The sequence below is a fragment of the Streptomyces sp. NPDC030991 genome (assembly GCF_055571235.1).
Genome location: NZ_JBVIFR010000010.1, coordinates 266,643 through 324,313, shown reverse-complemented (window position 1 = coordinate 324,313; position 57,671 = coordinate 266,643). Strand labels below are relative to the sequence as shown.

18 protein-coding genes and 2 pseudogenes (2 of these 20 cut by a window edge) are annotated in these 57,671 nt (G+C 73.2%); 2 read left to right on the top strand and 18 right to left on the bottom strand.

Annotated features, from left to right (window positions below):
* The 4 genes from ACZ45E_RS20910 to ACZ45E_RS20895 all read right to left on the bottom strand — a co-directional run.
* Positions 1-2,207 carry the beginning of an SDR family NAD(P)-dependent oxidoreductase gene (locus ACZ45E_RS20910; RefSeq protein WP_468222581.1) on the bottom strand. 16,375 nt of this gene lie to the left of the window's left edge, so 2,207 of the gene's 18,582 nt are visible here — the first part of the coding sequence; the start codon lies at positions 2,205-2,207; its stop codon lies beyond the left edge, outside the window.
* 126 nt (positions 2,208-2,333) lie between these two features.
* A complete protein-coding gene (locus tag ACZ45E_RS20905; RefSeq protein WP_468222579.1) occupies positions 2,334-3,875 on the bottom strand; it encodes a long-chain-fatty-acid--CoA ligase in 1,542 nt (513 codons plus the stop codon).
* Positions 3,875-5,161 carry a 5-aminolevulinate synthase gene (hemA, locus tag ACZ45E_RS20900; protein WP_468222578.1) on the bottom strand — a complete coding sequence of 429 codons (1,287 nt, stop codon included), beginning with the start codon at positions 5,159-5,161 and terminating at the stop codon, positions 3,875-3,877. The genes ACZ45E_RS20905 and hemA overlap by 1 nt, the downstream gene beginning before the upstream one ends.
* 55 nt (positions 5,162-5,216) lie before the next feature.
* On the bottom strand, positions 5,217-6,800 hold the full coding sequence (locus tag ACZ45E_RS20895) for a class I adenylate-forming enzyme family protein (protein WP_468222576.1): 1,584 nt from the start codon (positions 6,798-6,800) through the stop codon (positions 5,217-5,219).
* 357 nt (positions 6,801-7,157) lie between these two features.
* On the opposite strand from ACZ45E_RS20895, the gene ACZ45E_RS20890 reads away from it, so the two are divergent.
* Positions 7,158-9,437 carry an MMPL family transporter gene (locus ACZ45E_RS20890; protein WP_468222574.1) on the top strand — a complete coding sequence of 760 codons (2,280 nt, stop codon included), beginning with the start codon at positions 7,158-7,160 and terminating at the stop codon, positions 9,435-9,437.
* 68 nt (positions 9,438-9,505) lie between these two features.
* Here ACZ45E_RS20890 and ACZ45E_RS20885 read toward each other — a convergent pair whose 3' ends face one another.
* The 9 genes and pseudogenes from ACZ45E_RS20885 to ACZ45E_RS20845 form a co-directional block, all read right to left on the bottom strand.
* Positions 9,506-10,669, bottom strand: coding sequence for an acyltransferase family protein (locus ACZ45E_RS20885; protein ID WP_468222572.1), 1,164 nt, complete (start codon positions 10,667-10,669; stop codon positions 9,506-9,508).
* Between the two features lie 236 nt (positions 10,670-10,905).
* Positions 10,906-14,124: a non-ribosomal peptide synthetase gene (locus ACZ45E_RS20880; RefSeq protein WP_468222571.1), complete on the bottom strand. Its 3,219-nt coding sequence runs from the start codon at positions 14,122-14,124 to the stop codon at positions 10,906-10,908.
* Positions 14,125-14,319: 195 nt separating this feature from the next.
* A pseudogene (locus ACZ45E_RS20875) lies at positions 14,320-17,406 on the bottom strand (type I polyketide synthase); the annotation flags it as partial.
* A 41-nt stretch (positions 17,407-17,447) separates the two neighbouring features.
* Positions 17,448-24,047 carry a type I polyketide synthase gene (locus ACZ45E_RS20870; RefSeq protein WP_468222569.1) on the bottom strand — a complete coding sequence of 2,200 codons (6,600 nt, stop codon included), beginning with the start codon at positions 24,045-24,047 and terminating at the stop codon, positions 17,448-17,450.
* 15 nt (positions 24,048-24,062) lie between these two features.
* Positions 24,063-29,573 (bottom strand): annotated as a pseudogene (locus tag ACZ45E_RS20865) (type I polyketide synthase); the annotation flags it as partial.
* Between the two features lie 87 nt (positions 29,574-29,660).
* Positions 29,661-32,795, bottom strand: a complete 3,135-nt coding sequence (locus ACZ45E_RS20860; protein WP_468222566.1) for a type I polyketide synthase — start codon at positions 32,793-32,795, stop codon at positions 29,661-29,663.
* A gap of 54 nt (positions 32,796-32,849) precedes the next feature.
* Positions 32,850-33,584 (bottom strand): thioesterase II family protein, encoded by a 735-nt coding sequence (locus ACZ45E_RS20855; protein WP_468222565.1) that lies wholly within the window; start codon positions 33,582-33,584, stop codon positions 32,850-32,852.
* Complete coding sequence (locus ACZ45E_RS20850) at positions 33,581-34,831, bottom strand: cytochrome P450 (RefSeq protein WP_468222563.1); 1,251 nt, start codon at positions 34,829-34,831, stop codon at positions 33,581-33,583. The genes ACZ45E_RS20855 and ACZ45E_RS20850 overlap by 4 nt, the downstream gene beginning before the upstream one ends.
* A complete protein-coding gene (locus ACZ45E_RS20845; protein ID WP_468222561.1) occupies positions 34,822-35,085 on the bottom strand; it encodes a phosphopantetheine-binding protein in 264 nt (87 codons plus the stop codon). Before ACZ45E_RS20845 ends, ACZ45E_RS20850 begins: the two co-directional genes overlap by 10 nt.
* Before the next feature lie 303 nt (positions 35,086-35,388).
* Here ACZ45E_RS20845 and ACZ45E_RS20840 point away from each other — a divergent pair, with 303 nt between their 5' ends.
* Positions 35,389-36,891 carry an FAD-dependent monooxygenase gene (locus ACZ45E_RS20840; RefSeq protein ID WP_468222603.1) on the top strand — a complete coding sequence of 501 codons (1,503 nt, stop codon included), beginning with the start codon at positions 35,389-35,391 and terminating at the stop codon, positions 36,889-36,891.
* Between the two features lie 92 nt (positions 36,892-36,983).
* Here ACZ45E_RS20840 and ACZ45E_RS20835 read toward each other — a convergent pair whose 3' ends face one another.
* The 5 genes in view from ACZ45E_RS20835 to ACZ45E_RS20815 are tightly spaced (at most 46 nt apart) and all read right to left on the bottom strand, a layout consistent with a single transcriptional unit that may run on beyond the window.
* Complete coding sequence (locus ACZ45E_RS20835; RefSeq protein WP_468222560.1) at positions 36,984-37,721, bottom strand: thioesterase II family protein; 738 nt, start codon at positions 37,719-37,721, stop codon at positions 36,984-36,986.
* 46 nt (positions 37,722-37,767) lie between these two features.
* Entirely contained in the window at positions 37,768-41,658 is a 3,891-nt protein-coding gene (locus ACZ45E_RS20830; RefSeq protein WP_468222559.1) for a non-ribosomal peptide synthetase, read from the bottom strand.
* 4 nt (positions 41,659-41,662) lie between these two features.
* Positions 41,663-49,438, bottom strand: a complete 7,776-nt coding sequence (locus ACZ45E_RS20825; RefSeq protein ID WP_468222557.1) for an amino acid adenylation domain-containing protein — start codon at positions 49,436-49,438, stop codon at positions 41,663-41,665.
* 10 nt (positions 49,439-49,448) lie between these two features.
* The gene (locus ACZ45E_RS20820) at positions 49,449-57,227 is read right to left on the bottom strand and encodes an amino acid adenylation domain-containing protein (protein WP_468222555.1); all 7,779 of its coding nucleotides are present in this window, start codon (positions 57,225-57,227) and stop codon (positions 49,449-49,451) included.
* Between the two features lie 36 nt (positions 57,228-57,263).
* On the bottom strand, positions 57,264-57,671 hold the 3' end of the coding sequence (locus ACZ45E_RS20815; protein WP_468222553.1) for an NAD(P)/FAD-dependent oxidoreductase. It continues 780 nt past the right edge of the window; 408 of the gene's 1,188 nt are visible here — the last part of the coding sequence; its start codon lies off the right edge, out of view — the gene reads right to left on this strand; it ends in the stop codon at positions 57,264-57,266.

The following is a 57,671-nucleotide window of genomic DNA, read 5'->3' as shown; positions in this document are numbered from 1 at the left end:
GCTACAGCGGTGAGTTCATCCAGCATTCCGTCCAGGTGCGCGGAGTGGAAAGCGTGACTCACCTTCAGCCGCGTCGCCTTCACACCCTCCCCGCGAGCCAGCTCCAGGACCTCCAGGACGGCCGTCTCGTCACCCGAGATCACCGTGCTCGCCGGACTGTTGTACCCGGCCACACTCACACCCGGACGGCCTTCGAGCCATCCGGAGACCCGCTCCTCACCCGCGTTCAGGGCAACCATGGCCCCGCCCTCGGCGACACCCTCCATCAGACGGGCCCGCGCACACACCAAACGCGCCGCGTCCTCAAGGGAGAGCACACCCGACACGTGGGCCGCCGCCAGCTCACCGACCGAGTGGCCCACCAAATAGTCCGGGGTCACCCCGTGATGCGCCAGCAGGCGGAACAAAGCCACCTCGACCGCGAACAACGCCGGCTGCGTGAACACCGTCCGCTGAAGCAGCTCCGGCTCACCCTCGATCACCGCGGCGAGCGAACGGTCCAGATACACGTCAAGAGCCGCAACGACCTCGTCGAACGCGGCCGCGAAGACCGGCTCCGACGCATACAGCTCACGGCCCATACCCAGGCGCTGGCTGCCCTGCCCGGAGAACAGGAACGCCACCGCGGCGCCGGGCACCGTACGACCCGACACGACACCGGCCGCGGGCATCCCCGCGGCCAGGGCCCGAGCGCCCGCCAGCAGCTCCTCACGGGTCTCCCCCGCGATCACCGCGCGGTGGTCGAACCGCGATCGTGCCACCGCGAGCGAACGGCCCACCGCCGCGACGTCCAGTTCCGGGCGCTCCTCAAGGAACGTCACCAGTCGCTCCGCCTGACCGGTCAGGGCCTCCGCCGACTTGCCCGACACCACCCACGGCACCACATCCGAGCCGGGCTCCGCCGCGGGCGACTTCGTCTCCGCCGGCTCGGTGCGCCAGTCCGACAGCACGACGTGGCAGTTGGTACCGCCCATGCCGAACGAGCTGACACCCGCGTAGAGCGGCTCGTCCGGCCGCGGCCACGGTTCGACGCGGTGCTGTACGGCGAGCTTCAACTCGTCGAAGGGGATGGCGGGGTTGGGGGTTTCGAAGTTCAGGCTGGGCACGAGTTCGCGGTGGCGGATGCAGAGCGCCGCCTTCAGCAGGCCGACGATGCCGGCGGCGCCCTCCAGGTGACCGACGTTGGTCTTCACCGACCCGACCCGCAGTTCGGCTCCGTCCACGCGGCCGTCACCGAGCACCGCGCCCAGCGCCGACGCCTCGACCGGGTCGCCCAGCTTGGTGCCCGTGCCGTGCACTTCGACGAACTGCACCTGCTCAGCGGCCACGTCGGCACGCTCGTACGCCTGTCGCAGGACATCCTGCTGGCCGGCCGGGCTCGGTACCGTGAGGCCCTCGGTCGTCCCGTCGTTGTTCATCGCGCTGCCGCGCAGCACGCAGTAGACCGGGTCGCCGTCCGCCAGTGCGGCGTGCAGCGGCTTGAGCACCACGAACGCGCCGCCCTCGCCGCGTACGTAGCCATTGGCCCGTGCGTCGAACGTGAAGCTCAGGCCGTCGGGCGACAGTGCGCCGAACCGCTCCGCGCCGATGGTGCTGTCCGGTATCAGGTTGAGGTTGACGCCGCCCGCGACGGCCATGGCGGACTCGCCGCGACGCAGGCTCTCGACGGCCAGGTGCACGGCGACCAGCGAGGAGGACTGGCCGGTGTCCACGGCCGCGCTCGGCCCGTGCAGGCCCAGGGTGTAGGAGATCCGGTTGGCGACGACGCCGCGGTTGAGACCGGTCAGGGTGTGGGGGGTGATGCCGTCGGCCCCGTGCTGGTGCGTGAGGGCGGCGTAGTCGTCGGCGATGACACCGACGAAGACACCGGTCCGGCTGTCGGCGAGATCGGACGGGAGGATCCTGGCGTCCTCCAGGGCCTCCCAGGCGAGTTCGAGCATGAGCCGCTGCTGCGGGTCCATCGACGACGCCTCACGCGGGCTGATGCCGAAGAAGCCCGCGTCGAAGCCGCTGACGTCCTCCAGGTAACCCCCTGGCCTGGCGGGCAGTTCGGGGCGGCCCGCCGGGGGCGCGCCGATCGCACTGCGGCCGTCGCGCAGCAACTGCCACAGCTGAGCGGGGTTCTCCGCACGCGGCAGTCGGCAGGACATACCGACGATGGCGATCGCCTCGGTCGATGTCGACGTGTCTGCTTGGAATTCAACCATGTCGAACTGCCCCACCTATTGGTACGTACGATGCCTGAGCGGAGAAGCAGCACCCGCAGCCGTGCCGCGGGTGCTACGCCGATTGCTTCTGTGGCGGCCGGTCGGCCGCATCTGCTTTCTGTGCGGCTACGAGCCGGCGGCCGGTTCGTATTGCGAGACGAGCGTCCGCTTGAGAACTTTTCCGCTGGATCCCAGCGGGAGAGCGTCGGTGAACTCGACTCGACGGGGGTATTTGTATGCGGCGAGCCGCTCTTTGCCCCATGCGATGATCTCGTCGTCCGTGCCCGGGGTGATGTCCTGCGGCCGGGCCGGCACCACGACCGCCCAGACCTCCTCACCGAGTTCGGGGTGCGGAACACCGATGACCGCCACCTGTGCCACGGCCGGATGCTTGACGAGGATCTCCTCGATCTCGCGCGGGTAGACGTTGTAGCCGCCGCGCAGGATCAGGTCCTTCTTGCGGCCTACGACCGAGAGGTAGCTGTCGCCGTCCAGCCGGCCGAGATCGCCGGTGCGGAACCAGCCGTCGGTCAGGACCTCGGCGGTGAGGTCCGGGCGGCCGAGGTATCCGGCCATGACGGTCGGACCGGACACCACGATCTCGCCCACCTCGCCGACGGGCAGGAGATCGATCCCGTCGGAGTTCGGCCGGGTGATACCGACATTGATGCCGGTGATCGGAACACCGACTGTTCCGGGGCGGAACGTCAGGCCGGGGTAGTGGTAGGCGACGCTGCAGGAGGTCTCGGTCATGCCGTAGCCCTCGTACACGGGACAGCCGAACGTGTTCCGGATGTCGTCGAGGGTCTTGACCGCGAGCGCCGATCCGCCGCTGTACACGCGGTCGAGCCGGGGCACCGGCTCTCCCTGGGCCACCGCGTCGAGCAACTTGACGTACATGGTCGGTACACCCATGAACACCGTGCACCGGTGTTCCGTCATCAGCGCGAGAGCCTCCCGGCCGGAGAACCTCTCCATCATGACCAGGGAGATACCGGCGCGGAAGCCGGTCAGCATGGCGCAGATCTGTCCGAAGCCGTGCGACAGCGGCAGGCACCCGAGCAGGACGTCGTCACCGCGGAACGCGTACGGAGTGGTGACCATCCTCTCCACGTTGAACAGGATGTTCCGGTGGGTGAGCATCACCCCTTTCGGTTCACCTGTCGTACCGGACGTGTAGAACACCACCGCGACGTCGTCGGGTTCCCGCATCTCGAACGTGTCGAGCGGCGGGGTGTCCTGTGCCGCGCTCTCCAGGTCGACCGTGCCCGCGGGGCCCGGGCCGACGGTGAGGAGCTGGGTGCCGAGCGGCTCCGCCGCCTCTCTCGCCCGGGCGAGCAACGAGTCGGCGCACACCAGGAAACGGGCGTCGGCATCGGCCAGTACGTGCCCGATCTCCGACGCGGTCGCCATGCCATTGAGCGGGATTACGACAGCGCCGGCCGCCAGCGCGCCGAAGTACACGACGGGGAACCGCGGGGTGTCGACCAGGAGCATGGCGACCCGGTCGCCCGGCCGTACCCCGTTGGCCCGGAGCACGGCGGCGTAGCGACGTGCCTGTTCCCACAGCCATCCGTAGGTGTAGTGCTCGGACTCGTGGATGACGGCGGAGTGGTCGGGTCGCTGCGCCGCCGTGTCGGCCAGCACACCGGCAACTGACATGGTCATTACGACGGCAGTCCGTCTTTCGCGGCGGTACGGGCGCCGCCACCGCGCCGCCCGGTCGTGAACCAGTCACGGGAACTCGCGGTCGGAATGTTCAGTTCCTTCCAGATCCCGTGCAGGGCGTGGGCGAAGTTCTCGACGTCTTCCTGCTCGTGCACGGCGGACGGAGCGATCCGCAGGATCTCCTCGCCCGCGGGCACGCTGGGGGCGTTGATGGACTGGACGTAGATGCCGTGCCGCTCGAACAGCAGCCGGGACGCCTGCTTGCACATGTCGTCGTCGCCGACGAAGGCCGACACGATGTGGGAGTCCGTCGAGATGAACGGGATGTCGGCCTCGATCAGGAGGCTGTGCAGGTGCCGCGCGTTCTCCGAGAGGACCTTGCGCTCGACATCGGAGGAGCGCAGGTACTGGACCGACGCCAGCGCACCGGCCGCGATCGCCGGCGGCAGCGAGGTGGTGAAGACGAACGAGCGCGAATAGGTGCGCACCGCGTCCACGAGGGCGGCCGGTCCCGCGATGTAGCCGCCGACCGTTCCGTACCCCTTGGCCAGGGTGCCCATCACGACCGTGAACCGGTCGGCGATGCCTTCCTGCGCGGCGATGCCGGCGCCCTGCGGACCGTACATGCCGACGGCGTGGACCTCGTCGATGTAGGTCGTGGCACCGTACTTGTCGGCGATGTCGGCGATCTCGGCGAGCGGCGCCACGTTGCCCGACATGGAGTAGACCGTTTCCGCGACGATGAGCTTCGGGGAGTCGGCGGGAGCGGCCGCGATCAGCTCTTCGAGGTGGGCGACGTCGTTGTGCCTGAAGACGTGCTTCTTCGCGCCGCTGTGCCGGAGACCGTCGATGATCGAGGCGTGGTTCTTCGCGTCGGAGAACACGACGGTGTCTTCCGGCATCCCCGCCAGCACGGAGAGGGAGCCCTCGTTGGCCGTGTACCCCGAGGTGAAGAGGATGGCGGCTTCCTTGCCGTGCAGATCCGCCAGTTCGTTCTCGAGGCGGACGTGGTGGTGGTTGGTTCCACCGATGTTCCGGGAGCCTCCGGAGCCCACGCCGTGGACATCGATCGCGCTCTGCACGGCCGCGATGACCTGGCGGTTCTGGGCCATTCCCAGATAATCGTTGCTGCACCAGACACTGACTTCCGAGTCCACCCCGTCGCGCCGCGCGGAGGCCAGCGGGTAACTACCGGAGCGACGGCCTATCTCCAGGAATTCGCGCTTGCTCTCAGCAAGGTCCTCAGCGGTTTTCCCGTTCAGGTATGATGCCAGGTGGGCGTTCATTCTTTCGCCTTTTCGACGTAGCGGTGGGGTTGTTACGCGAACCAATTGGTCTGCGTCAGACATATTGCGATCTCAGGAGCACCTTGTCGGGCTTTCCGCTGCTGTTCATCGGCAGAGCGCTCAGGACATGTATCTGCTCGGGCACGTGGATCGGGGAGAGCGTCTCGGCGATCCTGGCGCGGATGTTCTCCACTTCGACCACCTCGGCCGGATCGCATTCGATCGCGGCGTGGATGTGCTCGCTGCCGTCCTCGTCCCGCACGCCGTAGACGGCGGCGTGGCGGACGCCCGGGTGGGAGAGGATCTCCGCCTCGAGAACGATGGGGTGGACCTTGACGCCGCCGACCTTGATGACGTCGGCCACCCGGCCCAGAAGTGTCAGATATCCTCGTTCGTCGAGATAGCCGATATCTCCGGTGAAGTACCAGCCGTCGCGGAGGACTTGGGCCGTCAGTTCCGGTTCGCCGTTGTAGCCGTCCATCATCTGGGGCGAGCGGACGCGAACCTCGCCGATTTCACCGGTCGCCAGCTGCGCACCCGTTTCCGAGTTGCAGACAACGATCTCCACGTAAGGGAAGGGCCGCCCGACGGTGGCCGCGAGCTCCGGGTCGCCGTGTTCCGGGGGCGTCAGGGTCGTGATGCGGCCGCACTCGGTCGCGGCGTACCCCTGCCACAGCACGGGACCGAAGATCCGGAACGCCTGGGTGAGCCGGGCGGGCGCCGCGGGGCTGCCGCCGTAGACGATCCGCTTCAGCGAGCCCAGGCCCGCGGCTTCCACCGCGTCCCTGTCGCGGATTCCCCGCTCAAGCAGGTGGTCGATGATCTGGAACACGTGGTTCGAGGCCATGAACGTCCACGCGATCTCCTTCTCCGCGGAGACGGTGTCCACGAGTTTCCCGGCGTCGAACTTCTCGTGGACGTAGAGCGCTCCGCCCATGGTGAGGGCCGCGTCCGCCATCGGGGCCACGCCATGGCTCAGCGGCGTCGACACCAGGAGCGACGCGCAGTCGGCTTCACGGCCGAGCTCCACCCACGCACGCAATGTGGCTTCCCACGCGTGGCCCGCCACCCGGATTCCCTTGGGCCGTCCCGTGCTGCCACTGGTGTAGTTGATGACGGCCAGCGCGTCCGGCTCCCACGACGCGGCGTCCGGGACACCGGCGGCGTCGGACCGGCCGGCCTCACCGCCGCCCTCGTGCTGAGGTCGCGTCACCGGGATCCCACTGGCGGCAGCGAGCTCTGCCGCGCGCTCCGAGCTTTCGGCGTCGGCGTAGACGGTCACGGCCGCGGTCTCACGCAGGATCTGGATCTGGTGATCCAGCGGAAGGACCGTGGCCCTGGTGCCGGGGTTGGTGGTGCGCAAATAGCACACGCCACCGCCGAGCAGATGGGTCGCGTACCGCACGGTGAGCGTCTCGGGGCTGTTGGGTGCGACCAGGATCGCCACCACGTCCCCTTCGCCCACCCCGCTGTCGCGCAGCGCACGAAACGTTTCAGTCACCGACCGGATCAGATCGGCACCGGAGAAGGATTCCCCACGCCAGTGGAAGACATCTCGTTCCGGCGCGTCCGCGAGCAGTGAGAGGATCTCCGCCACATAACTCTTGCTTGCGCTCCACCAATGCTCGGGCAGACTCATGGGACCTTCCTTTGATTTCGCCGATCATGGCGATGCAATGCGATCGGGCGGTGCGTTCTTCGCCGTGAACTCGATATGCCGTGCAATGCAGATAAGTAAGAGATCTGACCTGTGATCAACTTCAGGCCGTAACTCTGTCCCCCGCTGCTAGCGGGGCGCTCGACTCCAGCCGGACCGGCCCGCGGTGGTCACGTCCGCGCGGGGCGCCTGAGCTTCGCTCGACTCCGGCCGGAGCCGCCGTCCCGGGCCTCCTGAGAATCCGGCCCCCGCTCCGCCCGTTGGGCCACGGTGTGGACATGCCAGAGCCCTCGGGCGTCTGCGTTCCTCACCCCCCACCCGACGGAAGTGCGGTTTTCGATGGCTACTTTCCTGTACAGACTCGGCCGCTTCGCCTTCCGGCGACGCGGCCTCGTGACGCTGCTGTGGGTCCTGATCGTCTGTGGTGTCGGTGCCGCGGCCTCGTCCGCTCCGGCGCCGCCGACCGAGCAGTTCTCGATGCCGGGCACCGAGTCGCAGAAGGCGTTCGACCTGCTGGAGGAGAAGTTCCCGGACGCCGGCGCCGAGGGTGCCACGGCCCGTGTGGTGATCCGCGCGCCCGAGGGCAGGAAGATCGCTGACGAGAAGGAGGCGATCCGCGAACTCGTCGGTGAACTGGACCGGGCGCCCCAAGTGGAGGGCGTCGCCGACCCGTTCACCGCCGGCTCGGTCAGCGACGACGGCCGCACCGCCTACGCGCTGGTGACCTACGAGGTCTCCGCGCCCGACCTCACCGACCAGGCGCACGACGCACTCACCGAGGCGACCGACCGGGCCCGCGACGGTGGCCTCACCGTCGAGGCGGGCGGCGACGCGGTCCTGGTCGACGCGGCCATGTCCGGCGCCGGTGAGCAGGTCGGTGTCCTGCTCTCGGCCGTCATCCTCTTCCTCACCTTCGGCTCGCTCGTCGCCGCCGGCATGCCGCTGCTCACGGCCCTGATCGGGGTCGGCGTCGGCGTGTCCGCCATCGCCGCGCTCGGCAGCACCCTCGGGCTGTCCGCCACGACGTCGACGCTGGCCATGATGATCGGCCTCGCGGTCGGTATCGACTACGCCCTGTTCATCGTCTCCCGCTACCGTGCCGAGATCGCCGAGGGCCACACCCCCGAGGAGGCCGCGGGCCGGGCGAGCGGCACCGCCGGTTCGGCCGTCGTCTTCGCCGGGCTGACGGTCATCATCGCGCTGGCCGGCCTCGCGGTCGTCGACATTCCGGTCCTCACCAAGATGGGCCTCGCCGCCGCGGGTACGGTCGCCGTCGCCGTGCTGATCGCGGTCACCTTCGTGCCCGCCCTGCTCGGCTTCGCGCCGCGCCGGGTGCTGCGCGTCGCCGACCGCCGGCTCGTCCGGACCAAGAAGCCGCTGTCGGAGCGCGCGCGGCGCAGGTCAGAGAAGAAGGCGGCGCGGTCGGACGCGCGGACCAGGCCGGTCCTGTCCGCCCGCTGGGCCGCGTTCGTGGTGCGCCACCCGCTCGGTGTGCTCCTCCTCGCCGTCGTCGGTCTCGGTGCGCTCGCCCTGCCCGCGACCAGGCTGGAGCTCGGCCTGCCCGGCGAGGGCACGATGGCCACCGACACCACCCAGCGCAAGGCGTACGACCTGCTGTCCGACTCCTTCGGCCCCGGCTTCAACGGTCCGCTGACACTCACCGTCGAGGGCAAGGACGCCGCCGCGGCCGGTGACAAGGTCGGCGAGGCCCTGGAGAAGACCCCGGGCGTCGACTCGGTCTCGAAGGCCACGCCCAACAAGGCGGGCGACACGGCCATCCTCAGCGTCGTACCGACGACCGGCCCGACCGACGCCGCGACCGAACAACTGGTCAAGGACGTGCGCGAGCGGGCCTCCGCGCTCGGGGCGTCCGCGGGGGCCACCCGGATCCTGGTGACCGGCCAGACCGCGCTGTTCATCGACTTTTCACGGACCCTGTCCGACGCCCTGCTGCCCTACCTGGCCCTGGTGGTCGGCCTTGCCTTCCTGCTGTTGCTCCTGGTGTTCCGGTCGGTCCTGGTGCCGCTGAAGGCGGCGCTCGGCTTCCTGCTCTCGGTGAGCGCGGCGCTGGGCGCGGTCGTCGCGGTGTTCCAGTGGGGCTGGGCCGCCGACGTCTTCGGCATCGAGCAGCCCGGCCCGATCATGACGACGATGCCGATCTTCATGATCGGCGTGGTCTTCGGTCTCGCCATGGACTACGAGGTCTTCCTCGTCACGCGGATGCGTGAGGCGTACGTCCACGGCGCCCCGGCGAAGGAGGCCGTCGTCACCGGGTTCCGGCACAGCGGGCGGGTGGTCGCGGCCGCCGCGCTCATCATGATCAGCGTCTTCTCCGGCTTCGTCGTCGAGGTCAACGACCTGGTCAAGATGATGGGCTTCGGTCTCGCCTCGGCCGTCCTGTTCGACGCGTTCGTGGTCCGCATGGTGATCGTGCCCGCCGTGCACTCGCTGCTCGGCGACGCCGCCTGGTGGCTGCCGAAGTGGCTCGACCGGTTGCTGCCGAACGTGGACGTCGAGGGCGAGAAGCTGCGCCGGCGGCTGCGGTCCGCTCCGCCGCGGGGTTCGCGGGACGGGAGCGGGCACGAGCGGGACCTCGTACCGTCCGCTTCCCAGGACTGAGGTCGCGCCGGGCCGTGCCGCGGGTCCGCCGCGGCACGGCCCGGGCGTCGGGGCGCAGACGAGGGCTCTCAGGTCCAGAGCAGGCCGGCGACGGCCAGGCAGACCGTGGTCAGACCGGCCGCCATCGCGAGGAAGGTCAGCCGCGTGCTGCCGGTCAGCCGGGGCCAGGACCGCACGGGGTCCTCGACGAAACGCTTGGACAGATAGGCGAGTACCAGCGCCGTGGCCAGGACACCCAGGCGGACAGGGAGGTCCAGCACCCCGTCGGAGACGGCGAGGGGCATCAGGATGAGCAGCGGCCAGTGCCACAGGTAGAGCGAGTAGCTGATGCCGCCGAGGAGTTGGACGGGCTTCGACGAGGTCACCGGGGTGTGCCACTGCCGGTGCGGGGTGCTTCCGGCGGCGATGACGAGGGCCGTTCCCAGGGTCGGGAGCAGGGCCGCGGTGCCGGGGTAGGGCGTGAGGCCGGTGAAGTGGACCGCGGAGCCCACGAGCGCGGTGAGGCCGACGAGGGAGGCCACGTTGGCGACGGGCGCGGGCAGGACGAGTCGTCTGCCGAGCAGGGGGATCGCCGCGCCGACCGCGAACTCCCATACGCGGACCGGGGTCGTGAAGAAGGCGGCGTTCGGGTCCGCCTCGGTGAGGTGGACGCACCAGGCCAGCGAGGCGAGTCCCAGCACGGCGACGCCCGCCAGGCGCGCCCAGGGCTTGCGCAGGGTGAACAGCAGCAGGAGGAGCAGGGGCCACACGAGGTAGAACTGCTCCTCGACCGACAGCGACCAGAAGTGTGCCACCGCGGTGACCTTCATCGGGTCGACGGGCTCGGTGCCGAGCAGCCAGTTCTGTCCGTACAGGGCGCTGGCCAGCACCTGGCGGGCCGAGTCGGACCAGCGCTCCTGCGGGAGCAGGGTGTGTACGGCGACGACGACGCTGACCAGTACCAGCAGCGCTGCGGGCAGCAGGCGGCGGATGCGCCGGGCGTAGAAGTCCGCGATCCGGATGCGGCCGGTGGCCTCGATCTCCTGGATCAGGTGCGCGCTGATCAGGTAGCCGGAGATCACGAAGAAGGCGTCGACGCCGACGAAGCCGGCGGTGAGCACGGTCGGCCACAGGTGGTGGAAGACGACGAGTCCCACGGCCAGGGCACGCAGTGCCTGGATGTCCGGGCGGAAGCCGGTCTGTGGGGCGCGGGTGGCACCGGGTCTTTCGAGGGTGGGTTGTGCGGTCGGCATGGCACTCCTAGGGCACTGGTCTGGTGGGAGCGTGCGGGAGTGGACCAGTGGCTCTGCGTCCTGGTCCCGCACCGGGGCAAGGACGCTCGTCCGCGGAGCTTTTGGTGGGGTCGCCCTCGGGTGGACGCTCTCAGGATCCGGTGGAGTGCCGCACAAGATGTGGTCGAGTCCGGCTTGCGCGCCGGGCGAGAGGTGCGTGCCGGGGCCGCGGCTTCGCGGTCCCGGCGGGCCGCGCCTCAGAGCACCGCGCCCTCCTTCGTCCGCCTGCGCAGGGTCGGCCTGCTGGACCGGGCGAGGTCCTTCCACATGTCCGACAGGCCGCTGACGGTACGGGCGGCGAACAGCCGGCGGATCGACACCTCCTGGTTCAGCTCCGCGCGGATCAGGCCGACCAGCCGGATCGCCCGCAGCGAGTTGCCGCCGAGGTCGAAGAAGTCCTCGTCGATGCCGACCCGGTCCAGTTCGAGCACGTCGGCGAAGGCCGCCGCCAGTTTCCGCTCGGTGTCGTTGCGCGGCGCCCGGTACGTCTGGTCGTCGAACTCGGGTGCCGGCAGGGCGGAGCGGTCCAGCCGTCCGTCGGCGGTGACCGGCAGGCGGTCGAGGAGCGTGCACACCGACGGCACCATGGGCTCCGGCAACCGCTCCGCCGCGAACCTGCGCAGGTCGTCGGCCGCGAGGGTGCGGCCGCCCGCCGGGACCGCGTAGGCCACCAGCCGCTGCTGTCCGGAGCCGTCCGCAGCGGCTACCACCACCGCCTGTGCGAGGCCGGGGTGCTCGGACAGCGCCGCTTCGATCTCGGCCGGCTCGACGCGGGTGCCGCGGATGTCGGCCCGGGCGTCGGACGGGCCGAGTTGGTCGAGCCCGCCGTCGGCGCGGCGGCGTACTCGCTCTCCCGTCCGGTGCATGCGCGTACCGGGCGGGCCGAACGGGCAGGCCACGAAGTGTTCCGCGGTCCGTCCGGGCCGGCCGGGGTAGCCGCGCGTCACGCCGGGCCCGGCCACGTACAGCTCTCCGGGTACGCCGACGGGGACCGGGGCGAGTCCGGGTCCCAGGACGTAGAGGGCGGTGTCGTCCAGGGGGTCGCCGAACGTGTCGGTGCCGGGCCCCTGTCGGTCCGCGGTGAGCCGCTGGGAGGCGGCGAAGACGGTGGTCTCCGTGCTGCCGTGTCCGGTCACGACCGTCAGGCCGGGGCAGCTCTCCCGTACCCGGCGCAGCGCGGCGGCGGGTACGGGGTCCCCGCCGGTCCACACCTCCCGCAGCCCCGCGAGACGCTCGGGGTGTGCCGCGGCGATCGCCGAGAACCGGGCCGCGGGCAGCCACATGGTGGAGATGTCGTGCGCCGCGCCCGCCCCGGCCGGCGCGTCGTGGTCCGGCTCTTCCGAAGCCACGACGATCCGGCCGCCGTTGAGCAGAGGCGCCCAGAATTCGAGGGCGAGGGCGTCGGTGGTGGGCGGCGAGTGCCACAGCACGGTGCCGTGGCCGGCGTCCTGGATGCGGCGGTCCAGGACGAACCGCTCCATGTTTCGGTGGGTCACGCCAACTGCCGTGTCAGCGCCGGGAGTTGTTGTGCTCTGCACCAGGGCCAGCAGGTTGTCCGGCGTGAGCGCGGCCGCCGGCGCACCGGCGCTGGTCTCGGTGGCGGTCTCCGACAGGGTGTCGTCGTACGCGATCACCGGTATGTCCAGGTCGCCGCGGAGTGCTTGCGCTGTCGCCGCGTCGGTGAGCAGCAGACGCGCCGGGGAGTCGCCGAGGTGCGACGCGATCCGGGGCGCCGGGGCCGCCGGGTCGACCGGGAGGTAGGCCCCGCCCGCCTTCACCACGCCGAGCAGGGCGACGGCCAGCTCCGCCGAGCGGGGCAGCGCCACCGCCACGACCGTCTCGGGTCCGATGTGCCGCCTGCGCAGGGCCCCGGCCAGGCGGCCGGACCGCTCGTCCAGGTCCCGGTACGTCGTCGCCGAGTCGCCGGACACGATCGCGACGGCGTCGGGGGTCTGCTGGGCCCGGCGGGTGAACAGCTCCGCGACGGTCGCGCCCGGGGCCGGCGCGTGCGTGTCGTCCGGCGCCGTCAGTACCTGGTTCCGCTCCGCGCCGCTCACCACGTCCAGTGCGCCGACCGGCTGTTCGGCGGCGGCCACCAGGGCGCGGATGTGGTCGGTCAACTCGGCGCCGATGAAACGGAGTTCGGAGCGGGAGTAGAGCCGCGCGGGAGCGTCGAGCCGGATGAACAGGTCGCTGTCGGCGGTCCCGTCACGGTAGACGGCGATCGACAGTTCGTCGAAGGCCCCGGTCGTCCCGCCGAGGTAGCGCGCGGGGTGGCCGTCGAAGTGGAGTTGTTCCACGAAGTCGACGACGTTCAGGACGGCGCCGAAGCTGCCGCGGTCGCCGAGGGTGGTGTCGCTCGCGCGCTGGATGTCCGAGTAGTGGCAGAGGGTGTGGCCGAAGAGTTCGTACGTCTCGTCGACCATTGCGTCGGCGATCTCGGTGAAGGTCGCGCCGAGCGGCACCTTCACCCGCACCGGCACGACGTTCACCGCGAGGCCGGGGGTCCTGCTCGCCGCGCCGACCCGGTTGCCGACGGCCAGGGAGAGGAGGAACTCCGGGCGCTCGCAGCGGTGCCGGAAGTAGACGGCCGCGGCCGAGGTCAGCATCGTGGACATCCACACGCCCAGGGACTGCGCGGCCTCGGTCCACGTCTGCGCTTCGGCGCGGGGCACGGTCAGCGTCCGGCTGACCATGCCGATGGGTTCGGTCAGCTCGCCCCAGCGGTCGGCGCCGCTCATCGGTGCGCAGAGCGCGGCCCGCTGGTCGTCGGAGAGGGCGATGTGCGGCAGCCGCGCGGGCGCGGGCGCGTCCGTGAGGTAGTCGCGCCAGAACTCGGTGTCCTCGGTGAACTTCTCGGAGTCGCGGTACGCGGCCGCGTCGGCCGCGAAGGACTCGGCGTCCCACGGGTGCGCCTGCTCCGGCGCCTCCTCCCCCCGGGCCAGCGCGGTGTACACCTCGGCGAGGCGCTTCGAGAGCAGCCCGCCGGTGCCGAACCCGTCGGAGACGAGGTGGTGGTAGGCGATCACCACGAGGGAGCGGGTCGCCGCGAGCCGCACGACGCCCAGCCGGAACAGCAGGTCCCGCTGGAGGTCGAACGGCCTGCGCACCAGGTCGGCCAGCGCCTCGCGGGCCGCTCGCTCGGGGTCGGCCTCGGCGCTGACGTCCAGGTGGAACGGTCGCCACTCCCCCAGTTCCCGGGGGGTGAACCGCAGTTCGCCGCCGTCGTCGTCGGCGAAGGTGACGCGCAGTACTTCCGCTTCGCCCAGCACGTGCAGGAACGCGGATTCCATGACGGCCGCGTCGAGTTCACCGTCCACATCCCACATGGTCAGTGCATGGTTCAGCGTGTCGGGAGAAACCTTCTCCGCCAGCCACAGCCCTTTATGCGCAGACGACGCACCGAACGAACGCACACGGATCAACCCCTCGGGGAAACAGGAAGAACAGGTTCGGGAATCGCGGGAAATCGCGGATCGCCTCAGCCTCACGGAGGTGAATCAGCCGGGCAACACGGTTGGTGCCGGGCCCGGGCCGGGGCCGTCCGGGGTTGTGGTGTCCCGCCGGCGGGACATGCCCGGGGGCGCCGGTGCCCCCGGGCGGTGGTGGGTTCACCGCGGGCCGCCCCGCGTGATCGAGGTGGTGATGTGCTCGGCGACGCGCCGGGGCGAGGGGTGTCGCAGCACGAGGTTGGCCCGCAGTTTGAGCCCGGTCGTCGCGGTCAGGCGTTTGCTGAGTTCGACCGAGAGCAGCGAGTCGAAGCCGATCGCCTTGAACTCCTGGTCGGGGTCGACGGTCCCGGCACCGGCGTGGCCGAGGACGACGGCGACCTTGGCGAGGACCTGGTCGAGGACGAGCTGCTGCGCCGCGTCGCCGGAGAGGGCGGCGACCCGGTCGGCCAGCGGTTCGAGGTCGTCGTCGTCCTCGGGCACCTCTGGCGCGGGCATCTGCGCCACCGCCGTGTGCGAGGAGTTCAGCCAGTACCGCTGCCGCTGGAACGCGTAGGTCGGAAGGTCCACGCGCCGGCGCGGGCCGAAGAGGGCGCCGAGGTCGGTGGAGCCGCCGCGCACGTGCAGCCCCGCCAGGGAGCCGAGCAGGGACTCCACCTCGTCCCGGTCCCGCCGCGTCGAGGACAGGACGATCGCGCCGTCGACGTCCTCGACCGTCTCCTGCACCGGCACGGTGAGCACGGGGTGCGGGCTCATCTCGATGAACACCCGGAACCCGTCCTCGGCCAGCCGCCGGACGGAGGGGGCGAAGAGGACCTTCTCCCGCAGATTGGCGTACCAGTATGCGCCGTTCAGCTCCGCGGTGTCGGTCTTCTCGCCGTGCAGGGTCGAATAGAACGGCAGCGCCGATGTGGTCGGACGCACCTCGGACAGCGCTGTGGTGACCCGGTCACGGACCCGGCCGACCTGGGGGGAATGGGAGGCGTAATCGACGGATATTCTTCGCGCCTGTACCCCTTCGGCCCGCATTTTCTCGATGAATTCGTCGAGTGCGCCGGGTTCGCCGGACACCACCACGGAGCGGGGCCCGTTGACCACGGCGACGCTCACCGCCCCGCCCCACGGGGCGAGACGTTCCGCCACGACGTCCGCGGACTCCGCGACCGATGCCATCCCGCCGTGCCCGATCAGGTCGACGAGGGCCTGGCTGCGGAGCGCCACGATCCTGGTCGCGTCGCGCAGGGAGAGCGCACCGCACACGTGAGCGGCGGCTATCTCGCCCTGGCTGTGGCCCACCACCGCGGCCGGTTCCACGCCCCAGGACCGCCACAGGGCGGCCAGGGAGACCATGACCGAGAAGAGCGCGGGCTGGACGACGTCCACCCGGTCGAGTCCGGGCGCACCCGGCTCGCCGCGCACCACGTCGAGCAGCGACCAGTCGACCCACTCGGCCAGCGCGTCGGCGCACGCGTCGAGGCTCCGGGCGAAGACGGGGAAGGTGGCGTACAGCTGTCGTCCCATCCCGGCCCACTGCGATCCCTGGCCGGGGAACATGAAGACGACACCGCCGGGGTCGCGGGCGGCGCCGCGGATCACGGCGGGGGAGTCGGTGCCGTCGCTCAACGCGGCCAGGGCGTCGGACAGTTCGTCCCTGCCGCGGCCGAGGACCACCGCGCGGTGCTCGAACCGGGACCGGCTCGTCAGCAGCGACCAGCCCAGGTCGGCGGGGTCGAGGTCCGGGCGGGCGGCGACGAACTCGCGCAGTCTGCCCGCCTGCCGTTGCACGGCCGCCGCGCTCTTGCCCGACAGCACCCAGGGCACGAGGCCGCCGGCCACGTCCGGGCCCGGGTCCGTGGCGTGCTCCTCGGCCGGCTCCCGCGGTGGTGCCTCCTCCAGGATGACGTGCGCGTTGGTGCCGCTGACCCCGAACGAGGAGACCCCGGCCCGCCGGGGGCCGTCGGCCCGGGTCCATTCCCGCCCCTCCACGAGGAGTTCGACGGCGCCGGACGCCCAGTCCACGTGCGACGAGGGCGCCGCGACGTGGAGGGTCTTCGGCAGGTGGCGGTGGTGCAGGGCCAGGACGGACTTGATGACCCCGCCGACGCCCGCGGCGGCCATGGAGTGCCCGATGTTCGACTTCAGGGAGCCCAGCCGCAGCGGCCTGTCCGGCGCCCGGTCCTGGCCGTAGGTGGCCAGCAGCGCGCCCGCCTCGATGGGGTCGCCGAGCGTGGTCCCGGTGCCGTGGGCCTCGACCAGGTCCACCTCGCGGGCCTGGACGCCCGCGTTCTCCAGGGCCTTGCGGATCACCTTCTCCTGGGCGCGGCCGTTGGGAGCGGTCAGGCCGTTGCTCGCGCCGTCCTGGTTCACGGCGGAACCGCGCAGGACGGCCAGGACGGGGTGGCCGTTGCGGCGGGCGTCGGAGAGCCGTTCGAGGAGGAGCACGCCCACGCCCTCGGCCCAGCCGGTGCCGTCCGCGCCGTCCGCGAACGCCTTGCACCGGCCGTCCGCCGACAGCGCCCCCTGCCGGGAGAACTCCACGAAGAACGCGGGCGTCGACATCACCGACGCCCCGCCCGCCAGCGCGAGCGAGCACTCCCCCGACCGCAGGGACTGCGCGGCCAGGTGCAGGGCCACCAGCGACGACGAGCACGCCGTGTCCACCGACACCGCGGGCCCGGTCAGGCCCAGTTCGTACGCCACCCGGCCGGAGGCGACGCTGAGCGCGCTGCCGTACAGCAGGTGGCCCTCCAGCTCCTTCTGGCCCGCCTCCAGGAAGCGCCAGCCGTACTCGGACGAGCTGACCCCGGAGAAGACGCCGACGTCGGCGCCGCGCATGTCGGCGGGGACGATGCCGGCCCGTTCGAACGCCTCCCACGACGTCTCGAGGAGCAGGCGGTGGTGCGGGTCGATCGTCAGGGCCTCACGCGGGCTGATGCCGAAGAAGCCCGCGTCGAAGGCGGCCGCGTCAGTCAGGAACCCGCCGTGGCGCGTGTACGAGTGGCCGGGCGTGTCGGGGTCCGGGTCGTAGACGTCCCGCCATCCGCGGTCCTTGGGGAACTCCCCGACGGCGTCCCGGCCGGCGCGGACCAGCTCCCACAGGTCCTCGGGGCCCGACACGCCTCCCGGGTAGCGGCAGGCCATGGAGACCACGGCGATCGGTTCGCCGCGGCCCGCTTTCAGGGCGTCGTTCTCCTGCCGGAGGCGGTCGCGCTCCTCGATGAGCGTGCGCAGCGCCCGCTGGACCCGGTCCGCACCGTCCGCCGTGCTGTCCGCGGAGTTGGTCATGTCACTTACCTCTTCTCGTCCAGAGCCAGGTCGACCAGTGCTTCCAGGTCCAGGTCCGACAGTTCGTCCGCAGCGGTGTCGTCCGTAGCGGTGTCCGGGGCCCGCACCGGCCCGGCGCCGTCCGGGCGCGGCGCGTCGGCGCACGCCAGGACCAGGTCGAGGAGGCCCGCGCCGCGCAGGTTCGCGAGGGGGACGGTCCGCAGCACTTCCCGGATCGCGGCGTCCTCGGCGTCCTCGGCCGGGCCGGTGGCGTCCGGTCCGGGGCGGAGCAGGGTGTGCAGGTGCTCGCTCACCTCGCGGGGTGTGGGGTAGCTGAAGACGAGCGTGGACTGCAGGCGCAGCCCGGTCGAGGACGCCAGGCGGTTGCAGAGTTCGACCGAGGTCAGTGAGTCGAATCCGAGCTGGGTGAAGGTCCGGTCGGCGTCGACGGCCGTGCCCGACGGGTGGCCGAGCACGATGGCGACCTGGTCGCGCACCCAGTCCGTCACGGCCGCCGCCGCCTCGTCCGCGGGCAGGGCGGCCAGCCTGGCGGCGAGCCCGGGGCCGCCGCCGTCCTGGGCCGGGCGGGCCCGGTCGCGGCGTGGGCGGGCGCTCTCGGCGAGGCCGCGCAGGAGCGGTGGCAGCGCGTCGCCGGGCAGGGTCCGCAGTCCGGCGGTGTCCACGCGCGCCGGGACGAGGACCGGTCTGCCGTTCGCGTACGCCGCGTCGAACAGGGCCAGCGCCTCGGGGGTGGGCATCGCGGCGATGCCGGTCCGCCGCAGCCGGGAGAGGTCGGCCCGAGCCAGGTCGGCGGTCATGCCGCTGCTCTGCTCCCACCAGCCCCAGCAGAGCGAGGTGCCGGCCAGTCCGGCCGCGGCGCGCCGGGCCGCGAGGCCGTCCAGGAAGGCGTTGGCGGCGGCGTAGTTGGCCTGTCCCGCGGTGCCGAGGGTGCCCGCGAGCGCGGAGAACTGGATGAACGCCGACAGGGGGTGGCCCTGGGTCAGTTCGTGCAGGTTGACGGCGCCGCCGACCTTGGCGGACAGGACGTGGTCGACGCTCTGCGGGGTCAGTGACTCGACGGTGCCGTCCGCGAGTGCGCCCGCCGCGTGGACGACCGCCGTCAGCGGGTGGCGCGGGGGCAGGTCCGCGAGGAGCTCCGCCACGGCGGCCCGGTCCGCCACGTCGCAGGCCACGACCCGGACGCTCGCTCCCGCGTCCTCCAGCTCCGCGACGAGTTCGGGCACCCCATCGGCCGCCGGGCCCCGGCGGCTCGCCAGCAGCAGGCTGCGTACGCCGTGTTCGGCGGCGAGGTGCCGTGCCACGACCGAGCCCACGCCGCCGGTGCCGCCGGTGACCAGTACGGTGCCGCCGCCGAGGCCGTCGCCCACGTCGAGGACCAGCTTGCCGACGTGGCGGCCCTGGCTCATCTCGCGGAACGTGCGGCGCGCGTCGCGGACGTCGCGCAGGGAGACCGGGTTCAGGGTGAGCCGCCCGTCGGCGAACAGCTCCATGACGGCCCGGAACATCTCCTGGAGGGCGTCCGGGCCGCACTCGTACAGGTCGAAGGGCTCGTAGGCGACTCCGGGGTGGTCGGCCGCCACCTGCTGGGGGTCGCGGATGTCCGTCTTGCCCATCTCGACGAAGTGTCCGCCCTCGGGGAGCAGCGTCAGCGAGGCGTCGACGAAGTGGTGCGCGAGGGAGTTCAGTACGACGTCGACGCCGCGGCCGTCCGAGGCGGCCAGGAACGTCCGGGCGAACTCCAGGTCGCGTGAGGACGCCAGGTGCGTCTCGTCCACGCCCAGGGCGCGCAGCACGGGCCACTTGGCCGGGCTGGCGGTGGCGTAGATCTCGGCGCCGATGTGCCGTGCGAGCTGGACGGCGGCCATGCCGACGCCGCCCGCCGCGGCGTGGATGAGGACGCGTTGGCCCTTCTTGAGGCGGGCGATGCGGAACAGCGCGTGGTAGGCGGTGAGGAAGACGCACGGCACGGAGGCCGCCTGGGCGTGGCTCCAGCCGTCGGGGACGGGCACGAGCATGCGGTGGTCGGCGACGGCGGTGCGGCCGAACGCGCCGGTGAAGATGCCGGTCACCCGGTCGCCCGGTGCCAGCCGGGTCACGTCGTCCGCGACCTCCAGGACGACTCCGGAGCCCTCGCTGCCGAGCCCGGCGTCGATGGCCGTCCGGTCGACGAGGCCCAGCGCGATGGTGACGTCCCGGAAGTTGAGGCCCGCGGCCTGTACGGCGATCCGGACCTGGCCGCTCGTCAGGGGCGCCTCGACCTCGGGGCAGGCCACCCAGGTCAGGTTCTCCAGCGTTCCCTTGCTCGGGATGCCGAGGCGGTGGGCGCCGGCCGGCGGCGGCCCGATCCGGTGGTCCGCGGATGCGGCCGGGGCGAGCCGGGGGACGAGCAATGCGCCTTCCCGTAGGGCGAGTTGTTCCTCGTCGAGGGCGAGCGCGGCGGGCAGGCGGGTCCAGGACGCCTCCTCGTCGTCGATGTCCACCAGCCGGAACCTGCCGGGGTGCTCCGTCTGGGTGGAGCGGATCAGGCCCCATACGGAGGCGCCGGGCAGGCTCTCGACGCCCTCCCCCGCGCCGGTCTCCAGGGCCCGGCGGGTGAGCACCACCAGGGTGGTGGCGGCGAGGGAGCCCTCGGCGAGGAACCGCTGGACGCAGTCGAGTACGCGTTTGTCCGTGTCGCCGACCGCGGCGAGGAGACCGCCAGCGGAGTCGGGGACGGCGTCGTCGGGGCACAGGACGAGGAGCCGGGGCGGCTGACCTGCGGCGGCCTCGTCCAACGTCGCGTAGGGGACGGCGCTCTCGTGCGCCGCGCGGAGCCGGTGGGCGAGGCCGCTGTGCGTGCCGAGGACGGCCCACGGCTCGTGGTCCGTCTCGCGTCCGCTGCTCTCCGCGGCGGGGCTCCACCGGACCTCGTACAGCGACTGCGCCGCGGCGCCCGGTGCCGAGCGCACCTGGTCGGCGGCGGCCGGGCGGAACGTCAGCGCGTCGACGGAGGCGACCGGGTGGCCGTGCTCGTCGGCGACGGCCAGGGACACGGTGTCCACGCCCGCCGGGGAGAGCCGGACCCGCACGGTCGGGCCGCACACGCCGCTCAGGCGCACCCCGGACCATGAGAACGGCATCCGGCCCTGCTCGCCGGTGACTTCGATGACGCCGCCTGCCACCGACGCGTGCAGGACGGTGTCCAGCAGGGCCGGGTGCAGGGCGAAGGTGCCGGGAGCCGGTGTCCCGGTGTCCGGCAGGGTGGCGAGGGCGAAGAGGTCGTCGCCCCGGCGCCAGACCTCCCGCAGGCCGCGGAATGCCGGCCCGTAGTCGAAGCCCGCGTCGGCGAAGTCGTCGTAGAGGGTGCCGAGGTCGAGCTGCCGGGCGTCGGCGGGCGGCCAGTCGGCCAGTGTCCGTACGTCGTCGGTGGCGGCCCGTGCCGGCGGCGCGGCAGGTACCAGGCTGCCTGTCGCGTGCCGGGTCCAGCCGCCCGGCGCCGTCCCTTCGTCGCCGGGGGCGGAGTACACCTCCAGGGAGCGGCGTCCCTCCTCGTCCGCGGCGCCGACGACGAGCCGTATCCGTACGTCGCCCGGGTCGGGGACGATCAGGGGCACTTCCAGGGTGAGTTCCTCGACGCCGGGGCAGCCGACGTGGTCGCCCACCGAGAGCGCCAGGTCCATGTGGGCCGTCGCCGGGACGACGGCGGCGCCGAAGACGGTGTGGTCGGCGAGCCAGCCGTGGGTCCGCAGGGACCACAGGCCGGTGAAGACGATCTCGTCGGTGGCGGGGTGGTCCAGCACGGCGCCGAGCAGCGGATGGTCCGTGGCGCCCAGGCCGGCGGCGGCGACGTCCGCGCTCTCCATCGCGGCGAGGAAGTCCAGCCAGTACCGCTGCCGTTGGAACGCGTACGTCGGAAGGTCCACCTGTCGGCGCGTCCCGTACAGGGCGCGGAGGTCCACGGCCGCGCCCCGGACGTGCAGCTGGGCGAGGGCGCCGAGCAGCGCGCGCGGGCCGGTGCGGTCGCGCCGGGAGGCCGACAGGACGGTCACGTCGTGGGCGCCCTCGCCGGTGAGGTTCTCCTGGGTGATGCCCGTGAGCGTCGCGCCCGGGCCGACCTCCACGAAGACGTCGGCGCCTGCCGCCCGGGCGCACTCCACCGCGTCGTGGAAGCGGACCGGTTCGCGGACGTGGCGCACCCAGTGCGTCACGGAGGACAGCTCCTGGGGGGTGGCCTGGCGGCCCAGCCTGGTCGAGACGACCGGGATCGTCGGTTCGCCCGCGCCGAGACCGTCGAGCGATGCCGCGAACTCCTCCAGGATCGGGTCCATGAGCGGGGAGTGGAACGCGTGGTCGACCGCGACGAGTTTCGCCGAGGTGCCGGCGGCGACGAGTTGGTCCAAGGCCGCGTGCACCTGGTCGCGCAGGCCCGAGAGCACGACCGACTCCGGGCCGTTGACGGCGGCGACCGCGACCCGGTCGAACTGGGCGAGCAGCGTGCCCAGTCGGGCCTCGGAGGCGCGGACCGCCAGCATGGCGCCGCGTTCGCCGACCGTCTGCATGAGCCGGCCGCGGGCGGCCACGAGCCTGGTCGCGGCGTCCAGGTCGAGGGCGCCGGACACGTGGGCGGCGGCGATCTCGCCGACGGAGTGGCCGATGAGGAGGTCCGGCGGCGGGCAGTACTCCGTCAGGAGCCGGTAGAGGCCGACCTGGAGGGCGAACAGCGCCGGCTGCGCGATGTCCGTCCGCTCGGGCTGTGCGGGCTCGTCGGCGAGGAGGAGGGGCTTCAGGGCGAAGGGGAGCCGCGCGTCGAAGCGTGCGCAGGTCTCGTCGAGGCTCCGCGCGAAGGCCGGGAAGGTGTCGTACAACTGCCGTGCCACGCCCACCCATGGCGAACCCTGGCCGGGGAACATGAAGACGGTGCCGCCGCTCTCACCGGCGAGGCCGCGCACCACCCCGGCGGTCTCCGTGCCCTCGGCGAGCGCCGCCAGGCCGTTCAGCAGGTCGTCCCGGTCGCGGCCGACGACCACGGCGCGGTGCTCGAAGTGCGAGCGGCCCGTCAGCAGCGACGACCCGGCGTCGGTGAGGTCGAGGCCGGGGTCGGCGGTCACGAAGTCGCGCAGTTTCCCTGCCTGCGCCCGCAGGGCCTGCGCCGACCGCGCCGACACCACCCAGGGTGTCAACTCGCCTACGACGGGGGCGGTTTCAGGTGCGGGTTCGGTGGGTTCGGTGGGGTCGGGTGCCTGCTCCAGGATCAGGTGCGCGTTCGTGCCGCTGGCCCCGAAGCTGGAGACACCGGCCCGCCGGGGCCGTCCCGGCGCGGTGGTCCACTCTCTGGCCTCGGTCAGCAGCTCGACCGCACCGGCCGACCAGTCCACGTGCGTCGAGGGGCGGTCCACGTGCAGCGTGCCGGGCAGCACCCCGTGCCGCATCGCCATGATCATTTTGATCATGCCGCCGACCCCGGCCGCCGCCTGCGTGTGCCCGATGTTCGACTTCAGCGACCCCAGCCACAGCGGGTCGCCGCCCGGCTCCCGCTCCTGCCCGTACGTGGCCAGCAGTGCCTGTGCCTCGATGGGGTCGCCGAGGGTCGTGCCGGTGCCGTGCCCCTCGACCACGTCCACGTCGCTCGCCCGCAGCCTGGCGTCGGCCAGCGCGGCCCGGATGACGCGCTGCTGGGCCGGGCCGTTGGGAGCGGTCAGTCCGTTGGACGCGCCGTCCTGGTTGATCGCCGAGCCGCGGATGACCGCCCAGATCCGGCGCCCGTTGCGCCGCGCGTCCGAGAGCCGCTCCAGGACGAGCATCCCGACGCCTTCGGCGAAGCCGGTGCCGTCCGCCGCCTCCGCGAACGCCTTGCACCGGCCGTCGGCGGCCAGACCCCGCTGCCGGGAGAACTCCCGGAACACCTGCGGCATCGCCACGACGGTGACGCCCCCGGCGAGGGCGAGGCCGCATTCGCCCTGCCGCAGCGACTGCACCGCCTGGTGGACGGCGACCAGCGACGACGAGCACGCGGTGTCGGTGGACACGGCCGGGCCCTGCAACCCCAGCGTGTACGCGACCCGGCCGGACGCCACGCTCAGCAGGGAGCCGGTCTGCGCGTAGCCCGAGATGGCCTCGGGGGTGGTGAAGTGGTTGCCGTAGCCGAAGTACGCGAGGCCGGCGAAGACGCCGGTGTCGCTGCCGCGCAGGGTCGCCGGGTCGATCCCGGCCCGTTCCAGGGACTCCCACGAGGTCTCCAGGAGCAGCCGCTGCTGCGGGTCGGCGGCGAGCGCCTCGCGCGGGTTGATCCCGAAGAACTCGGCGTCGAAGTCGCCCGCGTCGTACAGGAATCCGCCCGAGCGGGTGGTGCAGGTGTTCGGCCGGTCCGGGTCCGGGTCGTAGAGGCCCTCCAGGTCCCAGCCCCGGTCCGCGGGGAAGTCGGAGACGACGTCCGCGCCCGCCCGCACCAGGTCCCAGAGCGCCTCGGGGGACGCGGCGCCGCCGGGGAAGCGGCAGCCGACGCCCACGACCGCGACGGGCTCGCAGGCCGCGTCGGTCACCTCGCGGAGGCGTTTGCGTGCCTCGATGAGCTCGATCGATGTCCGCTTGAGGTAGTCGAGAACATCGGCGTTGGTGTCGTTGGTCATCGTTCTCGTTCTCCTCTAGCCGAGCTCTTTGTCCAGGAGCGAGAGGAGCTCTCCCGCCGAGGCCGAACTGATCTGGTCGACGATGGCGGCCGGTGAACCGGCGGACGCCATCGAGCGGACCCGGCCCTGCACCTCGCCGAGCAGCGCGGAGAGGGTGGCCTTGTCCTCGTCCCCGAGTTCGCGGAACGCGTCCTCGATGCGGGCGCCCAGTCCTTCGATCTCCTCGGCGAGGTGATCGGCCGGGGATCGTGGGGCGGCGCCGGGACCGGGGGTGATGCTCGTGGTCAGGAACGCGGCGAGGGCGCCCGGGTTCGGGTGGTCGAAGACGAGCGTGGCGGGCAGCTTGAGGCCGGTCACCGCCGCCAGCTTGTTGCGCAGGTCCAGTGCGGTGAGTGAGTTGATCCCCAGTTCCTTGAAGCTCGCGGTGGCGCCGATCCGTCCGGTGCCGGTGTGGCCGAGGACGGTGGCGGTCTGCGCCCGGACGGCGTCGAGCAGGGCCGCCCGCGCGTCGTCCGGCGCCAGCGCGGACAGCTGCTCGGCGAGGCCGGTGCCGGTGGGCTCCGGGCTGCCCGCAGTGCCCGGTCCGGCGGGCGCCCCGGCCAGGCCGCGCAGGAGCGGCGAGGCCAGGTGGTCGGTGTGCGACGCGTCCGGTGCGGGGGGATCGAGCCGGGCGGGTACCAGTACCGGTTCGGTCCGTGCGAGCGCCGCGTCGAAGAGCGCGAGCCCCTGCCGGGTCGGCATCGGCAGCACGCCCTGGCGCCGCAACCGTTCGATGTCCGCCTCGTCGATGCCGGCGACCATGTCGCTGCGCTCCGCCCACAGGCCCCAGCACAGGGCGGCGGCCGGGAGCCCGTCGGCCCGGCGGGCCTCCGCGAGACCGTTGAGGAAGGCGTTGGCCGCCGCGTAGTTGGCCTGGCCCGCCGTCCCGAGGACGCTCGCGACCGAGGAGAACAGCACGAACGCGGAGAGGTCGAGGTGCGCGGTCAGCTCGTGCAGGTGCCAGGCTCCGCGCACCTTCGGCGCGAGGACCGCGTCCAGGCGGTCCTCGGTCAGCGCCCCGACGACACCGTCGTCCAGCACCCCCGCGCAGTGGATCACCGCCGTCAGGGGGTGCTCGGCGGGCACCGAGGCGATCAGCCCGGCGACGGCGTCGCGGCTCGTGACGTCGCAGGCCGCGATCTCGACCGTCGCCCCGGCCCCGGTCAGTTCCTGCCGCAGCTCCGCCGCCGCCGGGGCCTTCTCCCCGCGCCTGCTGGTCAGCAGCAGGCGGCGTACCCCGTGCCGGTCGACGAGGTGGCGGGCGAGCAGTGCGCCCAGGCCGCCGGTGCCGCCGGTGATCAGTACCGTCCCCGACCCGAGCGCGGGCGCGTCCGCCGCCCCGGCGCGGGGTCCGGCGCCGGGGGCCACGGCCAGCCGGGGGGTGGTGACGCGGCCGTCGCGGATCTTGAGCTGGGCCTCGCCGGTCGCGGCCGCCGCCGGGATCCGGGCCCAGGAGGCGGGCCGGTCGTCCGTGTCCAGGAGCGTGAACCGGCCGGGGTTCTCCGTCTGCGCGGTGCGCACGAACCCCCAGATCGCGGCGGCGACGGGGTCGGGGTGGCGCACCTGCTCGTCGAGGCACGCGTCCCGCACCACGATGACCAGGCGCGAGTCGGAGAACCGGTCGTCGCGGAGCCAGGTCCTCGTCCAGCGCAGCACGCGGTGGAGTTGGCGTTCGGCGACGGCGGGTGTGTCGTCGCCGGTGCCGGCCCGGTCGACGGTGGCGATGACGACGGGGGGCGGCCCGTCCCCGGCGGCGGCGAGTTCCTCCAGGCCGGCGTGGACCGCCCCGCCCCCGGCCAGGAGGGCGAGGGGCGTGTCGGGTGCGCCGAGCATCGCGGGCCGGTCCGCGGCCCCGCCGGTGGGGACGGCGACGGGCACCCAGTCCACCTGGTACAAGGAGTCCTGGTACGGGAACTCCTCGTGGGCGCGGCTCAGTTCGGCCAGTTCCGCCTCGTCCACGGGCCGCAGTTCCAGCGCCGTGATGCCGCCGACCGGTGTTCCGTCCTGGTCCGCGAGGGTCACGGACAGCGTGTTCCGCCCCGCGGGTGCGAGGCGTACGCGGAGCGCGGCCGGCCGGGCGGGGTGCACGCGCAGGCCCGTGCAGCGGAACGGCAGCAGGCCCTCGGCCCCGGAGCCGTCCTCGCGCTGCCCGAGGGCTGCCGGGGTCAACGCGGCCTGGAGCAGGGCCGGATGGATCCGGAACCGGTCCGCGTCGTCGGGGGCGGGCGGCTCGATCTCCGCGAAGAGGACGTCGCCCCGGCGCCACATCTCCTTCAGGCCGCGGAACCGGGGCCCGTGGTGGAACCCGAGTGCGGACAGCCCGGTGTACGCGTCCTCGCGGGCCACGCCCACCGCGCCCGCCGGGGGCCATACGGCGAGGTCGTCCGGCGCGGGGTCTGCTCCGGTGCCGGACCCGGCGACCCCGACGGCGTTGCGCGTCCACCCGGTCTCGCCCGCGCCCCGCGAGTCCACGCTGACCACGTTCTTGGCGTCGAGCACGACGCGGATCTCGCGGTCGCCCGTCCGGGGCAGCACCAGCGGTGTCTCCAGGGTGAGTTCGTCGATGACGTCGTGTCCCGCCTTGTCCGCCGCCCACGCGGCCAGCTCCATCAGCACCGTGGCCGGCACCACGACAGCTCCGTGGACGGCGTGGTCGGCGAGCCAGGGGTGGCGCTCCAGCGACAGGCGCCCGCCGGCCGCGATCCCGCCCCGCTCCTCGTCGCCGGGCAGCTCGATCACGGCGTCGAGCAGCGGATGGTCCGCCGTGCTCGCGGCGGTCGTCGTCTCGGTGGGCGCGTTCAGCCAGTAGCGCTGCCGCTGGAAGGCGTACGTGGGCAGCTCGGCCCAGTGGTGGTCGCCCGCAGGGAACGCCGCCTGCCACGACACGGCGACGCCCGCCACGAAGGCCTCGGCCGCCGAGCGGTACCACCGCGCGAGGCCGCCCTCGCCGCGGCGCAGCGTGCCCAGGACGGCGCCGTCGATGCCCGCGTCGTCCAGGGTCTGTTCCACGCCGGGCGTCAGGACCGGGTGGGCGGACGCCTCGACGAAGAAGCGGAAGCCCTGTCCGGCCAGGGCCCGGGTGGCCTCCTCGAAGCGGACCGTGCGGCGCAGGTTGCCGTACCAGTACTCGGCGTCGAGGCCGCGCGTGTCCAGCCAGTCGGCCGTCACCGTCGAGAAGAACGGCACCTCGGCCGTACGCGGTTCGAGTCCGGCCAGTACCCGGCTCAGTTCGTCGTGGACGGCCTCCACGTGGGCCGAGTGCGAGGCGTAGTCCACCGGCAGGCGGCGGGCCCTGACCCCGTCCGCCTCGCACGCGGCGAGCAGCGCGTCCAGTGCGGGCACGTCGCCCGAGACGACCACGGATCCGGGCCCGTTGACCGTCGCGATCGAGAGGCCGCCGGTGAGCCGGGCCCGCACGTCGTCGACCGGCAGCGCGAGCGAGACCATGCCGCCGCGTCCGGACAGCGCCAGGATCGCCTTGGAGCGCAGGGCGACCACCTTCGCGGCGTCCTCGATCGAGAGGGCGCCCGCGACGCACGCGGCCGCGATCTCGCCCTGCGAGTGGCCGACCACCGCCTCGGGGCGCACCCCGTACGAGCGCCACACCTCGGCCAGTGACACCATGACGGCCCACAGCACGGGCTGGACGACGTCCACCCGCTCCAGCGCGTCCGCGTCGCCGAGCACGTCGAGGAGGGACCAGTCCACGTAGGGCGACAGCGCGTCGGCGCACTCCCGCATCCGCGCCGCGAACGCCGGGGAGGCCGCCACCAGTTCCTGCCCCATCCCGACCCACTGGGAGCCCTGGCCGGGGAAGACGAACACCGTCCTGCCCACCGGTTTCGCGACACCGCTCACCGGGCCGGCGGGTCCGCTGTCGTCGCCCGCGGCGACGGCGTCCAGGGCGGCGAGGAGTCCTTCGCGGTCCGCGCCGACGACCACCTGGCGGTGCTCGAACAGCGAGCGTGTCGTGGTCAGCGCCTGCCCGACGGCGGCGGGCGTCAGCTCCGGGTCCGCGGCCACGTGGTCCCGCAGCCGCCGCGCCTGGTCCCGCAGGGCGGGTTCGGAGCGGGCGGACAGCACCCACGGCACCGGCCCCGGGGACGCGTCCCCGGGCGTGTGCTCGGAGGGCCGGGGCGGGGGTGCCTGCTCCAGGATCAGGTGTGCGTTCGTGCCGCTGATCCCGAAGGCGGACACGCCGGCCCGCCGGGGCCGGTCGGGCGCGGTGCTCCACTCTCTGGCCCCGGTCAGCAGCTCGACCGCACCGGCCGACCAGTCCACGTGCGTCGAGGGACGGTCCACGTGCAGCGTCCTGGGCAGCACCCCGTGCCGCATCGCCATGATCATCTTGATCATGCCGCCGACCCCGGCCGCCGCCTGCGTGTGCCCGATGTTCGACTTCAGCGACCCCAGCCACAGCGGGTCGCCGCCCGGCTCCCGCCCCTGCCCGTACGTGGCCAGCAGCGCCTCCGCCTCCATGGGGTCGCCGAGCCTGGTGCCGGTGCCGTGCGCCTCCACCACGTCCACGTCGCCCGTCCGCAGACCAGCATCGGCCAGCGCCGCCCGGATGACGTCGCGCTGCGCCAGCTCGTTGGGGGCGGTCAGTCCGTTGGACGCCCCGTCCTGGTTGATCGCCGAGCCGCGGATCACCGCCCAGATCCGGCGCCCGTTGCGCCGCGCGTCCGACAGCCGCTCCAGGACCAGCACGCCCGCGCCCTCGGCGAAGCCGGTGCCGTCCGCCGCCTCCGCGAACGCCTTGCACCGGCCGTCGGCGGACAGACCCCGCTGCCGGGAGAGTTCCACCAGCAGCCCCGGTGTCGACAGCGCCGAGACCCCGCCGGCCAGCGCCAGGGTGGTTTCGCCCGAGCGCAGGGACCGTACGGCCTGGTGGACGGCGACCAGCGACGACGAGCACGCGGTGTCGGTGGCCAGCGCCGGGCCCCGCAGCCCCAGCGTGTACGCCACCCGGCCCGCGGCGACGCTGGTGTACGTCCCCGTGAGCGCGAAGCCCTCCACCTCGCCGGCCGCCGCGCCGCCCATCCGCGGGCCGTAGTCGACGGCGTAGACGCCGGTGAAGACCCCGGTCGCCGAGTCCCGCAGCCCGGCCGGGTCGATGCCCGCCCGTTCCAGCGCCTCCCAGGACGTCTCCAGCATCAGCCGCTGCTGCGGGTCCATGGCGAGGGCCTCGCGCGGGCTGATGCCGAAGAACGGCGCGTCGAACTCCGCGAGGTCCCGCAGGAATCCGCCCGAGCGCGTGTACGTCGTGCCGTGCGCCCCGGGGTCCGGGGAGCGCAGCGCCGCCATGTCCCACCCGCGGTCCTGCGGGAAGTCGCTCATCGCGTCGACCTCGCCGGCCACGACGTCCCACAGCCCCTCGGGGGACATCACCCCGCCCGGGAAGCGGCACGCCACGCCCACGACCGCGATGGGCTCGCGCGCGGACTCCTCCAACTCCCTTACTCGCTCGCGCAGTTGCGTCGCGTCACCGACGGCACGGCGCAAGTAGGACCGGAGCTTGTCGACATCCTCCACCAGGGGCCTCCCCTCAACGGTTGCTCGGAAGAACGGGTGCGGCTACACGTATCCGCGGTCGATCAGCGCGTACAGGTCGTCGTCACTACGACTCTCAGGACCCGCTTCCGCTCCCGGTTCCGGCGGCGCTTCGGGCCCCCCCGGTCCGAGGAGGGAGAAGAGGTGCTGGGCGAGCCTGCGCGGGGTGGGATGGGTGAAGGCGACGGTGGCCGGGAGCCGGATGCCGGTCGCCGCGGTGAGCCGGTTGCGCAGCGCCACGGCCATCGGGGAGTCGAAGCCGAGATCCTTGAAGGGCTCGGCCGCCCTGGCCGCGAGATCCGCGCCGGCCGGGTCCGCGTCCTTCACGCCCAGCACCACGGCCGTCTCGGCACAGACGAGCGTCAGAAGCGATGCCTCCGAGCTCAGGTCCGCCGCCCCGGCGCGCGCGTCCGGCGGGCTCGTCCCGGCGCCGGTGGGGCCGGTGTCGGTGGGGCCGGTGCCGGTGGGCGCCGTCAGCCAGTACCGCTGCCGCTGGAACGCGTAGGCCGGCAGGGCGACGCGGCGCGGGCGGTCCGCGGCGAACACCGCCTCCCAGTCCACCGGCGCACCCCGCACGTGCAGTTCGGCCAGCGACGCCAGGATCGTGCCCGCGCCCCCGTCGTGCCTGCTCAGGGTGGGCACCACCAGGGGCGGGCTCGCCAGCGCGTCCGCGGCCTCCGCCATCGCGACCTGGAGCACGGGATGCGGGCTGACCTCGACGAACACCCCGCCGCGCGCCCGCATCAGCTCCCCGACGACCTCGCCGAAACGCACCGTCGAGCGCAGGTTGTCGTACCAGTACGAGGCGTCGAGCAGCCGGGTGTCGAGCGGCCCCGCGGTGACCGTGGAGTGGAACTCCACCTCGGTCCGTCGCGGCGTGACACCGGCGGCGGCCTCCAGCACCTGCTCACGGATGCGTTCGACCTGGTGGGAGTGGGAGGCGTAGTCGATCCTGACCCGGCGCACCCGGACTCCGTCGGCGGCCGCCGACGCGGCGAACTCGTCGAGCGCGTCGAGGTCCCCGGAGATCACCACGGAGGCCGGCCCGTTGACCGCGCCCACGGAGAGCCGCCCTGGCCACCGGGCCAACCGTTCCTCGACCTGGCTCAGCGGCGCGGCCACCGCGCTCAGGCCGCCCTGCCCGGCGAGGGCGGTCAGGGCCCGGCTGCGCAGGGCGACGATCCGCGCCGCGTCCTCCAGCGAGAGCGCGCCCGCCGCACAGGCCGCGGCGATCTCTCCCTGCGAGTGCCCGACCACCGCGTCGGGGACCACCCCCAGGGACCGCCACACCCGTGCCAGGGAGACCATCATCGCGAACAGGGCGGGCTGGACCACGGCGTCCCCGCGTTCGAGGGAGGGCGCCGACGGCGCCCCGGTCACCAGGTCCACCAGCGACCAGTCCAGCCACGGTTCCAGTGCCCGGGCGCACGCGTCGATCCCGCGCGCGAAGACCTCGGACTCGGCGTAGAGCCGCTTGCCCATGCCCAGCCACTGCGAGCCCTGGCCGGGGAAGACGAAGACGACCGGTCCCACGCTCCCCGTGGCCGCGCCGCGCACCGCCCGCGCCGCGTTCTCGCCCGCCGCCACCAGGTCGAGGCCGGCCAGCGCCTCCTCGCGGTCGCCTGCGATGACCACGGCCCGGTGCTCGAACGATGTGCGGGTCGACACCAGGGAGTACGCCACGTCCGTCGCCGGGAGCGAGGCGTCGGCGGCCACGTGGTCGCGCAGCCGTGCCGCCTGTTCCCGCAGGGCGGGTTCGGAGTGCGCCGACAGTACCCACGGCGCCGCCCCGAGGGAGAGGGCCGCGGGCCCCGGCCCCGCCTGTCCGAGGGGGGGTCGGGCCGGGACGGCGGGGGCCTGTTCGAGGATCACGTGCGCGCTGGTGCCGCCCATCCCGATGGAGGAGACCCCCGCCCGGCGCGGCCGGTCCGGCTCGCCTGGCCAGGGGCGCGCGGCCCTGAGTACCTCGAAGTCGTCCTGGAAGTCCGGGACGGCGGGGTTCGGGGAGCGGAAGCCCGGGCTCGGGACCAGCCGCGCGCGGTCCACGCAGAGCGCGGCTTTCACGAAGCCGACGATCCCCGCGGCCGGTTCCAGGTGTCCGACGTTCGCCTTCACCGAGCCGATGGCCAGGGGGCGGTCGCGGCCGGTCGCCCGGAACACCTCGCGCAGGCCGGTCAGCTCGGCCGGGTCGCCGAGCCGGGTGCCGGTGCCGTGGGCCTCGACGTAGTCGACGCCGTCGAAGTCGGTCCCCGCGCGGGCGAGCGCGGCCAGGACGGCCGCCGCCTGCCCGGTGGGGCTGGGGTCCGGCAGCCGGGAGGACGCGCCGGCGCCTGCGACGCCCCAGCCGCGCACCACCGCGTAGACGTGATCGCCGTCGGCGAGGGCGAGGTCGAGCCGCTTCAGCAGGACGAACGCCCCGCCCTCGCCCCGGATGAAGCCGTTGGCCCGTGCGTCGAAGGGGAAGCAGCGGCCGTCGGGCGACAGGGCGCCCAGGTTGGCCAGGCCGGCCCCGGCCTCGGGGTCGACGATCAGGTGTACGCCGCCTGCGAGCGCCACGTCGACGGCGCCGGCCCGTATCCGGTCGCACGCCAGCGCAAGGGAGACCAGGGAGGAGGACTGGCCGGAGTCCGCGCAGAAGCTCATGCCCCGCACGTCGAGGAAGTTCGAGATCCGGTTGGCGATCAGCGCGCCGCCGGTGCCGAGCACGGCGTGCGGGTCGTCCCGGTCGCTGCCGGACAGTCGGCGCAGCAGCTCGTACCCGGAGGGCGCCGCGCCGACCACGACGTCGATCTCCCGGCCGGCGAGCGCGCCCGCCGGTGTGCGGGCGTCCTCGACGGCCTCCCAGGCGAGTTCGAGGCCGAGCCGCTGCACGGGGTCCATGGCGGCCGCCTCCTCCGGGGCCGCGCCGAAGAAGGCGGCGTCGAACCCGTCGACGCTGTCGAAGAAGGAGCCCGCGCGCAGGGTCGCGGCGTCCGGGTGGGAGGCGTACGCCGACCGCGCGTCGGCCGCCCGCTGCCCGGGGAACGTCCCGATGGTCGACCTCCCCTCCAGCAGCAGGCGCCAGAACTCGGCCGGGCCCCGCACACCAGGAAAGCGGCACGACACCCCGATGACGGCGACGCCGGCGGTGTCGGCGGTGTCGGTGGCTGCGCCACTCATACGCGTTCCTTCCGGTTCTGTCGGTGTACGGCTGTGACGGGTGGCGGCACGGGCTCACCGCCAGCCGGTGAGCAGGGTCCGCAGCCCGTCCGGCGCGTCCATGAAGTCGTAGTGGCCGCCGTCGACCCCCCGGAACTCGACCCGCTCCGCGTACGGGCGCCACCCCTGGAGCTGGTCGAGGCGCACGTCGGGGTCGTCCCGCCAGTGCAGGACGACGACGGGGCAGTCGACCGCGACCGGCTCGGTGCGCCGGTAGGCGGCCGCGGCCGCGTGGTCGCGCAGCAGCACCATGAGGCCCAGGTCGAGGATGTCGGGGCGGGGTTCGATGCCCCGGCCGCGGACGAACGCCTCGACCTCGGCGCGCAGTTCGTCCTCGGTGAGGGTGAGCATCCGGTCGCGTGCGGCGTCGTGCGGCGCGGGCTGGCCCGACACGAACAGGCGGTCCGGGGTGGGCAGGCCGCGCTCGGCGAGCCGGAGCACGGTCTCGTAGGCGGGCAGCGCGCCCGCGCAGTGCGCGAAGAACGCGTACGGCCGGTCGAGCAGCGGCTCCAGGGTCTCGGCCAGGTCGGCGGCGAGGTTCTCGTAGGTGCCGTAGTGGGGGTGGCCGAGGCGGTTCTCCCGGCCGGGGAACTGCACCGGGCAGACCTCGATGTCGTCGAGGGCGGCCGGCCAGGCGCTGAACACCGACGCCCCTGACCCGGCGAAGGGGAAGCAGAAGAGCCGGGCGGGGTGGTCGCTGCCCGGCGGCCGGACGAACCACGGGGAGGCGGTGGTGGAGCCGGAGGTCATGGCAACCGCCGTTTCTGGGCGACGAGGGGAAGGTGGGTCGTCCCGGCGATGAAGTACGACCGCAGGTGCTCCGGTTCGCCGGCGAGTTCGAGCGAGCCGAAGCCCTGGAGCAGTTCCTCGAAGAAGACGCGCAGGGTCAGCCGGGCCAGCGGTGCGCCGATGCAGAAGTGCGGCCCGAACCCGAAGGCGACGTGGCGCTTGGCGTTGCTCCGCGTGAGGTCGAAGGTGTGCGGGTCGGGGAACTGTGCCTCGTCCCGGTTGGCGGAGCCGATCCAGGCGACGACCGCGCCGCCGGCCGGGACGGTGCCCCCGGCGATCTCCACGTCGTCCACCGCGTACCGCATGAAGTTGCAGGCGGCCGAGGTCCAGCGCAGTCCCTCCTCGACCAGGTTGGGGACCAGGGTCGGGTCGGCCTGCGCCTTCTCGAACTGCTCGGGCCGCTCGATGAGGGCGTGCACCGTGCCGGAGACGGTGTGCGGTGTCGTCACGTTGGCGCCCAGCAGGATGCTGTAGCCGTCGAGGGCGATCTCCTCGTCGGTGAGGGGGGCGCCGCCCGGCCGGACGCTCATGAGGTGGTGGAGCAGGCTCTCGTCCCCGCCCCCGTCGGCGCGCCGGGTCGTGACCCATTCCTTGACGTAGCCGACGAGTTCGTGGTGCGCGATGGCCAGCGTGGCCGCCTCGCTGCCGAGCCGGAAGTGCGGGTCCGAGGGGGCCGTCACCATCGCGGTCAGCCGCACCAGCTCCTCCCAGTCCTGCTCCGGGATGCCGAGGAGCGGGCCGGTGACCATCGCCGGCAGGAGCAGCGCCCGCTCGGCCAGGTCGAAGGGTTCGCCGTCGAGGGCCGGTTCGAGGAAGCGCCGGATCGTGGAGCGGATGCTCTCCTCCCAGGATCTCACCGCCCGCGCGGTGAGCCGGGCGCCGAGCGGGCGGCGGACCTCGGTGTGGCGGGGCGGGTCGGTGGACGTCATCAGCACGCCCGCCGCGACGTCGTCCGTCCCGAGGTGGGTGGGGACCGTGCCGCGCTCCGAGGTGAACTCCCGGTGATCGCCGAGTACGCGGCAGACGTCCTCGTAGCGGGTCACCGACCAGAACTCCCGCCCGTCGGGGAGGACTTGATGGTGCAGGGGTGCCTTCGCCCGCATCACCTCCCAGACCGGGTGCGGATCGCCCGAGGTGTAGAGGTCCAGGTCGAGCAGGTCGACGCCGTCGAGGTCGGGGTCGCGCCCGGCGCCCGGCGTCAGCCGCACGCCCCTGCCCTCCCCTGCTCGATCAGCCCGGCGACCCGGGCCGGGGTCTGCGCGAGGTAGAAGTCGCGTACGGAGAGCCGGACGCCGTACTCCTGCGACACCCGGTCGATGATTTTGATTCCGGTCAGCGAGTTCCCGCCGAGCGCGAAGAAGTCGTCGTCCACCCCGACGTCGGGGCAGTCGAGGTGTTCCTTCCACAGCTCCGCTATCTCCTGCGCCAGTGAAACCCGGACCACGTGCGGCGACCCATCCATTGCCAGTCGTTCCTTCCTGCACTGTCCCGCCGGCGAGACACCTTCTCGGAATGGCCGACTGGAGTGTGCCGCGCGTTCACGGCCGCCCGCACCGGGCCGGGGGCCCCGGGCGTCCGCGGGTCCGATGGGCTTGAGGGCGGCCCGGCGGGCCCGCATGCTGACGCCCCGGAACACCCGTGAGAACCGTCCCGCCGGCGGGACAAGGCACGTCCGACGGCGTGGTGGCCCGAAACCGCCGCGGGCGCGGGAACGACAAGCCGCCGCAGGGGCAGGAGCGAGGGGAACGACGTGGGACATACCGGGATGGACACGGATGTGGTGATCGCGGGCGCCGGGCCGACGGGCCTGATGCTCGCCTGTGAACTGCGCCTCGCGGGCGTCGACGTGACGGTGGTCGAGCGGCTCGCGGAGCGCACGGGCGAGTCGCGGGCCGGCGGGATGCACTCGCGCACCCTTGAGGTGCTGGACCAGCGCGGGGTGGTGGAGCGTTTCCTGGCGGCCGGTGAACTGCAGCCGGTGGGCCACTTCTCCGGCCTCTACCTGGACTTCGACGAGTTCGAGTCCCGGCACCCTTACCCGCTGATGATCCTGCAGTCCACCATCGAGCGGCTCCTGGAGGAGTGGGCCGCCGAGCTCGGGGTGCGGGTGCGCAGGTCGGCGGGGGTGAGCGGGGTCCGCCAGGACGAGGCCGGTGTGACGGTCGAGCTGGACACGGCGGGGGCCGCGCCTGCGACATTGCGCGCCCGCTACCTGGTGGGCTGCGACGGCGGGCGCAGCACCGTGCGCAAGCTGGCGGGCATCGGCTTCCCCGGCACGGAGGCGACGATGACCGCGCTGATCGGTGACGTCGAACTCCCCGGGCTGACCGAGGAGTACGTGTGGGTGCGGCGCGGTCCGGGCGGCGACTATTCGGCGATCGCCTTCGAGCCGGGCTGGTTCCGGGTGATCACCTCCGACTACGGCCGTGTCGCGGACCGCGACGACCCCCCGACGTTCGAGCAGCTGCGGGAGTCGCTGGTCAGGCTCGCGGGCACCGACTACGGCATGCACAGCCCGCGCTGGGTCTCCCGGTTCAACGACGCGGCGCGGCAGGCCGACCGGTACCGGGCGGGCCGGGTGCTGCTGGCGGGCGACGCGGCGCACATCCACTTCCCGGCCGGCGGGCAGGGCCTGAACATGGGGATGCAGGACGCGGTCAACCTCGGCTGGAAGCTGGCCTCCGTGGTGCGCGGCCGGGCCCCGGAGAGCCTGCTGGACAGCTATCACGCCGAGCGCCACCCCGTCGCGGAGCGCGTGCTGCACAACACGCGGGCGCAGTCGGCCCTGGCCCGGCCCGGCCCGCAGACGGACGCGCTGCGCGAGGTGTTCGGGTCGCTGCTGGTCTTCGACGACGTCAACCGTCAGCTGCGGAACATGCTCACCGCGCTGGACATCCGGTACCCGGCCGACGGTGACCACCCGCTGGCAGGCCGCCGGGTCCCCGACGCCGACCTCAAGACGTCCGGGGGCGCCACCCGGGTCTACGAACTGCTGCACGCCGGCCGCCCGGTCCTGCTCGACCTGTGCGGCGGCGCCGGGGTCGGCGCGGCCGCCGCGGGCTGGTCCGACCGTGTCGACCTGGTCGAGGCGCGGAGCGAGGACGACCACTGGCCCGTCCCGGCCATCGACGAGGTGCCCGCGCCCGCGGCGCTCCTGATCCGCCCCGACGGCCACGTCGCCTGGGCGTCAGCCACCGACGGCGCACCCGACATCGCGGGGCTGCGGACCGCCCTCGCCACCTGGTTCGGCCCGGCCCGGCAGGGCTGACCCGCCGCGGGGCCCGTGCGACGAAGAGGCCGCCAGGACCGGTTGTGGTCCTGGCGGCCTCTTCGTCGCGTTCGTCGCGGCCTGCGGGCCCGCTAGCGGGCGGGCGCCGACTGCGCCTCGATCGCGTCCAGCACCTCGCGGGCGCTGTCGACCAGGTACATGTGGTCGCCCGGGAACTCCGCATAGCTGAACGCGGCCGTGGTCGCCGCCTGCCACTGCCCGGCCTCCTCCGCGGTGACCAGCCCGTCGGAGCCGCCCCGCAGCGAGCAGATGGGGACCGACACCGGTTCGTCGGTGCTCGGCACGTAGCTCTCGTGCATCTCGCAGTCGGCCTGGAGCGCGGGGAGGATCAGCTCCCGCATCTCCGGGTGGTCGAGCGCCTCGTGCCGGAACCCGGCGAACTCCTCGACCCTGGCGAGGAACTCCTCGTCCGGCAGCCCCGCCGCCCGCCGCTCGCGCTGGGTCCACGGCCCCGGCGAGCCGCTGACGACCAGCCGCTCGACGTGCACGCCGCGGGTGCTCAGCAGGTGCACCAGTTCGTACGCGAGCACCGCGCCGAGGCTGTGCCCGAAGAGCACGGTCCGGGCCCCCGCGCCGAGGTCCGCGACGATGTCGTCGACCGATTCCTTGGCCGCCTCGACGACGTTGCGGTGCGGCGTCTCCAGGATCCGCCGCTCCCTGCCGGGCAGTTCGACGGAGGTCACCCGCCACCGGTCGCCGGCCAGGGCCTGCCACGGATGGAAGAACGACGGTCCCGCTCCGGCGAACGGGACGCACAGCAGCGTGGTCCGGTCCGGTCGGTCCGCGGCTGTGCCGGGTCCTGTCACCACGGTCAACTCCCCTCACTCGTTCGGCATGTCGATACGTGTACGGCCGCTACGCCAACTTGCGGTTGATGACCTCGAAGAACTCGGCCACGGGCGCGGGCATGTGCATTTCGTGGTGGGTGGCCTGCACTTCGTGCACCTCCAGGGAGCCGAGGACGTAGGGCCGCCACAGATGCGCGTACGAGGGCTCTTCGAGCGCCGCGTCGAAATACAGCACGTCGCCTCGGTAGACCGGCGATTCGAAATCCATCATCAGCGACGTGTTGTTGGCCAGAACCTTCGACATGGTGTCCAGGAAGCCCTGCCGGTTGCCGGTGCGGATGTACTGGCTGAAGTCGTCCTCCAGCTCCGCCCGGTAGTCCGACGAGTCCTTGCCGGCGTGCACCTCCGTGAATCCGTGGCCGCCCGGCTGGGCGTCCAGGACGGCCACGAGGGCGACCTCGTGCCCGAGCCCGTCGAGCGCCGCCGCGACGGCCTGCACGACGCTGCCGCCGTAGGACCAGCCGATCAGGTGGAAGGGGCCCTCCGGCTGGATCTTCAGCATCTGGCCGACGTAGTCGTCGATCATCTCCTCGACGGAGACCGCCAGCGGCTCCACGCCGTCGGAGCCGCGGGACTGCAGGGCGTAGGCCGGCCGGTCGGGCAGGTGCAGTACGAAGCTGTAGTAGGCCCAGCCGAGGCCGCCGCCGCCGTGGAAGAACCACATCGGGGGCTTGCCCGTGCCGGGGTCGCTGTTCAGGGGCAGCACGACCGCGAACGAGTCGGCGTCGTCGTCGGGCACGCCGCCGGCGAGCATCAGCGCGGCCAGCTCGGCCACCGTGGGGTACCTGATGATCGTCCTGATGGGGATGTCGATGTCGAATTGTTTGCGGATGCGGACGCTGAGCCGGGTGGCCAGGAGCGAGTGCCCGCCGAGGGCGAAGAAGCCGTCGTCGATGCCGACCTTCTCCAGGCCGAGCAGCTCACCGAAGAGGGCGCACAGCTTCTCCTCGTAGGCGTTGCGCGGTTCCGTGCCGGGCTCCGTGCGCGTCTCCTCCGACGGCAGGGCCCGGCGGTCGAGCTTTCCGTTGGGGGTCAGCGGGATCTCCGCCAGCGGGATCACCGCGGACGGCACCATGTAGTCGGGGAGCCGCTCCCGCAGGTACGCGCTCAGCTCGTCGGCGTCGGCCGCCGGGGCGCCGGGCCCGGGCACCGCGTATCCCACGAGGCGTTTGTCGCCCTCCTGGTTCTCGCGCACCACGACCACCGCCTGCGCCACGCCCGGGTGCCCCGCCAGCGCCTGCTCGATCTCGCCCAGCTCGATCCGGAAACCGCGGATCTTCACCTGGGAGTCGGCCCGGCCCGCGTACTCCAGCCGGCCGTCGCCGTCCCGGCGGACCAGGTCGCCGCTGCGGTACATCCGCTCGCCCGCCGCGCCGAAGGGGCACGCGACGAACCGTCCGGCGGTCAGTCCCGGGCGGCCGTGGTAGCCGCGGGCCAGGCCGTAGCCCGCCACGTACAGCTCGCCGGTCACGCCGGGCGGCACCGGCTGGAGGTGGGCGTCCAGGACGTAGGCGCGCAGGCCCGGCAGGGCCCGGCCGATCACCCCGGCCGGGTGGCGGGCGGTGGAGCCTTCGTCCAGGTCGACGCGGGTGACGTGCACGGTGGTCTCGGTGATGCCGTACATGTTCACCAGCACCGGCGCGTCGGCGGGGTGGCGCTCGTACCAGTCCGTGAGGCGGTTCAGGTCGAGGGCCTCGCCGCCGAACACCACGAGGCGCAGGGCCAGTTCGCTGCCCGGGGCCGCGGCGTCGGCCTGGCTGAGCTGGTAGAAGGCCGAGGGTGTCTGGTTGAGGACGGTGACCTGTTCGCGGGCGAGCAGCTGGAGGAAGTCGGCCGGGGAGCGGGAGGTGTCGTAGGGGACGACGACGAGGCGTCCGCCGTGCAGCAGCGGCCCCCACAGCTCCCACACCGAGAAGTCGAAGGCGTAGGAGTGGAAGAGGGTCCAGACGTCGTCCGGGCCGAAGGAGAGGTCCCGGGTGGCCTCGATGAGTCCGACCACGTTGCGGTGCGGGACCAGGACGCCCTTGGGGCGGCCGGTCGACCCTGAGGTGTAGATGACGTACGCCGGGTGGCCGGGGCGCAGGGGCGCCCGGCGTTCGGCGTCGGTGAGGTCGGAGGCCGGCTGTGTGTCCGTCGTCCCGGAGCGGTCGAGGTGGACCACGGGGAGGTCCCCGGCCAGGTGCTGTGCGGCGCCGGTGGTGCTGTTGGTGACCAGCAGGACCGGGCGGGCGTCCTGGACCAGGTAGGCGATGCGGTCGGCCGGGGCGTCGGGGTCGATGGGCAGATAGGCGCCGCCCGCCTTGAGCACCGCGAGCAGCGCGACGACCAGGTCGGCGGAGCGGTCAAGGCAGACCCCGACCAGGGTTTCGGGGCCCACGCCCTCGGCGACGAGGTGGCGTGCGAGCCGGTTGGCCCGGGCGTTGATCTCGCCGTAGGTGTGGGCGGCGCCGTCGTGGGTCACCGCGACCGCGTCGGCCCGCTGCGCCGCCTGCCGTTCGAACAGCTCGACCAGGGTGGCATCGGGGATGTCGGTGCCGGTCTCGTCGGCGCGCGGCAGCAGGTGCTCGCGCTCCCCCGCGATCAGCGCGTCGACGTCGCTGACGCGCGCGCCGGGGTCGGCGGCCAGTTGTTCCAGGACGCGGACCAGGCGGGCGACGATCGTCTCGGCGGAGGCGCGGTCGAAGAGGCTGGTGGCGTACTGGAGGTCGCCACGCAGTGCTCCCGTGTCGTCCACGGCCATGAAGAAGGTCAGGTCGACCATGGCGGTCGACGGGATGGCCTGCTCGAAGCCCACCTCGAGGCCGGGGAGCGCGAGGTCCGGCTTCTCGTAGCTCTGCCAGGCGAAGATCACCTGGAACAGCGGCTGGTAGGCCGCGGAGCGCTCGGGGTTGATCGCCTCGACGATCACGTCGAACGGCACGTCCTGGTGCTCGTAGGCGGCGAGGGACTTGTCCCGCACCTGTGCGAGCAGGGAGGCGAACGTCGGGTTGCCGGAGAGGTCCGCGCGCAGCACCTGGGTGTTGACGAAGCATCCGATGAGGTCGGTGAGCGCTTCGTCGGTCCGTCCGGCGATCGGCGAGCCGATCGTCACGTCGTTCCCGCCGCCGATCTTGCTCAGCAGCACCGCCAGCGCGGCCTGCATGAGCATCGACATGCTCGTCCCGCGCTCGGCGGCCAGCTGCTGCAGCCCGGCCACCACCTCGGGCTCCACGACGATGCCGACCGTGTCGCCGTCCGAACCGGCCTCGGCGGGCCGCGGCCGGTCCAGCGGCAGATTCAGTGGCTGCGGGACCCCTGACAGCTCCTCGCGCCAGTACTCGACCTGCGCCGCGGCGAGACTGCCCGGGTCGGCCACGTCGCCGAGCACCTCGCGCTGCCACACCGCGTAGTCCTTGTACTGGATGGGCAGCGGCTCCCACGCCGGTGCCCGGCCGTCCCTGCGGACGGTGTAGGCGTCGAAGAGGTCCCTCATCATGGGTGCGCCGGAGCTGCCGTCCGAAGCGATGTGGTGGACGACAAGGACCAGCACGTGCTCCTCGGGTGCGCAGCGCAACAGGGTTGCCCTGAAGGGGAGTTCGGCCGCGAGGTCGAAGTGGTGCGCGACGGTCTCCTCGATCACGCCTGCCACGGCCCCGGGTGCCACGTCGATCACCGGCACCTGCGGCGCCGCCTGCGCCGTCGACAGGATCCGCGGGTGCGGCTCACCGGCGTCGTCCGTCCCGTAGGTGGTGCGCAGGATCTCGTGCCGGTCGACCACGTCGCGGACCGCCGCCACGAGGGCGGCCCGGTCGAGGGCGCCGGTCAGCCGGAACGCCGCCGAGATGTTGTAGGTCGCCGCCCCTCGCTCCAGCTGGTGCAGGAGCCACATGCGGCGTTGTGCGAAGGACAGCGGAATCATCGTTTCACTCCTTGACGATCATCTGGCGCAGACCGGGGCGACGGGGAGCGGCCGACTCCTCGGACCAGGCGGCGAGCGCGGCCACGGTCGGCAGGTCGAAGATCTTGCGGATGGGTATTTCGATGCCCAGTTCGGCGCGGACCCGGCTGATGAGCCGGGTGGCCAGCAGGGAGTGCCCGCCGAGTTCGAAGAACCCGTCGTCGATGCCGACCCGGTCCACGCCGAGCACCTCGGCACAGAGCATGGCCAGGGTCTTCTCGCGGGGGGTGCGGGGCGCCCGGTAGGCGGCGCCGGTGTACTCCGGCTCGGGCAGCGCGGCCCGGTCCAGTTTGCCGTTCGGGGCGAGCGGCAGCCGGTCGAGGACCATGAAGGCGGAGGGCACCATGAAGTCCGGCAGCCGCCCGGCGACGAAGGTCTGCACGTCCCGCGGATCGAGGCGCTGGTGGCCGTCGGCCGTCGTGGCGTACGCGATCAGCTGTTTGCCGGCGTTGCCGCCGCGTCCCTCGCGGGCGATGACGGCGGCCTGTGCGACGCCGGGGTGTGCGGTGAGCGCGGCCTCGACCTCGCCGGGTTCGACGCGGAAGCCCCGCACCTTGACCTGGGTGTCCGAGCGGCCCGCGTACTCCAGTTGGCCGTCGGCGCCGAAGCGGGCCAGGTCCCCGGTGCGGTACATGCGCGAGCCGGGCGGGCCGAAGGGGTCGGCGACGAAGCGCTCGGCGGTCGGTGCTGCGCGGCGGTGGTAGCCGCGGCCCACGCTGCCCGCGACGTACAGCTCGCCGACGGTGCCCGGCGGTACCGGGGCGAGGCCGGGGCCGAGCACGTAGGTCCGCATGTTGCCGAGCGGGGTGCCGACGGGCGCGCTGCCCGCCCCGCTCGCCGGGTCGCCGTGGACGGTGCAGGTGGTGGCGTAGAACGACTCGCTCTGCCCGTAGGCGTTGACGATCCGTACGCCGGGGAACGCCTCCCGCGTCCTGCGTACGAGGGCCGGGGGCAGGGCCTCACCGGCGAAGACGACCGTCTCCACGCGGGTGCGGCCGGAGATCTGGTCGACGAGTTCGGCGAAGGCCGACGGCACGGTGGAGATCACGCTGCCGCTGCAGCCGTCCCGCTCGCCCAGGACCAGGACGTCCCGGACCACTTCGACAACGCCGCCGGTGGCGAGGGTCGTGAAGATCTCGAACGCCGAGACGTCGAAGTTGACCGACGTGCCCGCGAGGAGGCGTGCGCCGGGTACGAGCCCCACGCGGGAGGCGAGCCCCAGTACGCCGTTGACCACGTTCGCGTGGGTGATGGCGACGCCCTTGGGCTTGCCGGTGGAGCCGGAGGTGTACATCACGTACGCCAACTGCTGGGCGTGCGTGGTGGGTTCGGGCCCGGTGGTGTCGTCGCCGCCGGACAGGTCGAGCCGGTCGAGGAGGACGTCCGGGGCGTCGTGCCCGGGCAGCGCCGAGACCGTCGTGGAGTGCGTGAGGACGAGGTGCGGCCGTGCCTCGTCGAAGATGGCCTCCAGGCGCCGGCTCGGGTACGCCGGGTCGACCGGCAGGTACGCGCCACCCGCCTTCAGGACCGCGAGCAGGGCGACCACCAGCTCCGCCGACCGCGGCAGCGACACCGCGACCACGGTCTCTGGGCCCACGCCCCGCGCCGACAGTTCGCGCGCCAGGCGGCCCGCCCGGACGTCCAGCTCGCGGTAGGTGAGCGAGGCGCCATCGGCGACCACGGCGACCGCGTCCGGGGTCCGCGCCGCCTGCGCCGCGACGAGCCCGTCGACCGTGCGGCCGGGCCTCGGGGCGGCCGTGTCGTTGAACTCGGTGAGCAGCCGCTCGCGTTCGGCCGGGTCCAGGAGGTCGACGTGCGCGGCCGTCAGCTCGGGGGCGGCCGCCAGCTGCCGCAGTACGCGCACCAGGCGCGCCGCGAGCACCCGCACCGCGTCGCCGTCGAAGGCGCCCCGCGCGTACTGGAGGACGAGTTGGAGGTGCGGGTCGACCGCCGCCATCAGGGTCAGCGGATAGTTGGTGGCCGTCGACGGGCGCAGGCCCGTGAAGGCGATGCCGTCCGCCGCGGCGCCGGCGGCGCTGAGCCCTTCCTTGTCGACCGGGTACGACTCGAAGACGACCAGCGTGTCGAAGAGGGACTGCACCCCGGCGGCCTGCTGGATCTCCGTGAGTCCGTAGTAGTGGTGCTCCAGCAGGCCCGCCTGCCCGCTCTGGAGCCGGGTGAGGATCTCGGCGAGGGTGTCGCCGGGGGCGTACCGGACGCGCACGGGGAGGGTGTTGATGAACATGCCCACCATCGAGTCGACGTCCGGCACGGCGGCCGGGCGGCCGGAGACGGTGGCGCCGAACACCACGTCCTGGCGGCCGGTGAGTCCGCCGAGCAGCAGCGCCCAGGCGCCCTGCACCAGGGTGTTGACGGTGACGCCCAGTTCGGCGGCGCGCCGCCCCAGCGCCAGTGCCTCGTCGGGCGGCAGCGCGACCTCGATCTGGTCGACGCCCTCCTCGCCCGGGCCGTCGGAGCCGGGGGCGAGCAGGGTCGGTTCCTCGACGCCGTCGAGCTCCGCCGCCCACACCCGGGCGGACTCCTCCTCGTCCTGCCGGGCGCGCCAGGCCAGGAACTCGCCGAAGTCGCGGGCCGCGGGCAGGCCGGCCGGGCCGCCGCCGGACGCGTAGAGCAGGAGCAGGTCCCGCATCAGCAGGGGTGTGGACCAGCCGTCGAGCAGCACGTGGTGGGCGGTGAGCACGAGTTCGGCGCGGCCGGGTTCGAGGACGGCGAGGGCGAGACGGATCAGCGGCGGGGTCCGCACGTCGAAGTGGGTGGCCCGGTCCTGGGCGAGGAACCGCTCGAAGGCCGCGGTCCGCTCCGGCTCGTCGGCCGCGGTCAGATCGAGGTACGTCCAGGGCAGCGCGACCGTCTCCGGTATCGCCTGTACGACGCCGCCGTCCGCCCGGTCGACGAACGCCGGGCGCAGACCGGCGTGCCGGTCAAGGAGCGCCTGGGCGGCCCGGTGCATCCGCTCCGGGTCGACGTCGCCGGAGAGCTGGAACACCAGCTGCATGTGGTAGGCGTCGAAGGACGATCCGGCCAGCATCGTGTGGAACAACATGCCGGACTGCACCGGCGTCGTCGGCCACAGCTTCGCCAGCGCGCCGAACCGCTCCTCCCAGCCGTCGATCTCCTCCTGGCCCACCTCGACCAGGGGCGCGTCGCTCGGGGTCAGTCCGCCGGCGTCGGGGGTCGTGGCGTGCCGGGCCAGGGCGGTCAGCGCCTCGACCCACAGCGCGGCCAGTTCGCTCACCTCGTCGCGGGTGAGTACGCCGGTGGGGAAGCCGAAGTAGGCGGTCAGTTCCTCGCCGTCGCCGGTGTCGGTGGCCACCGCGTTGATCTCCAGCGCCGACAGGGCCGGCAGGTCCGGGTCGGGGGCGGCGATCAGGCCGGGGTGGGCGGTGTCCGGCGCCCAGCCGAGGCCCCGCAGCTCCTCGGGGATGTCGGCGCGGGAGGCGCGGCCCAGGTAGTTGAAGCCGATCCGCGGCTGTCGCGCGCCGGCCAGCGCGGCGGCGGTCTCCGGGTTGAGGTGGCGCAGCAGGCCGTAGCCCATGCCGTTGTCCGGCACCGACCGGAGCTGTTCCTTGACGGCCTTGACCGCTCGTCCGGCGGCCGGGCCGCCGGCGAACGCGTCCGCGAGGTCGATGCCCGCCAGGTCCAGGCGCACCGGGAACATCGCGGTGAACCAGCCGAGGGTGCCCGACAGGTCGGCGCCGGGCACCAGGTGTTCTTCCCGGCCGTGCCCTTCGAGCCGTACCAGCGTCGAGGAGGTCGGGGCCGGGGTGGCGCCCCGGGTCCGGTGCCAGCGGGCGAGCGCCAGCGCGAGGCCGGTCAGGAGGCCGTCGTCGACGCCGCCGCGGAACTTCGCGGGCACCGTGGTCAGCAGGGTCTCCGTGACGTCCGCAGGCACCTGGACCCGCACGGTGTCCACGGTGGCCGTGACATCGAGCGCGGGGTCCAGTTCCCGTGCTCCCAGCGGGGGTTCCTCCGTGCGCAGGATCTCCTGCCACCGGGGCAGCTCCGCGACCCGCCGCGGGGCGGCCGCCTCGTCGGCCAGGGCGTGCGCCCACCGCCGCAGCGAGGTGCCGGGCGCCGCGGGTTCGGGGGCGAGGCCGTCGCGGACCCGCTGCCAGGCGGCGACCAGGTCGGGCAGCAGGATCCGCCAGGAGACCCCGTCGACGACCAGGTGGTGCAGCACGATCAGCAGCCGGTCCGCTCCGGTGTCGGAGGTCAGCCGCACGAACTGCGCCATGACGCCCGCGTCCGGGTCGAGCCGGTCCGCGGCCGCGTCCAGCTCGGCCTGCACCCCGGCGGCGGCGTAGGGCACCTCCCGTACCAGCGGGCCGGCGTCCACCCGGCCGGGCGGTTCCATCCACAGGCCGGGCCGCGTCCGGTCGAGGCGGGAGCGCAGCACATCGTGCCGGTCGAGCACCGCCTGGAGCGTCGCGGTCAGTGCCGTGCGGTCGATGTCCCCGGGCAGGGTGAGCAGCGCGGACATGCAGAACCGGCCGATGGGGCCGCCCAGTTCGAGCACGTGTGCCGCCGTCGGCGGCAGGGGGGCCCAGCCGGTTCCGCCGCCCGGCAGTTCGGGCAGGGTCACGCGTTCCTCTGCCGCCCGGCCTCCGGCCAGCTCCGCGAGCCGGGCGACCGTGCGGTGCTCGAAGACCTCCCGCGTGCTGACGACCACACCGCGCTTCTTGGCCCGCGCGACGACCTGGATCGAACGGATGCTGTCGCCGCCGCAGGTGAAGAAGTCGTCGTCGACGCCGATCCGGGGGGCGTCGAGGACGTCGGCGTACACCTCGGCCAGGATCCGCTCGGCCTCGCCGCGCGGCGCCCGGTACTCGGTGCCGGTGAACTCCGGCTCGGGCAGCGCGGCCCGGTCCAGCTTCCCGTTGGCGGTCAGCGGGAGCCGGTCCAGGACCACGAACACGGCGGGCACCATGTAGTCCGGCAGCCGCTCGGCCACGAACCGGCGCACTTCCGCCACCGCGACCCCGGCGCCCGGCGCGTCGCCTTCCGTGCCGTCCGCCGGCGCCACGTAGCCGACGAGCCTCGTGGTGCCGGTACGGCGGTCCTCGCAGACGGTGACGGCGGCCCGGCCGACCGCGGGGTGCCGGGCGATGACCGTCTCGATCTCGGTCGGCTCGACGCGGATGCCGTTCACCTTGGCCTGGGTGTCGGCCCGTCCGGCGTAGTGCAGTCGGCCGTCCGCGTCCCATCGGGCCAGGTCACCGGTGCGGTACATCCGCGCCCCTGCCGGGCCGAAGGGGTCGGCGACGAACCGCTCCGCGGTCGCGGCGCCGCCGCGGTGGTAGCCGCGGGCGAGGAGGCCCCCGACGTACAGCTCGCCGAGGACGCCGGGCGGGACCGGGGCGAGTTCCGGGCCGAGGACGTAGGCGCGCATGTGGGCCAGGGGCCGGCCGACCGGGACCGCGCCGGTGCCGCCGCTCTCCGGCGGGAGCGTGTACGTGGCGGCGTAGAAGCTCTCGGTCTGTCCGTAGGCGTTGACGACGCGGGCGCCGGGCAGGGCGCGCCGGATCTTGCGGACGAGTTCGGCGGAGAGCGCCTCACCGGCGAGCACGACGGTGTCCACGGCGAGCCGGAGGCCCTCCCGGTCGTCGGTGCCGAGCTGGTCGAGGAGCGCGGAGAACACGGCGGGCACGGCGCTGATGGTGCTCCCCGACCAGCTGCCGCGCTCCGCGAGTTCGAGGACGTCACGGACGAGGTCGACACCGGCTCCGCTGGTGAGCGCGGTGAAGATCTCGAAGACGGAGACGTCGAAGTTCACCGAGGTCGCGGCGAGCATCCGGGAGCCCTCCCCGACCCGGGTGATCCGGCGCAGGTCCCGCACGCCGTTGACCACGTCGGCGTGGGTGACGGCGACGCCCTTGGGGGTCCCGGTCGACCCCGAGGTGAACATCACGTAGGCCAGGTTGTCCGGTGCGACGCGGGCGTCGGGGGTGTCGGGTGCGGGGCCGTCGAGGCACAGGTCGTCGAGGTGGAGCAGGGGCGGCCGGCACGCGGCCACGGCCGTCGCCGTGCGGTAGTCGGTCAGGACGAGCGCCGGGTCGGCCGTGCGGAGCAGGAGTTCGACGCGCGCGGCCGGGTAGCCGGGGTCGACCGGCAGATAGGCGCCGCCCGCTCTGACCACCGCGAGCAGGGCGACGACCAGGTCTGCGGTGCGGGGCAGGGCCACGGCGACCAGGACGTCGGGCCCGACACCGCGGTCGCGCAGGACCGCGGCCAGCCGGCCCGCGCGGGCGTCCAGTTCCCGGTACGTCAGCGTGGTCGGCCCGCACATCACGGCCGGCGCGCCCGGTGTCCGCGCCACCTGTGCGGCGACCAGTTCGGGTAGCGTCGCCCGGCTCACGGGCGCGGTCGTCGCGTTGAGCCGGGCCAGCCGGTCCCGTTCGGCGCCGGTGAGCACGTCCGCGCCGGCAAGGCGGGTCGCGGGGTCGGCGACCACCTGGCGCAGGACGCGCACGTAGCGGTCGACGACGCCCTCGGCCGTGGCGTGGTCGAAGAGTTCCGTCGCGTACTCCAGGCGCCCGTACGCGCCCCCGGACGACGCCGGGACGATGTTGAGGAACAGGTCGAACTTGGCGGTGCCGGTACCGGCGGGGACGGGGGTGACCCGCAGCCCCGGTATCTCGATCCGCGACCACTCGAACTGCCAGGCCAGCATCGTCTGGAACAGCGGCTGGTAGGCGGTGGTGCGGTCCGGGCCCAGCAGCTCGACCAGCCGCTCGAACGGAACGTCCTGGTTGTCGTAGGCGGCCAGGGCCCGGTCCCGTACCTGTTCCAGCAGGTCGCCGAAGGAGGGATTCCCCGACAGGTCGACGCGCAGGACCCAGGTGTTGGCGAAGAACCCGATCAGCTCGTCGAGCTGTTCGTCGGCGCGCCCCTCGATGGGGCTGCCGATCGTCAGGTCGTTGCCGGCGCCGAGGTGGTGCAGGAGCACCGCGAGCACGGCCTGGGCGACCATCGGCGCCGTGGCACCGCGCGAGGCGGCCAGCTTGCCGATCCCGGTGAGCAACTCCGCGTCCAGCTCGAAGTCGACATGGCCGCCGCGGTGGTCGGCCGCCGTCGGCCGCGCTCTGTCCAGCGGCAGCTGCACCGGTTGCGGCACCCCGGCCAACTCCTCGCGCCAGTACGCGAGTTGGTCCGCAGCGACGCTCTCCGGGTCGTCCTCGTCGCCCAGTACCTCGCGCTGCCACAGCGTGTAGTCCTTGTACTGGACCGCGAGCGGGGTCCAGGGGGGCGCGCTCCCCCGGCGGCGGGCCGCGTACGCCGCCAGCAGGTCCTTCATGAACGGCGCCATCGACGCACCGTCCGCGGCGATGTGGTGGAACACGAACACCACCACGTGCTCCTGCGGGGAGACGCGCAGGACGGTGGTCCGCAGGGGCAGCTCCGTGTCCAGGTCGAAGCCCTGGCACGCGGCGTCCTGCGTGGCGCTCTCCACCGCGTCCGCGGCCACGTCGACCACCCGGAACGGGACGACCGCGTCCCCCGGGGGCAGGATCCGCTGCTCCGGCGTGCCGTCCGCGTTCTCGGCGACGAGGGTGCGCAGGCTCTCGTGCCGGGCGACGACATCGGTCACCGCCGCGCTCAGGGCCGCCGTGTCCAGCGGCCCGTCCAGGCGCAGCACGAACGGGATGTTGTAGGTCGCGGACGGGCCTTCCAGACGGTGGAGGAACCACAGCCGGCGCTGGGCGAAGGACAACGGGATCATCGACGCACTCCTACACGTTCATCGGGCGCAGCATCGGGCGCGGCCGGGGGCGGTTCGCGGACGTGGCCGACTCCTCGATCCGGGGCGCCAGTTGGGCGACGGTCGGATTGCGGAACACGGTCGTGACCTTGACGTCGACGTGGAGCTCGTTGCGGATGCGGCCGATCAGCCGGGTGGCCAGCAGGGAATGCCCGCCGTGGTCGAAGAAGTCGACGTCGATGCCGACCTCCGCCACCCCGAGCAGCTCGGCGAAGAGCCGGCACAGGACTTCCTCGTGGTGGGTGCGCGGCCCTCGTCCGGCCGCCGCCCCGGTGTGGTCCGGCGCGGGCAGCGCGCCGCGGTCCAGCTTGCCGCTCGGTGTCGTCGGGAACGCGGCGAGCGGCACGACCGCCGAGGGGACCATGTACTCCGGCAGGTGCTCCCGGACCAGGTCCGTCAGGGCCGAGGGATCAAGACCGGCCGGGTCCGTGCCGCTGCCCGGCACCACGTACGCGACCAGCCGCTGGTCGTCGGCGCGGTCCTCCCGCACCACGACCACCGCGCTCTCGACGTCCGGGTGGCCGGCCAGCACGTTCTCGATCTCGCCCAGTTCGATCCGGAAGCCACGGACCTTCACCTGGAAGTCGGCCCGCCCGAGGTACTCGACCTGGCCGTCCCGGCTCCACCGCACGACGTCGCCGGTGCGGTACATCCGGGCCCCCGGCGGGCCGAAGGGGCAGGCGACGAAGCGGTTCGCGGTCAGCGCGGTCTGCCCGAGGTAGCCCCGGGCGAGTCCGCTGCCGGCCAGGTACAGCTCACCGCAGACCCCGGGTGCGACGGGGCGCAGCGCCGCGTCCAGCACGTAGACCTGGGTGTTCCAGACGGGCGCGCCGATCGGCACCCGGTCCGCTCCCGGCACGTGCTGCCACGCCGTGACCTCGACCGCGGCCTCGGTGGGGCCGTAGAGGTTGTGCACCGCGCAGTCGGGCAGCACGTCGGCGGCCCTGTTCGCCAGCGCGGGCGGGAACGCCTCGCCGGCGACCTCGATCCAGCGCAGGCTGTCGCACTCCTTCGCCGCGGGTTCGGCGACGAAGGCCTCCAGCAGGGAGGGCACGAAGTCCGCGCCTGTCACGCCCTCCCGCCGGATCAGGTCGGCGAGGTAGGCCGGGTCGCGGCGCCCGTCCGGGCGGGCGATCACGACGGCGGCGCCCACCTGGAGCGGCGCGAACAGCTCCGGCACCGACACGTCGAAACTCGCCGACGTGCTCAGCAGCACCCGGTCCCGGGTGCCGACGTCGAAGTGCGCCAGGCCCCACTTCAGCCGGTTCATGATGGACCGGTGCGCCACCTGCACCCCCTTGGGGCCGCCGGTGGAGCCCGAGGTGTAGATGACGTACGCGGCGTGGTCCGGTGTCAGGGCGCGGCGCGGGTTCGTCTCCGGGTAGCCGGAGACGTCCGGGAGTTCCGCGTCGAGCACCAGGAGCGGCCCGGCGCTGTCCAGTACGTGCCGCACCCGGTCCTCGGGCAGTTCGGTGTCGATCGGCAGGTAGGCCGCGCCGGCCTTCACCACCGCGTAGATCGCCACCATCAGGTCGACGGAGCGGGGGATGCGCACCGCGACCAGCCGCTCGGGCCCCGCGCCCTGCTCGACGAGCCAGTGCGCGAGCCGGTTGGCGCGCCGGTTGAACTCCCCGTACGTCACCCGTTGCCGGTCGCCGATCAGCGCCAGCCGGGCGGGGTCGCGCTCCACCTGGGCCTCGAACGCGTCCGGCAGGGTCTCCGCGGCCACCGGCCGTGCCGTGTCGTTGACCTGCCGCACGAACCGGTCCCGCTCGTCCGCCGACAGCACGTCCACGGCGCCGACGGGCGCCGAGGGGTCCTCCAGCACCTGGTCGAGGACGCGTACGAGCCGGTCGGCGATCTCCTCGGCCGCGTCGCGCTCGTAGAGGTCGCGCTGGTAGTCGAGGGAGAGCCGCAGGTAGGGGTCGGAGGAGTTGAGGGTGAGCGGGTAGTGCGAGCCCGCGAAGGGGCGGATGGCGTCGATCGTGAAGCCCGCGGAGGCGTTCGCCTCGACGATGCCCTCGCGGTCGATCGGGTAGTTCTCGAAGACGACGATCGTGTCGAACAGTGCGGGCAGGCCGACGCCGCGCTGGATGTCGGCGAGGCCGTAGTAGTGGTGGTCGAGCAGGGCGATCTGCCGGTCCTGGAGCCCGGTGACGACCTCGCCCACGCTGCGGTCGGGGCGGCACAGCGCCCTGACCGGCAGGGTGTTGACGAACAGGCCGACCATCTCGTCGGAGCCGGGCAGTTCCGCCGGGCGGCCGTTGACGGCGGCGCCGAACACCACGTCCTGCTGCCCGGTGAGCTTCGAGAGCACGATCGCCCACGCACCCTGGAGGAGCGTGTTCAGCGTGACCCCGAGCTCCGCGGCGCGCCGGGCGAGTTCGCGCCCCTTGTCGACCGAGAGCGGCACCTCGACCCGTCCGAGGGTGGACGCCTCCGCCTTGCGGCCGGTGTCCGCGGCCACGAGGGTCGGCTGGTCGAACCCTGCGAGCTCCTCGCTCCACCGGGCGGCCGACGCCTCCCGGTCCTGCGCGGACAGCCAGGCCAGGTAGTCGCCGTAGCCGCGCACCGGGGCGAGGTCGCGGTCCCCCGCGTACAGCCGGATCAGGTCCTTGATCACCAGCGGTGACGACCAGCCGTCGAAGAGGGTGTGATGTGCCGTCATGACGAGCTTGGCCCGCCGCGGCCCGCAGGTGAGCAGGGCCAGCCGGAGCAGGGGTGGCCGGGCCGGGTCGAGCTGGTCGGCCCGGTCGTCGGCGAGCACCCGGTCGAGCTCCGCGTCCTGCTCGGCCTCGCTGCGGCCGGTGAGGTCGAGGTGGAGCCACGGCAGGTCGACGTGGTCGGCCACGACCTGCACCGGGTCGCCGTCGGCTCCGGCGAGGAACGCGGAGCGCAGGTTCGGGTACCGGTCCAGGAGTGCCTGTCCCGCCGACCGCATGCGCGCGGGGTCCACGGGCCCGGACAGGTGGAGGACGAACTGCATGTGGTAGACGTCGAAGGAGCCGTCGGCGAGCGCCGCCTGGAACTGGATGCCGGACTGGCCGGGGGCCTGCGGCCACACCTCGGTCAGCGGGCCGTACCGCTCCTCCCAGACCTCGATCTCGTCCTGCCGCACGGGGACCAGCGGGGCGTCCGACGGGGTGAGCCCGCCGGCCCCCGGCCGGTCGGCGTGGGCGGCCATGCCGTGCAGCACCTCGACCCACAGCTCGGCCAGTTCGGTCGTCCGCTCGCGGGAGAGGACCCCGGTGGCGAACATGAAGGCCACCTGGAGCCGGGGGCCGTCGGCGGTGTCCGTGGCGACCGAGTTGACCTCGAGCGCGGAGAGTGCGGGCAGGTCCGGGTCGGGCGCCGCGAGGAGTTCGGCGGACCAGGGGGACGGTCCCCAGCCGTCCGCGCGCAGGTGCTCGGGTATGTCGGTCCCGGAGATCCGGCCGAGGTAGTTGAAGCCGATCTGCGGCGCCGGGAACTCGGCGAGCCGCGGGGCGGTCTCCGGGTTCAGATGGCGCAGCAGGCCGTACCCCAGGCCCTTGTCCGGGACCGCGCGCAGTTGCTCCTTGACCAGCTTGATCGCCGTGCCGGCCGCGGGGCCGCCGGCGAGGACATCGGCCAGGTCCACTCCGCGCACGTCGACCCGGGCCGGGTACATGGTGGTGAACCAGCCGACGGTACGCGAGAGGTCGGCTCCGGGGACGGCGTCCTCCTCGCGGCCGTGTCCCTCCAGGCGGACCAGGGTCGAACGGTCGGCGCCGTGCCACCGGTTCACCGCCAGGGCGAGCGCGGCGAGCAGCACATCGGTCCCGGTGCCCCGGTACGCCGCGGGCAGCCTGGTCAGCACCGCGTCGGTGAGCTCGGCGGGCAGCTGCACCCGCACGGTGTCGACCGTGGACCACACGTCCACCGCCGGGTCGAGGGCCCGCGCGCCCAGCGGCGGGTCGGGCGCCTCCAGCATGTCCTGCCAGTACGTCAGTTCCGCTTCCCTCGCCTCGGAGAGCGCCTCGTCCGCCAGCGCCGACGCCCAGCGGCGGGCCGATGTGCCGACCGCGGGCAGTTCGGCGGTCCGGCCGGCCCTGACCTGCTGCCACGCCTCGGCGAGGTCCGACATGAGGATGCGCCAGGAGACGCCGTCCACCACCAGGTGGTGCAGCACCACGAGCAGCCGGCCCGCGCCCGCGTCGGCGGCGAACCAGACGAAGTCCGCCATCGTCCCGGCCTCCGGGTCGAGGCGTCCGACCGCGTCGTCCAGCTCCGCCTGCGCCGCCGCCAGTGCGGACGGCTCGTCCCAGCGGCCGTCGCAGGGCACCCGGTGGATCAGGTCCGCCGCCCGTACGGCGCCCACCGGGCGTACGTCGAGGGAGAGTCCGTCGCCGCGCACCAGCCGGGCGCGCAGGAGGTCGTGCCGGTCGAGCACGGCGTCCAGCGTCGCGGTGAGGGCGTCCGCGTCGATGCCCGCGGGCAGGTCGAGCACCATCGACATGGCGAACCGGTCCGTCCCGCCGCCGTCCTCGAAGATCTGCCGCGCCACCGGTTGCAGGGGCATCGGGCCGACGCCGCCGCTCTCGTCCTCGGTGAGCGCGGGGCTCCGGTCCCCGCGGGCGGACGCCACCTCGGCGAGCCGGGCCGCCGTACGGCATTCGAAGATCTCCCGGGTGGTGAGGTCCAGGCCCCGGGCCCGGGCCCGCGCCACCACCTGGATCGAGCGCAGGCTGTCGCCGCCCACGGCGAAGAAGTCATCGTCGATGCCGACCCGCTCCACGCCGAGCACGTCCGCGTAGGCCGTCGTGATGACGACTTCGGCCTCGGTGCGCGGTTGCCGGTAGGACGCGCCGGAGAACTCCGGTTCGGGCAGCGCCGAGCGGTCCAGTTTGCCGGTAGGCCCGAGCGGCAGCCGGCCGAGGGCCACGAAGGCCGACGGCACCATGTAGTCGGGCAGCCGGGCCGCGACGAACGTGCGCAGTTCTGCGGCGGAGGCGCCGGACTGCACGTCCACGTCGCCGATCCCTCCGGCGCCGTCGTCGCCGACGCCTCCTTCGCCGGTGTGCACCACGTAGGCGACGAGCCGCCGCCCGCCCGATGGCACCTCCCGGCTGATCACGACGGCCTCGCTGATCCCGGGGTGGCGGGTGATCGCCGCTTCGACCTCGGCCGTCTCGATGCGGAAGCCGCGCACCTTCACCTGGCCGTCGCCGCGGCCGACGCACTCCAGCTGTCCCCCGGCGTTCCAGCGGGCCAGGTCGCCCGTGCGGTACATCCGCTCGCCCGGCGGGCCGAAGGGGTTCGCGACGTAGCGCTCGGCGGTCAGGCCGGGGCGGCCGTGGTAGCCGCGGCCCAGGCAGCTCCCGACCACGTACAGCTCACCGATCACGCCCTGCGGCACCGGGGCGAGGCCCGGGCCGAGGACGTAGGCGCGCATGTTCCCCAGCGGCGTGCCGATGGGGGCGACGTCGCCGTCCGCCCACTCCTCGCCCGCCGCGAGGGAGAACGTGGTGGCGTAGAAACTCTCGCTCTGTCCGTAGGAGTTGATGATCCGCGCGCCGGGCAGGGCCTCGCGGACCTGCCGCACCAGCCGGGCCGGGAGCACGTCGCCGGCGAAGACGACGGTGCGGACGTCGGCCGCCTTGTCCAGGTGGCCGACGAGTTCCCCGAGCACCGAGGGGACCGCGCTGATCACCTGGCCGTCCCAGCCGTCCCGCTCGCCGAGCGCCAGCACGTCCGGCACCAGCTCGGCGGTGCCGCCGGTGGTCAGGGTGGTCAGCAGCTCGAAGACCGACACGTCGAAGTTGACCGAGGTGCCGGCCAGCATCCGCGCCCCGGGCGGCGCGTCGAGGACGCGCACCAGTTCGTGTACCCCGTTGACGAGGTTGCGGTGGGTGATCGCGGCGCCCTTCGGCTTGCCCGTGGAGCCGGAGGTGTACATGACGTACGCCAGGTTGTCCGGGGCGAGCGTCGGGGTCCGGCCCGCGCCGGCCGGTGTGCCCGTGGGGGTCTGCCATCGCGCGCGGTCGTCGACGTTGACGGTCGCCATGTCGTGGTGCGGCAGCTCCCGCGAGGTCGCGGTGTCGGTGACCACGAACCGCGGGCGGGCCTCGGCGAGCACGCTCCGCGCCCGGCCGGCGAGGTGCCGCGGGTCCATCGGCAGGTATCCGGCGCCGGACTTGAGGATGCCGAGCAGGCCGGCGACCAGGTCCTCGGTGCGCGGCAGGGCGAGCACCACCAGCTCCTCAGGACCGGCGCCGAGCCGGACCAGCTCGCGGGCGACGCCGTCGGCCCGGTCGTCCAGTTCCCGGTAGGTCAGTGTCCGGTCCCCGCAGACGAGCGCCGGGGCGTCCGGGGTGCAGGCGACCTGGTTCTGGAAGAGGTCAGGGACGGTCAGTTCGGGCACCGCGGTGGCCGTGTCGTTGAACCGGGTGAGCAGGCGGTCCCGCTCGGCCGTGTCGAGCACGTCGATGCCGCCGATGACGCGCCCCGGGTCGGCCACGAGCCGGCCCAGGACGCGCACGAACCGCTCCGCGATGCCCTCGACCGTGTCGCGGTCGAACAGGGCGGTGGCGTACTCCAGACGGACCCCCGCCCCGCCACAGCCGTCCGGGATCATGTTGAAGAACAGGTCGAACTTGGCCGTGCCGGTCTCCAGCGTCTCGGCCTCGACGCCGAGGCCGGCGAATTCCAGCTCGCCCAGGGGCTCCTGCCAGGCGAGCATCACCTGGAAGAACGGGTGGTACGCGGTGGACCGGTCCGGGTTGAGGAGCTCCACCAGCCGTTCGAACGGCATGTCCTGGTTGTCGTACGCGCCCAGGGACCGGTCCCGTACCCGCTCCAGCAGCCGGCGGAAAGTGGGGTTCCCGGAGAGGTCGACGCGCAGCACCCAGGTGTTGACGAAGAACCCGACGAGGTCGCGCAGTTCCTCGTCGGTGCGGCCCGCGATCGGCGCGCCGATGGGCACGTCGTCGCCGCAGCCGAGGTGGTGCAGGAGTACCGCGAGGGCCGAGTGCATGACCATCGACACGGTGGTGTCCTGCTCCGCGGCCAGTCTCTCCACGGCCCGGAGCAGGTCGGGGCCGACCGTGAACCGGACCAGATCGCCGCGGGGGCTCATCGCTCTCGGCCGGGGGTGGTCCGTGGGCAGGGCCAGCGGCTGCGGCAGGTCGGCCAGGGTCTCGCGCCAGTACGCCAGTTGACCGGCAGCGAGGCTCTGCGGGTCGGACTCGTCCCCGAGCATGTCCTGCTGCCACAGGGTGTAGTCCGCGTACTGCACCGGCAGCGGTTCCCACACCGGGGCCCGGCCCGCGAGGCGGGCCTCGTACGCCGCGGCGAGGTCGCGCAGCAGCGGCCCGAGGGACTCCCCGTCCAGGGCGATGTGGTGCACCACCAGGACCAGGGTGTGCTCGCGCGGTCCGGTCCGTACGAGGGTGGCGCGGATCGGTGCGTCGGCGGCGAGGTCGAAGGTCTGCCGGGCCAGCTCGCCGACGGTCGCCGCCCGCTCCTCGTGGCCGGTCTCGACGACCGGCAGGCCGAACGGCCGCCGCTCCGAGGGCAGTACCTGCTGGTGCGGTACGCCGTCGTCGTCCTCGACGATCACCGTGCGGAGGACCTCGTGCCGGTCGACGACGTCGCGGAGCGCCGAACGCAGCGCCGACACGCTCAGCTCGCCGGTCAGCCGCAGGGCGAACGCGCCGTTGTAGGTGGGCGAGGGCCCTTCGAACCGGTCCACGAACCACAGCCGGCGCTGCGCGAACGACAACGGGATCATTGTGTCTCCAAATCGGCGGAACCAGGGAGCGGGCACTCAGCTCTGGTCGAGCAGGGTCAGGAGTTCGTCGTTGTAGAAGTCGTCGATGGAGCACGCCCCCGACAGCGTCGAGAAGTACCGGTCGATCAACTCCTGGTGGCCGACCAGCTTCTGGAGCATCTCGGCCCGTCCCTCGGGCTTGAGCTCGGCCACGTTGAGCGCGCCCTGGTAGTGGTTGAGCGCCTCGTCGCCCAGGTCGTTCTCGTAGCGCCTCAGCGCCGACCTGAGCGCGGTGTCGTCGTGCAGCCGGTCCCCGATGTGGTCGGTGAGCGACTGGGCCTGGACGAAGGCCTCGGTGATACCACGGGCGGTGATGGAGTCCTTGTGGTTCACGGCGTCGCCGACCAGCGCCCAGCCGGGCCCATATGCCTTGCGGAAGTAGTTCTCCTGGTGGCCCGTGCCGTA

Bases quoted from the DNA above. Each gene is read 5' to 3' on its own strand.
- ACZ45E_RS20870 (WP_468222569.1), bottom strand. From the start codon at position 24,047: ATGACCAACGACACCAACGCCGATGTTCTCGACTACCTCAAGCGGACA.
- ACZ45E_RS20890 (WP_468222574.1), top strand. From the start codon at position 7,158: ATGGCTACTTTCCTGTACAGACTCGGCCGCTTCGCCTTCCGGCGACGC.
- ACZ45E_RS20825 (WP_468222557.1), bottom strand. From the start codon at position 49,438: ATGATCCCGTTGTCCTTCGCCCAGCGCCGGCTGTGGTTCCTCCACCGT.
- ACZ45E_RS20830 (WP_468222559.1), bottom strand. From the start codon at position 41,658: ATGATTCCGCTGTCCTTCGCACAACGCCGCATGTGGCTCCTGCACCAG.
- ACZ45E_RS20895 (WP_468222576.1), bottom strand. From the start codon at position 6,800: ATGAGTCTGCCCGAGCATTGGTGGAGCGCAAGCAAGAGTTATGTGGCG.
- hemA (WP_468222578.1), bottom strand. From the start codon at position 5,161: ATGAACGCCCACCTGGCATCATACCTGAACGGGAAAACCGCTGAGGAC.
- ACZ45E_RS20855 (WP_468222565.1), bottom strand. From the start codon at position 33,584: ATGACCTCCGGCTCCACCACCGCCTCCCCGTGGTTCGTCCGGCCGCCG.
- ACZ45E_RS20820 (WP_468222555.1), bottom strand. From the start codon at position 57,227: ATGATCCCGTTGTCGTTCGCGCAGCGCCGGCTGTGGTTCGTGGACCGG.
- ACZ45E_RS20860 (WP_468222566.1), bottom strand. From the start codon at position 32,795: ATGAGTGGCGCAGCCACCGACACCGCCGACACCGCCGGCGTCGCCGTC.
- ACZ45E_RS20840 (WP_468222603.1), top strand. From the start codon at position 35,389: ATGGACACGGATGTGGTGATCGCGGGCGCCGGGCCGACGGGCCTGATG.
- ACZ45E_RS20905 (WP_468222579.1), bottom strand. From the start codon at position 3,875: ATGACCATGTCAGTTGCCGGTGTGCTGGCCGACACGGCGGCGCAGCGA.
- ACZ45E_RS20845 (WP_468222561.1), bottom strand. From the start codon at position 35,085: ATGGATGGGTCGCCGCACGTGGTCCGGGTTTCACTGGCGCAGGAGATA.
- ACZ45E_RS20885 (WP_468222572.1), bottom strand. From the start codon at position 10,669: ATGCCGACCGCACAACCCACCCTCGAAAGACCCGGTGCCACCCGCGCC.